This window comes from Roseateles sp., assembly GCF_036404855.1.
Taxonomy (GTDB): Bacteria; Pseudomonadota; Gammaproteobacteria; order Burkholderiales; family Burkholderiaceae_C; genus Pelomonas.
In genome coordinates, this window is record NZ_DASWYS010000363.1 from 1 (window position 1) to 54,023 (window position 54,023).

At 68.3% G+C, this 54,023-nt stretch carries 59 protein-coding genes; 28 read left to right on the plus strand and 31 right to left on the minus strand.

What is annotated here, in order from left to right; translation table 11 throughout:
- Window positions 1-58: 58 nt before the first annotated feature.
- The 5 genes from VGF12_RS24050 to VGF12_RS24070 form a co-directional block, all read right to left on the minus strand.
- Window positions 59-1,723, minus strand: coding sequence for a long-chain-fatty-acid--CoA ligase (locus VGF12_RS24050; protein ID WP_331178576.1), 1,665 nt, complete (start codon window positions 1,721-1,723; stop codon window positions 59-61).
- Window positions 1,720-2,592 carry a DMT family transporter gene (locus VGF12_RS24055; RefSeq protein ID WP_331178577.1) on the minus strand — a complete coding sequence of 291 codons (873 nt, stop codon included), beginning with the start codon at window positions 2,590-2,592 and terminating at the stop codon, window positions 1,720-1,722. The genes VGF12_RS24050 and VGF12_RS24055 overlap by 4 nt, the downstream gene beginning before the upstream one ends.
- Window positions 2,589-2,798: a cysteine-rich CWC family protein gene (locus VGF12_RS24060; RefSeq protein ID WP_331178578.1), complete on the minus strand. Its 210-nt coding sequence runs from the start codon at window positions 2,796-2,798 to the stop codon at window positions 2,589-2,591. Before VGF12_RS24060 ends, VGF12_RS24055 begins: the two co-directional genes overlap by 4 nt.
- Complete coding sequence (locus VGF12_RS24065; RefSeq protein ID WP_331178579.1) at window positions 2,795-3,493, minus strand: hypothetical protein; 699 nt, start codon at window positions 3,491-3,493, stop codon at window positions 2,795-2,797. Before VGF12_RS24065 ends, VGF12_RS24060 begins: the two co-directional genes overlap by 4 nt.
- A 240-nt stretch (window positions 3,494-3,733) precedes the next feature.
- A complete protein-coding gene (locus tag VGF12_RS24070; protein WP_331178580.1) occupies window positions 3,734-5,080 on the minus strand; it encodes a DUF4397 domain-containing protein in 1,347 nt (448 codons plus the stop codon).
- Between the two features lie 185 nt (window positions 5,081-5,265).
- Between VGF12_RS24070 and VGF12_RS24075 the strand changes: the two genes are divergently transcribed.
- Window positions 5,266-7,317, plus strand: a complete 2,052-nt coding sequence (locus VGF12_RS24075; RefSeq protein WP_331178581.1) for an NADPH-dependent 2,4-dienoyl-CoA reductase — start codon at window positions 5,266-5,268, stop codon at window positions 7,315-7,317.
- 32 nt (window positions 7,318-7,349) lie between these two features.
- Here the strand turns inward: VGF12_RS24075 and VGF12_RS24080 are convergent, their stop codons facing one another.
- Complete coding sequence (locus VGF12_RS24080; protein ID WP_331178582.1) at window positions 7,350-7,556, minus strand: hypothetical protein; 207 nt, start codon at window positions 7,554-7,556, stop codon at window positions 7,350-7,352.
- Between the two features lie 189 nt (window positions 7,557-7,745).
- Window positions 7,746-8,423 (minus strand): DNA alkylation repair protein, encoded by a 678-nt coding sequence (locus VGF12_RS24085; RefSeq protein ID WP_331178583.1) that lies wholly within the window; start codon window positions 8,421-8,423, stop codon window positions 7,746-7,748.
- 72 nt (window positions 8,424-8,495) lie between these two features.
- Here VGF12_RS24085 and VGF12_RS24090 point away from each other — a divergent pair, with 72 nt between their 5' ends.
- Complete coding sequence (locus VGF12_RS24090; RefSeq protein WP_331178584.1) at window positions 8,496-10,037, plus strand: thioredoxin family protein; 1,542 nt, start codon at window positions 8,496-8,498, stop codon at window positions 10,035-10,037.
- Here the strand turns inward: VGF12_RS24090 and gstA are convergent.
- Entirely contained in the window at window positions 10,030-10,638 is a 609-nt protein-coding gene (gene gstA, locus VGF12_RS24095; protein ID WP_331178631.1) for a glutathione transferase GstA, read from the minus strand. The two genes, VGF12_RS24090 and gstA, sit on opposite strands and share 8 nt — an antisense overlap.
- Before the next feature lie 200 nt (window positions 10,639-10,838).
- On the opposite strand from gstA, the gene VGF12_RS24100 reads away from it, so the two are divergent.
- Genes VGF12_RS24100 through VGF12_RS24115 form a run of 4 tightly spaced genes read left to right on the plus strand, consistent with a single transcriptional unit; the run spans window position 10,839 to window position 14,756 of the window.
- The gene (locus tag VGF12_RS24100; RefSeq protein ID WP_331178585.1) at window positions 10,839-12,314 is read left to right on the plus strand and encodes an alpha/beta fold hydrolase; all 1,476 of its coding nucleotides are present in this window, start codon (window positions 10,839-10,841) and stop codon (window positions 12,312-12,314) included.
- On the plus strand, window positions 12,311-13,093 hold the full coding sequence (locus VGF12_RS24105; protein WP_331178586.1) for an ATP-binding cassette domain-containing protein: 783 nt from the start codon (window positions 12,311-12,313) through the stop codon (window positions 13,091-13,093). The genes VGF12_RS24100 and VGF12_RS24105 overlap by 4 nt, the downstream gene beginning before the upstream one ends.
- A complete protein-coding gene (locus VGF12_RS24110; protein ID WP_331178587.1) occupies window positions 13,090-14,268 on the plus strand; it encodes an ABC transporter permease in 1,179 nt (392 codons plus the stop codon). The genes VGF12_RS24105 and VGF12_RS24110 overlap by 4 nt, the downstream gene beginning before the upstream one ends.
- Window positions 14,265-14,756 (plus strand): hypothetical protein, encoded by a 492-nt coding sequence (locus VGF12_RS24115; RefSeq protein WP_331178588.1) that lies wholly within the window; start codon window positions 14,265-14,267, stop codon window positions 14,754-14,756. Before VGF12_RS24110 ends, VGF12_RS24115 begins: the two co-directional genes overlap by 4 nt.
- On the opposite strand, the gene VGF12_RS24120 is transcribed toward VGF12_RS24115, so the two are convergent.
- Window positions 14,753-15,244, minus strand: coding sequence for a hypothetical protein (locus VGF12_RS24120; protein ID WP_331178589.1), 492 nt, complete (start codon window positions 15,242-15,244; stop codon window positions 14,753-14,755). The genes VGF12_RS24115 and VGF12_RS24120 overlap by 4 nt on opposite strands.
- A gap of 111 nt (window positions 15,245-15,355) precedes the next feature.
- Between VGF12_RS24120 and VGF12_RS24125 the strand changes: the two genes are divergently transcribed.
- Complete coding sequence (locus tag VGF12_RS24125; protein WP_331178590.1) at window positions 15,356-15,574, plus strand: DUF2061 domain-containing protein; 219 nt, start codon at window positions 15,356-15,358, stop codon at window positions 15,572-15,574.
- Here the strand turns inward: VGF12_RS24125 and VGF12_RS24130 are convergent.
- A complete protein-coding gene (locus VGF12_RS24130; RefSeq protein WP_331178591.1) occupies window positions 15,562-15,828 on the minus strand; it encodes a YkgJ family cysteine cluster protein in 267 nt (88 codons plus the stop codon). The genes VGF12_RS24125 and VGF12_RS24130 overlap by 13 nt on opposite strands.
- 116 nt (window positions 15,829-15,944) lie before the next feature.
- Here VGF12_RS24130 and mnmG point away from each other — a divergent pair, with 116 nt between their 5' ends.
- The 8 genes from mnmG (at window position 15,945) to VGF12_RS24170 (ending at window position 22,921) form a co-directional block, all read left to right on the plus strand.
- Window positions 15,945-17,897 carry a tRNA uridine-5-carboxymethylaminomethyl(34) synthesis enzyme MnmG gene (gene mnmG / locus VGF12_RS24135; protein WP_331178592.1) on the plus strand — a complete coding sequence of 651 codons (1,953 nt, stop codon included), beginning with the start codon at window positions 15,945-15,947 and terminating at the stop codon, window positions 17,895-17,897.
- The gene (locus tag VGF12_RS24140; protein ID WP_331178593.1) at window positions 17,894-18,400 is read left to right on the plus strand and encodes a cysteine hydrolase family protein; all 507 of its coding nucleotides are present in this window, start codon (window positions 17,894-17,896) and stop codon (window positions 18,398-18,400) included. Before mnmG ends, VGF12_RS24140 begins: the two co-directional genes overlap by 4 nt.
- Window positions 18,397-19,029 carry a 16S rRNA (guanine(527)-N(7))-methyltransferase RsmG gene (rsmG, locus tag VGF12_RS24145; RefSeq protein ID WP_331178594.1) on the plus strand — a complete coding sequence of 211 codons (633 nt, stop codon included), beginning with the start codon at window positions 18,397-18,399 and terminating at the stop codon, window positions 19,027-19,029. Before VGF12_RS24140 ends, rsmG begins: the two co-directional genes overlap by 4 nt.
- A gap of 62 nt (window positions 19,030-19,091) precedes the next feature.
- On the plus strand, window positions 19,092-19,706 hold the full coding sequence (locus VGF12_RS24150; protein ID WP_331178595.1) for a LysE family translocator: 615 nt from the start codon (window positions 19,092-19,094) through the stop codon (window positions 19,704-19,706).
- 6 nt (window positions 19,707-19,712) lie between these two features.
- Window positions 19,713-20,489, plus strand: coding sequence for a ParA family protein (locus VGF12_RS24155; RefSeq protein ID WP_331178596.1), 777 nt, complete (start codon window positions 19,713-19,715; stop codon window positions 20,487-20,489).
- 6 nt (window positions 20,490-20,495) lie between these two features.
- Window positions 20,496-21,044: a GNAT family N-acetyltransferase gene (locus VGF12_RS24160; RefSeq protein ID WP_331178597.1), complete on the plus strand. Its 549-nt coding sequence runs from the start codon at window positions 20,496-20,498 to the stop codon at window positions 21,042-21,044.
- A complete protein-coding gene (locus VGF12_RS24165) occupies window positions 21,037-21,795 on the plus strand; it encodes a GNAT family N-acetyltransferase (RefSeq protein ID WP_331178598.1) in 759 nt (252 codons plus the stop codon). Before VGF12_RS24160 ends, VGF12_RS24165 begins: the two co-directional genes overlap by 8 nt.
- Window positions 21,796-21,898: 103 nt before the next feature.
- Complete coding sequence (locus VGF12_RS24170; RefSeq protein ID WP_331178599.1) at window positions 21,899-22,921, plus strand: OmpA family protein; 1,023 nt, start codon at window positions 21,899-21,901, stop codon at window positions 22,919-22,921.
- Between the two features lie 12 nt (window positions 22,922-22,933).
- On the opposite strand, the gene VGF12_RS24175 is transcribed toward VGF12_RS24170, so the two are convergent.
- Window positions 22,934-23,371, minus strand: a complete 438-nt coding sequence (locus VGF12_RS24175) for an Lrp/AsnC family transcriptional regulator (protein ID WP_331178632.1) — start codon at window positions 23,369-23,371, stop codon at window positions 22,934-22,936.
- Window positions 23,372-23,468: 97 nt separating this feature from the next.
- Here VGF12_RS24175 and VGF12_RS24180 point away from each other — a divergent pair, with 97 nt between their 5' ends.
- Window positions 23,469-24,092: a LysE/ArgO family amino acid transporter gene (locus VGF12_RS24180; RefSeq protein WP_331178600.1), complete on the plus strand. Its 624-nt coding sequence runs from the start codon at window positions 23,469-23,471 to the stop codon at window positions 24,090-24,092.
- Between the two features lie 18 nt (window positions 24,093-24,110).
- On the opposite strand, the gene VGF12_RS24185 is transcribed toward VGF12_RS24180, so the two are convergent.
- From VGF12_RS24185 to argC, 3 genes are all read right to left on the minus strand, one after another.
- Entirely contained in the window at window positions 24,111-25,403 is a 1,293-nt protein-coding gene (locus VGF12_RS24185) for an esterase/lipase family protein (RefSeq protein ID WP_331178601.1), read from the minus strand.
- Between the two features lie 69 nt (window positions 25,404-25,472).
- Entirely contained in the window at window positions 25,473-27,767 is a 2,295-nt protein-coding gene (locus VGF12_RS24190) for a hypothetical protein (RefSeq protein WP_331178602.1), read from the minus strand.
- Window positions 27,768-27,833: 66 nt separating this feature from the next.
- Window positions 27,834-28,781 (minus strand): N-acetyl-gamma-glutamyl-phosphate reductase, encoded by a 948-nt coding sequence (gene argC / locus VGF12_RS24195; protein ID WP_331178603.1) that lies wholly within the window; start codon window positions 28,779-28,781, stop codon window positions 27,834-27,836.
- 51 nt (window positions 28,782-28,832) lie between these two features.
- Between argC and VGF12_RS24200 the strand changes: the two genes are divergently transcribed.
- The 5 genes from VGF12_RS24200 (at window position 28,833) to VGF12_RS24220 (ending at window position 35,575) form a co-directional block, all read left to right on the plus strand.
- Window positions 28,833-29,372 carry an RBBP9/YdeN family alpha/beta hydrolase gene (locus VGF12_RS24200; RefSeq protein WP_331178604.1) on the plus strand — a complete coding sequence of 180 codons (540 nt, stop codon included), beginning with the start codon at window positions 28,833-28,835 and terminating at the stop codon, window positions 29,370-29,372.
- A gap of 27 nt (window positions 29,373-29,399) precedes the next feature.
- Window positions 29,400-30,302, plus strand: a complete 903-nt coding sequence (locus tag VGF12_RS24205; protein WP_331178605.1) for a ParB/RepB/Spo0J family partition protein — start codon at window positions 29,400-29,402, stop codon at window positions 30,300-30,302.
- A 458-nt stretch (window positions 30,303-30,760) separates the two neighbouring features.
- Window positions 30,761-32,683, plus strand: coding sequence for a PrkA family serine protein kinase (locus tag VGF12_RS24210; protein WP_331178606.1), 1,923 nt, complete (start codon window positions 30,761-30,763; stop codon window positions 32,681-32,683).
- A gap of 16 nt (window positions 32,684-32,699) precedes the next feature.
- Window positions 32,700-33,977 (plus strand): YeaH/YhbH family protein, encoded by a 1,278-nt coding sequence (locus tag VGF12_RS24215; RefSeq protein WP_331178607.1) that lies wholly within the window; start codon window positions 32,700-32,702, stop codon window positions 33,975-33,977.
- Window positions 33,974-35,575, plus strand: coding sequence for a SpoVR family protein (locus VGF12_RS24220; RefSeq protein ID WP_414710195.1), 1,602 nt, complete (start codon window positions 33,974-33,976; stop codon window positions 35,573-35,575). Before VGF12_RS24215 ends, VGF12_RS24220 begins: the two co-directional genes overlap by 4 nt.
- A 26-nt stretch (window positions 35,576-35,601) precedes the next feature.
- Here VGF12_RS24220 and VGF12_RS24225 read toward each other — a convergent pair whose 3' ends face one another.
- The 7 genes from VGF12_RS24225 to VGF12_RS24255 all read right to left on the minus strand — a co-directional run bounded on the left by VGF12_RS24225 (window position 35,602) and on the right by VGF12_RS24255 (window position 41,236).
- Entirely contained in the window at window positions 35,602-35,844 is a 243-nt protein-coding gene (locus VGF12_RS24225) for a hypothetical protein (protein WP_331178608.1), read from the minus strand.
- Between the two features lie 73 nt (window positions 35,845-35,917).
- The gene (locus VGF12_RS24230; RefSeq protein ID WP_331178609.1) at window positions 35,918-36,616 is read right to left on the minus strand and encodes a winged helix-turn-helix domain-containing protein; all 699 of its coding nucleotides are present in this window, start codon (window positions 36,614-36,616) and stop codon (window positions 35,918-35,920) included.
- Window positions 36,613-36,936 carry an antibiotic biosynthesis monooxygenase gene (locus VGF12_RS24235; protein WP_331178610.1) on the minus strand — a complete coding sequence of 108 codons (324 nt, stop codon included), beginning with the start codon at window positions 36,934-36,936 and terminating at the stop codon, window positions 36,613-36,615. The genes VGF12_RS24230 and VGF12_RS24235 overlap by 4 nt, the downstream gene beginning before the upstream one ends.
- The gene (locus VGF12_RS24240) at window positions 36,933-37,244 is read right to left on the minus strand and encodes an NIPSNAP family protein (RefSeq protein ID WP_331178611.1); all 312 of its coding nucleotides are present in this window, start codon (window positions 37,242-37,244) and stop codon (window positions 36,933-36,935) included. Before VGF12_RS24240 ends, VGF12_RS24235 begins: the two co-directional genes overlap by 4 nt.
- A 212-nt stretch (window positions 37,245-37,456) precedes the next feature.
- A complete protein-coding gene (gene bla / locus VGF12_RS24245; protein ID WP_331178612.1) occupies window positions 37,457-38,311 on the minus strand; it encodes a class A beta-lactamase in 855 nt (284 codons plus the stop codon).
- Window positions 38,312-38,326: 15 nt separating this feature from the next.
- The gene (locus VGF12_RS24250) at window positions 38,327-39,760 is read right to left on the minus strand and encodes a cytochrome P450 (protein WP_331178613.1); all 1,434 of its coding nucleotides are present in this window, start codon (window positions 39,758-39,760) and stop codon (window positions 38,327-38,329) included.
- Between the two features lie 66 nt (window positions 39,761-39,826).
- Complete coding sequence (locus tag VGF12_RS24255) at window positions 39,827-41,236, minus strand: FAD-binding oxidoreductase (protein WP_331178614.1); 1,410 nt, start codon at window positions 41,234-41,236, stop codon at window positions 39,827-39,829.
- A gap of 93 nt (window positions 41,237-41,329) precedes the next feature.
- Here VGF12_RS24255 and VGF12_RS24260 point away from each other — a divergent pair, with 93 nt between their 5' ends.
- On the plus strand, window positions 41,330-41,563 hold the full coding sequence (locus VGF12_RS24260; protein WP_331178615.1) for a hypothetical protein: 234 nt from the start codon (window positions 41,330-41,332) through the stop codon (window positions 41,561-41,563).
- Between the two features lie 42 nt (window positions 41,564-41,605).
- On the plus strand, window positions 41,606-42,190 hold the full coding sequence (locus VGF12_RS24265; protein WP_331178616.1) for a cob(I)yrinic acid a,c-diamide adenosyltransferase: 585 nt from the start codon (window positions 41,606-41,608) through the stop codon (window positions 42,188-42,190).
- Between the two features lie 7 nt (window positions 42,191-42,197).
- On the opposite strand, the gene VGF12_RS24270 is transcribed toward VGF12_RS24265, so the two are convergent.
- The 4 genes from VGF12_RS24270 to VGF12_RS24285 all read right to left on the minus strand — a co-directional run bounded on the left by VGF12_RS24270 (window position 42,198) and on the right by VGF12_RS24285 (window position 44,290).
- Complete coding sequence (locus tag VGF12_RS24270) at window positions 42,198-42,503, minus strand: hypothetical protein (RefSeq protein WP_331178617.1); 306 nt, start codon at window positions 42,501-42,503, stop codon at window positions 42,198-42,200.
- A 24-nt stretch (window positions 42,504-42,527) separates the two neighbouring features.
- Complete coding sequence (locus tag VGF12_RS24275) at window positions 42,528-42,914, minus strand: phage holin family protein (protein ID WP_331178618.1); 387 nt, start codon at window positions 42,912-42,914, stop codon at window positions 42,528-42,530.
- Between the two features lie 7 nt (window positions 42,915-42,921).
- On the minus strand, window positions 42,922-43,230 hold the full coding sequence (locus tag VGF12_RS24280; protein WP_331178619.1) for a DUF883 family protein: 309 nt from the start codon (window positions 43,228-43,230) through the stop codon (window positions 42,922-42,924).
- Between the two features lie 91 nt (window positions 43,231-43,321).
- On the minus strand, window positions 43,322-44,290 hold the full coding sequence (locus VGF12_RS24285) for a helix-turn-helix transcriptional regulator (RefSeq protein WP_331178620.1): 969 nt from the start codon (window positions 44,288-44,290) through the stop codon (window positions 43,322-43,324).
- Window positions 44,291-44,417: 127 nt separating this feature from the next.
- On the opposite strand from VGF12_RS24285, the gene VGF12_RS24290 reads away from it, so the two are divergent.
- Complete coding sequence (locus tag VGF12_RS24290) at window positions 44,418-45,476, plus strand: hypothetical protein (RefSeq protein ID WP_331178621.1); 1,059 nt, start codon at window positions 44,418-44,420, stop codon at window positions 45,474-45,476.
- A 61-nt stretch (window positions 45,477-45,537) separates the two neighbouring features.
- Here the strand turns inward: VGF12_RS24290 and VGF12_RS24295 are convergent, their stop codons facing one another.
- The 3 genes from VGF12_RS24295 to VGF12_RS24305 are packed head-to-tail and all read right to left on the minus strand — an operon-like array spanning window position 45,538 to window position 47,110.
- Complete coding sequence (locus VGF12_RS24295; RefSeq protein WP_331178622.1) at window positions 45,538-46,056, minus strand: GNAT family N-acetyltransferase; 519 nt, start codon at window positions 46,054-46,056, stop codon at window positions 45,538-45,540.
- A 44-nt stretch (window positions 46,057-46,100) separates the two neighbouring features.
- Window positions 46,101-46,793 (minus strand): 3'-5' exonuclease, encoded by a 693-nt coding sequence (locus tag VGF12_RS24300; RefSeq protein WP_331178623.1) that lies wholly within the window; start codon window positions 46,791-46,793, stop codon window positions 46,101-46,103.
- Between the two features lie 5 nt (window positions 46,794-46,798).
- On the minus strand, window positions 46,799-47,110 hold the full coding sequence (locus VGF12_RS24305) for a nucleotide pyrophosphohydrolase (RefSeq protein ID WP_331178634.1): 312 nt from the start codon (window positions 47,108-47,110) through the stop codon (window positions 46,799-46,801).
- A 389-nt stretch (window positions 47,111-47,499) separates the two neighbouring features.
- Here VGF12_RS24305 and VGF12_RS24310 point away from each other — a divergent pair, with 389 nt between their 5' ends.
- On the plus strand, window positions 47,500-48,666 hold the full coding sequence (locus tag VGF12_RS24310) for an SGNH/GDSL hydrolase family protein (RefSeq protein WP_331178624.1): 1,167 nt from the start codon (window positions 47,500-47,502) through the stop codon (window positions 48,664-48,666).
- A 29-nt stretch (window positions 48,667-48,695) separates the two neighbouring features.
- Window positions 48,696-49,373, plus strand: coding sequence for an OmpW/AlkL family protein (locus tag VGF12_RS24315; protein ID WP_331178625.1), 678 nt, complete (start codon window positions 48,696-48,698; stop codon window positions 49,371-49,373).
- Between the two features lie 97 nt (window positions 49,374-49,470).
- Here the strand turns inward: VGF12_RS24315 and queE are convergent, their stop codons facing one another.
- Both queE and VGF12_RS24325 read right to left on the minus strand, forming a co-directional pair.
- Complete coding sequence (gene queE, locus VGF12_RS24320; RefSeq protein ID WP_331178626.1) at window positions 49,471-50,100, minus strand: 7-carboxy-7-deazaguanine synthase; 630 nt, start codon at window positions 50,098-50,100, stop codon at window positions 49,471-49,473.
- Window positions 50,097-51,191: a 6-carboxytetrahydropterin synthase gene (locus VGF12_RS24325; protein ID WP_331178627.1), complete on the minus strand. Its 1,095-nt coding sequence runs from the start codon at window positions 51,189-51,191 to the stop codon at window positions 50,097-50,099. Before VGF12_RS24325 ends, queE begins: the two co-directional genes overlap by 4 nt.
- Window positions 51,192-51,263: 72 nt before the next feature.
- On the opposite strand from VGF12_RS24325, the gene VGF12_RS24330 reads away from it, so the two are divergent.
- On the plus strand, window positions 51,264-52,619 hold the full coding sequence (locus VGF12_RS24330) for an MFS transporter (protein ID WP_331178628.1): 1,356 nt from the start codon (window positions 51,264-51,266) through the stop codon (window positions 52,617-52,619).
- Window positions 52,620-52,714: 95 nt separating this feature from the next.
- On the opposite strand, the gene VGF12_RS24335 is transcribed toward VGF12_RS24330, so the two are convergent.
- Entirely contained in the window at window positions 52,715-53,287 is a 573-nt protein-coding gene (locus VGF12_RS24335) for a GAF domain-containing protein (RefSeq protein WP_331178629.1), read from the minus strand.
- Between the two features lie 224 nt (window positions 53,288-53,511).
- On the opposite strand from VGF12_RS24335, the gene VGF12_RS24340 reads away from it, so the two are divergent.
- Window positions 53,512-54,023, plus strand: a 512-nt coding sequence (locus VGF12_RS24340) for a hypothetical protein (RefSeq protein ID WP_331178630.1), incomplete at its 3' end; no start/stop codon positions are given.

Sequence of the window (54,023 nt, forward strand, 5' to 3'; positions counted from 1 at the left end):
GCAGCCATGAACCAGGGCGCGGCGCGCACCAGCGCCGTCAGCCGCTCGACGTCTTCGCTCACTTGGCGCGTTCGCGCTCCTGCAGCGCCCGCCACATGACCTTGCCGGCACCGCTCTTGGGCAGGCTGTCGACGAACTCGATGAGGGCGGGCACCTTGTAGGCGGCCATATGGGCGCGGCACCAGTCGCGCAGCTCGCCTTCCGTCAGCGACTCGTGGCCGGCGCGCCGCACGACGACAGCCTTGACGGTCTCGCCACGGTAGGCGTCAGGCGCCGAGATGATGCAGGCCTCGGCCAGGCCGGGGTGGGCGTGCATCAGGTTCTCGACCTCCGACGGCCAGACCTTGAAGCCGCTCGCGTTGATCATGCGCTTGAGGCGGTCGGTCATGAAGAAGTAGCCATCGGCGTCCACATAGCCGATATCGCCGGTCCGGAAGAAGCGCCGGCCCTCGAACTCGATGAAGGCGGCCGCAGTGGCTTCAGGCTTGCCCCAGTAACCGTCGAAGACCATGGGGCCGCTGACGATGATCTCGCCGGCCTCGCCGGGCGGCAGCTCACGCAGCGTGTCGGGGTCGATGACGCGGGCGTCACAGCTCAGGTAAGGCACGCCCAGGCATTGCTGCTTGGGCGCGTCGTAGGGGTTGCTGTGGCTGGGCGCGGCGGTTTCCGTCAAGCCGTAGCCCTCGTTGTAGCGCAGACCCCAGCGTGCCAGCAACCGCTCGGCGACGGCCTGCGGCATGGCTGCGCCGCCGCCGCCGATGCTGACCATGCTTCGCATGTCGAAGCTGTCGACCTGCGGGCTGGCCAGCAAATCGATGACCATCGTCGGGATGTTGGTCCAACGCGTGACGCGGTGCTCGGCAATGAGGCGGGCGGCGTACTCGCGCTGCCAGCGCGGCATCAGCACCAGGGCTGCGCCGCAGGCCAGCGTGCCGTGCATGACGACCACCATGCCGGTGATGTGGAACATGGGCACGACGCCCAGCACCACGTCCTCGTGGCTGCCGTTGGCCCACAGGCCACCCGCGAAGACGTTGTGCTGCAGGCTGCGGTGCTTGTGCATGCAGCCCTTGGGATTGCCCGTGGTACCGCTGGTGTAGGGCAGCAGCGCCAGGTCGTCGGCGCCCACCTCCACGGCCGGCGGCACGGCCGCGCAAGCCAGGGCATCGCCCCAGGGCGTGGCGCCGGCAGGCAGGGCGACGTCGGCATTGAGCCAGTCGGCCCAGCCGCTGGGCAGGCCCTGGCCGTCGGTGCGGCCACCGGGCAGCACCTCGGCCAGGCGGGTGACGAGCAGGTCGCGCGCCGCCATGCCGGCGGCCAGCCATTCGGCGCTCAGGTCGACGCTGGTGACGGCGAGAACGGCGCCGCTGTCCTCGACGAGGTGCTTCAGCTCCGCCGCGCGGTTCATCGGGTTGACGGGCACGACGACACCGCCCAGGCGCAGGACCGCGTAGTGGGCAATGACGAGCTGCGGGCAGTTCTGCAGCCCCACCAGCACGCGCTGGCCCTTGGTGATGCCGCGCCGCGCCAGCCAGGCGGCCAGGCGCTCGACCTGGGCAGCCAGCTCGGCATAGCTCATCGTCTGGCCCAGGAAGACCAGCGCCGCCCGCTGCGGGAAGCGGCGCGCGCTCACGAGCAGGTTGTCGTGCAAGGCCGTGGCAGGCGGCTCGATGGCATGCGGCACACGCGCCGGCCAGAACTTGTGGTGTGCGCGAAGGCTCATGCGCGGGTCTCCGGTTTCTTCGCGACGACGAGGTAGACGCCCAGCAGCGTCACGCCCATGCCCGCGATGGCTTGTGCGCCCAGTGTCTCGCCGAACAGCAGCCACGCCATCACCGAGGTGACAGAGGGGACCAGATACATGGTGCTGCTGACCGCCGTCACGCGGCCATGGCGCAGCATGTAGAACATCAGGCTGATGCCGCCAGCCGTCAGCACGAGCACGCTCCAGGCCATTGCGGCGATGACGGCGCCATTCCATTCGATGCGCATGGGCTCCAACATCCAGGCCGCTGGCAACGTCACCGCCAGCGCCGCAGCGAACTGCACCACCTGACCGGTGCGCAGATCGAAGTGCGGCACGAAGCGCTTCTGGTACAGCGTGCCGCCGGTGATGGCCAGCAGCGCCATCACGCTGAGCAGCAGCGGCAGGCCCAGGCCCGTCCCCAACGCCAGCTTGTGCCAGATGACAAGAACGACGCCCACGAGACCCAGCGCCACACCCGCCCATTGCCGCGGCGCGACGCGCTCACCGATCAGCGGCGCCAGCGCGGCGACCAGCACCGGCTGCAGATTGACGATCAGCGCCGCCGTACCTGCCGGCAGCCCTTGCCGGATGGCGACCCAGACGCCGCCGAGGTAGACGGCCTGGATGCCGATGCCGGCGACCGCCAGATGCAGCATCTCTCGCCCGGTCGGCCAGGCGGCCCGCGCGGCCAGCGCCAAGCTCAGCATCAGCGCGACGACGCCGGCGTAGCGCCAAACCAGGAAGGTCAGCGGATCGGCATGGGGCGCCGCCAGCTTGGCGACGATGTAGCCCGTGGCCCAGATGAAAATGAACAGCGGCGGGGCCAGGCGGTCGAGAGCGGTCATGGAGGGGTCATCGAGGCCGCCGCCAGCTCGCGCAGGCAGGGCAGGCACAGGCAGCCGCTGTAGCGCGCGGCCAGCTCGGCGCGCAGCGCGTCGGTCAGGCGCAGGTCGAAGCAGTCACAGCGGCCGGCTTGCGCACCGCAGGCAAAGGCACCGCCACAGCGCGGACAGGTCGCGTCCGGCACGGGAGCAGGGGCGGGCGGGTTCATAGGGGTGATTGTGGGTCGTCCGGCGGCGCCAGCGGCGTCGCGCGAGCCAGCGCCATCCAGGTCGCGAAGTCGGGCTTGTGGGCGCGCTTGGGTGCCGGCCGGGCGAGCTCGAGGTGGCTGTCGTGGCCGATCATCACGCCGTATTCGGGCGGGATCTCGTCGGCGTCGGCGATGCCGGCCTTGATGACGAACCAGCATTGGCCACACAGCGCGCGGTAGGCGGCGGACTTGGCAGGGCGGCGCAACTCGCCGAGCAGGTCGGCACGGCTGACCTTGATCTCGTGGATGGCGGGTTCGAGGTAGTCCTCGACGGTGCTGTTGCGCAGGGAATAGACGTCGGGCATGGCGTTGACCCACAGCGTCTTGCCACCTTCCTGGGCGTCCGGCGCGGGCAGGCCCGCGCGCAGCGCGAGTCCACGCCAGGCGATGCGTCCCGCGCGCTGCATCTCGAGGGCGACGCGCTCCACCAGCAACTCATGCGCGTCGCGCGCGGCCCGATTGCGGCTCAGCGACGCAGCGATATGGGCGACCCCGGCGTCCGTCACGCGCAGGCGCTCGCGGCCATCCGCCTCCTGCAGGCGCTCGACCCAGCCGGCCGCGAGCAGCTCCACCTCGACCAGATCCTGGCTGGGCCAGCCGGCGCTGCGCCAGAGCAGGCGCAGGCGCTGCAGGTGAAGGCGGGTGGGTGCGGACATGGCGCCAGAGCGGGCGGGTCAACGGATCGGCAGGGGTCGCCGCCAGCTCGACGTCATTCGCGGGATGCCGCGTGGGCTGGCGATGCACAGGCGGATGCCGAAGCAGTCGCCACGGCGCGGGCGGCTGAGGGCGATGAGATGGCGCCGCGGCTCATGGCCGGATTGTCGACCAACCAAAACAAAGCCCCTCAGGCCTGGGGCGTGAGGGGCTTCGAAAGAAGGCCGGAATCCGGGTCGGGATCAACGGTCCTTGATGAACATGCCGGTAGCGCCGGGCATGGTGGGCGGCGTCGTGCCAGCATTGACCGTGGCGTCGCCCATGATCAGCGCCGTGTAGACGCCATTGGCCGTCAGCGGGGTCAGGCTGGTGGTGCCGCCGTTGGTGCCCGGGTTGTACAGCGGGTTGGCCAGCAGCGGCGACGTGATCTGCACCGTTGAGCCCGTGGTCGACGAGATCATCGCCGGGGCCGAGCTGGAACCGGACGACACGTTGGAAGCCAGCGTCGTGTAGTCCACCACCAGCGAGGCCAGCGGGTTGTTGCCCGACAGCGCGTTGATGAGGCGGATCTTCACGCTGCCCGTGGTGGTCGGCAGGCGGTTGTCGTCGACCAGCACATTGAACAGCGGGTTGGCGGCCGTGCCGTACAGCAAGAGGGTGTAGTCCGTGCCCGCCACCAGGTTGGGCGCCGCAAAGTTCTGCACCGTGCCGTTGACGTTGACCACCAGGTTGCTCGCGCCAGCAGGCAGGCTGATGTAGTCCGCCCGGTTGGGCGACGGCGAGTTCACCAGCAGCGTCTTGCCCTGCACCGTCGAGTTGGCATAGGTGCCACCCGCCAGACCGTTCACCATGCGCACGCGGCTCAGGGTGTTGGGGAAGCTGGTCACGGCACCCTTCTGGACCAACTTGAAGCCATTGACGAGCGTGCCGCTGCTGGTGGAGGTGAAGATCAGCGAGTTGACGCTGGCGGAGTCCAGCGTGACGCTCGAGACGTCCAGGCGCAGGTCGGTCTTGTTGTTGTAGCCGGTGACGCGCACACGATACGTGCCTGCGTTGAGCTGGATGTAGCCGCTGCCCGCGCCGCCGACCAAGCCGGAAACAAAGGGGGTGGCATCGGCCAGCGTAGCGTCGGCCGTGGTGATGTAGACGTCCAGCTGGCCCGCGTCCGGGGCCAGGTTCAGCGCCAGCACCTTGACCTTGCCGGAATCCGGGGCATCCTGGGCTTCCTGCAGCAGGCTGGTGCGCACGCTGCCGGCAAAGCCGTAGGCGATCAGCGTGTAGCTGCTGTCGCCGGCCAGCGAAGGTGCCAGCGCCGCAACGCTGTTGCCCACGTCACTGGTCTGAACCTGGGTCGACGTGTTGGCGGTGTCCACGCCGCCGTAAGCGCCGACGGTGGTTTGAGCGACCTTGGAGTTGATGGTCTTGTCGTTGACCACCAGATCAAGGTTGGCGTAAGACTGGGTGGCGTTGAGCAGACGAATCTGCGTCGAGCTGCTGCTGCCTCCGCCGCCGCCGCAGGCAGTCAGGAATGCAGTGGCCGACAGGCTCAGCGTCAGGACCAGTCGCGTGGCCCAGGGGGTGAATCGCATCGAAAACTCTCCGAAAAAACCAAACCGCCGGGCTGAAATCCCAATACGCGGATTCGTGATTAGAACTCAAGCCGAGGATGTCACGATTTCCACCAACTAGCGGCCGGTGAAGAACTGTTGCTGATGCGGGCACAGGCAGGAGAACCCTCCGCTTGTCACACCACCGTGTCGCTAGCATCACCGGCATGAACTACCCCCACCTCCTCGCCCCCCTGGACCTCGGCTTCACGACACTGAAGAACCGCGTGCTGATGGGCAGCATGCACACCGGACTGGAAGACGGCAGCAAGCATTTCGAGCGCATGGCGGTGTTCTTCGCCGAGCGCGCCCGGGGCGAGGTGGGACTGATCGTAACGGGCGGCTTTGCGCCCAACATCGAGGGCTGGGCCAAACCCTTTGCCGGCACGCTGGCGACGTCCGGCGCCGCGAGGCGGCACAGGATCATCACCGACGCCGTCCACGCCGAGGGCGGCAAGATCGCGCTGCAGATCCTGCACACGGGCCGCTACGGCTATTCGCCGCTGTGCGTGGCCCCCTCGCGCATCCAGAGTCCCATCAGCCCGTTCACGCCGCGCGAGTTGAGCGCCCGCGGCATCGAACGCCAGATCCGCGCCTTCATCCGCTGCGCGAAGCTGGCCCGCGAAGCGGGCTACGACGGCGTCGAAGTGATGGGCAGCGAGGGTTATTTCATCAACCAGTTCCTGGTGGCGCACGCCAACCAGCGCACGGATGGCTGGGGCGGCTCGTACGAGAACCGCATGCGGCTGCCGCTGGAGATCCTCACACGCATGCGAGAGGCCGTCGGGCCGGACTTCATCATCATCTACCGCCTCTCCATGCTGGATCTGGTGCCCGATGGCAGCAGCTGGGACGAGGTGGTGGAGCTGGCGCGGCGCGTGTCGCGCAGCGGCGCCACCCTCATCAACACAGGCATCGGCTGGCATGAGGCGCGCATCCCGACCATTGCGACCAGCGTGCCGCGCGCCGGCTTCGCCTGGGTGACCGCAAAGCTGCGCGCCAAGTTGCGTGAGGAAGGCATCACGACGCCGTTGATCACCAGCAACCGCATCAACACACCCGAGGTGGCCGAAGGCGTGCTGGCCGACGGCAGCGCCGATATGGTGTCCATGGCGCGGCCCTTCCTGGCCGATTCGCATTTCGTCAGCAAAGCCCGCCAGGGCCGGGCCGACGAGATCAACACCTGCATCGCCTGCAACCAAGCCTGCCTGGATCACACCTTCGCCCAGAAGATCTCGACCTGTCTCGTCAACCCGCGCGCGGCCTACGAGCAGGAAATCGTGCTGCGACCGGTGAACGGGGCGAAGAAGCGCATCGCCGTCGTCGGCGCCGGCCCTGCGGGCCTGGCTGCGGCAACGGCGCTGGCCGAGCGTGGCCACGCGGTGACGCTGTTCGACGCGGCGGCCGAGATCGGCGGCCAGTTCAACATGGCCAGGCGCATTCCGGGCAAGGAGGAGTTCAGCGAAACGCTGCGCTACTTCCGCCGCCGCATCGAGGTCACCGGCGTGGACCTGAAGCTGAACTGTCGTGCCTCGGCGGACGACCTCAAGGGCTTCGACGAGGTGCTGCTGGCCACCGGCGTCAGCGCACGCGATCCGAAGATCCAGGGCCAGGCTGAGGGCATGGCGCGCGGCCAGGTGCTGAGCTACGTCGACGTGCTGCGCCACGACAAGCCGGTTGGCGCGCGCGTGGCCATTGTGGGCGCTGGCGGCATCGGCTTCGACATGGCCGAGTTCCTGCTGGAGGCCGGCCATTCGCTGACGCTGGACCCGGCCGCCTGGCGGCGCCACTGGGGCGTGGGCGACCCGGAGCAGGTCCGTGCGGGCCTGCTGCGGCCGGCACCCGAGGCCCCCACACGCCAGATCACGCTGCTGCAGCGCAAGGCCGGCAAGCCGGGCGCGGGCCTGGGCAAGACGACCGGTTGGATCCACCGCGCCGCATTGAAGATGAAGAACGTCGACATGCTGGCCAGCGTGAACTACGAGCAGATCACGCCCGAAGGCCTGTGGGTCAGCTACGGTGAGAAGCGAGCGGATGCCCAGTTGATCGAGGCGGACACCATCGTGCTGTGCGCCGGCCAGGAGCCGCTGCGCGAACTGGCGGCGCCGTTGAAGGCAGCGGGCGTCAGCGTCCACCTGATCGGCGGTGCGCTGGAGGCCGGCGAGCTGGATGCGAAGCGGGCCATCCTCCAGGGCACCAAGCTGGCCTGCACCCTCTAGGCCCAGGCCGACGGGCCCCGGCCAGGACGGGCTCAACTCAGGGAGAGTTCCCAGAGCTGAAACAGGATGTCGTTGTCCTGTTCGACGACATGCAGGCCCTGGGCCAGGTCGAAGCTCGAGTCGTACCAGCCGCAGAGGTCAGGCAAGCGCGTCACGGCGGTGTCGCGGGGACGGGGCAATGCGGCCTGCGACGGCGTGACACCGGACCCGCAATGCGGGGGCGTGCTGGAGAGTTGCATGGCGGGAGTCCTGAAGGTGTTCGAGATCGTGCAAAACGTCACGCCCTCAGCTTCGGCGCCAGCCCGCGTCCCGGCCATCGGCCTTTGGGTGGGTCGAAGGGGGATGACGGGTCTCGCCCTCCCCCCTGCTCCCTCCAAAGAGGGAGTGGAAACAGGATCCGGCCGGCGCGTGCGGTCCGACCCAGCCCCTCAGGTGGCGCGGCGGCTCAGCTCACGCCTGGCGTCGTTGCCTATCCAGCGCGCCGACCTTCCCTCCCGCAGGCAAAGGCGCTCCGCCACAGTGAGTGCCTGCTCACACAACCCGGGACTGCGTTTGCCGATCTGGCGCAGCGCCCAGTTCACGGCCTTCTTGACGAAGTTGCGGTCGTCACCCGCTGCGGCCTCGATGAGAGGCAGGCGGGCCAGGAAGTCGGCGTCCGGCCGCGCCTTCTGGTGCACCGCGGCGACGGCCAGCAGGGCAAAGCCCGCGCGCTTCTCGAACTCCGGCCCGCGCACCGCCCAGCGCGGGATCGCGTCCCAGGCCAGCGGGCTCTTCACGAATGCATTCAGGCAGGCCTGATCGCAGACGTCCCAGGCGCGCATGCCAGCGACCCAGTGGTCCATCTGCGCAACGGTCAGCCGGGCCGGCTCGGCCACCATGCCGGCCAGGATCTGCGCGTCAGGTATGCCGCTGTCCCACAGCGCCAGGGCCAGTTCGTGGTCGCGGCCGAACTCGCGGGCCAGGGTGCGCAGCGTCGGCACGGTCAGGCCCAGGCGGCCATCGCCGGTCAGGCCGAAACGGGCCATGGCATCGAGTTGGTCGGGACGGCCTCGCGAACGCAGCGCCTGGAGCGCCTCATCCAGGCGCTGATTGAGCTTATTCGGCATGCGCAGATTCTGCGGCGGTGCGGGCAACGCAGAATCCAGGCTCCGCCACGAGCGCCCGTTCACCTTCACACGATGAAGCCCTCTCGCCTGTTCGCCGCCCTCGCGACCACCTTGCTGCTATCCACCGCCCCCGTGGCCCACGCCGGCCCCGGACCCGGGGTGAGCTGGCAGGCCGCGGCGGCCGATGCCGACATCGACCGCCATTTCGCCCAGGCCCGGGCCGAGAAGAAGCCCGTGCTGCTGTACTGGGGCGCCAAATGGTGCCCACCCTGCAACCAGCTCAAGGCCACCTTGTTCAACCGTGCCGACTTCATCGAGCAGAGCAAGGCCTTCGTCGCCGTGGGCATCGACGGCGATGCTCCCGGCGCGCAGAAGCTGGGCACCCGCTTCAAGGTGCGGGGCTACCCGACGCTGATCCTCTTCAGCCCGAACGGCAGCGAGATCACCCGACTGCCTGGCGAGGCCGATGCGGCCCAGGTCATGAAAGTGCTGCAACTGGGCCTGTCCAGCGGCCGCCCGGTCAAGGCTGTGCTGGCCGACGCCAAGTCCGGCAAGAAGCTCAACGCCAACGAATGGCGGCTGCTGGGCTTCTACGGCTGGGAAACCGACGAGCAGCAGTTGCTGCCCGCGGACCAGCGCCCCGCAACGCTGGCCCAGCTGGCCAAGGCCAGCGAGGGGGTCGATGCCGAGACGACGACGCGGCTTTGGCTGAAGTCCATCGGCGCGATGGCCGAAGGCAAGGCCGCAGATACGGCCCAGTTGCCGCGCCTGCGCGCCGTGCTGGCCGACGCCGCCCAATCCCGCGCCCAGATGGACGTGCTGACGAACGAGGCGCCCGACCTCGTCAAGGCCTTCGCACCCCTGCCCGGCGCGGCGCGCGCGGCGCTGGTCGCGGAGTTCGACGTCGCGCTGAAGCGGCTGAACGAGGACCAGACCCTGTCGCGTGCCGACCGCCTGAACGCGCTGCAGGGCCGCATCGATCTGGCCCGCCTGGACTCGGCCAAGGACGACCCGCAGCCCAAGGGCCTCCCCGCCGCGCTGCTGGCCGAAGCCCGCGAGCAGGCTGGCCGCGCCAACCGTGAGGTCACCGATGGCTACGAGCGCCAGGCCGTCGTCACCGAGGCCGCCCATCTGCTGGGCCGCGCCGGGCTGTGGAAGGAGAGCGACGAGCTGCTGAAGTCGGCCCTGGCGCGCAGCCACTCCCCCTACTACCTGATGAGCCAGCTCGGCGGCAACGCCAAGAAACAGGGCAAGAAGGCCGACGCGCTGCGCTGGTACGAGGAGGCCTTCGACAAGAGCGAGGGCCCGGCCACGCGGCTGCAATGGGGCTCGAACTATTTCGGCGCGCTGGTGGAGCTGGCGCCGGAAGACACGGCCCGCATCGAGAAGGCCGCATCGCAGCTGTTCACCGAGGCCGCCAAGGACCCGGGTGCCTTCTACGAGCGCAGCGAGCGCTCGCTAAAGAAGGTGACCGGCCTGCTGGGGAAATGGAGCCAGACGCCCGCACAGACCGCAGCCGTCGGGCGGCTCAAGGCCCAGCTCGATGGCGTCTGCAACAAGCTGGACGCGAGCGACGCCAAGGCGCGCTCGGCCTGTCGCGCCCTGCTTACTTGATCAGGCCCTCGGCCTTCATCGCCGCCTGCACGGCGGGGCGCTGGCGCACCCGCTCCATGAAGGCACCCAACTGTGCCAGGCCGGCGATGTCCACGCCGACGAACTGGCTCCAGTTGGCGACGGTGAACAGGTAGGCATCGGCCACGCAGAAGGCATCGCCCGTCAGATAGGACTTGCCGGCGAGCTGGCTGTCCACCCAGGTGAAGCGCTCGACCAGCTTGGCGCGGAACAGCACCTTGGCCTCCTCGGGCAGGGCCGGGTTGAACAGCGGCGAGAAGCCCTTGTGCAGCTCGCTGGTGATGAAGTTCAGCCACTCCTGCACGCGGTAGCGGGCGAGCGTGCCCGCAGCCGGAATCAGGCCGCGCTCGGGCACCTGGTCGGCGATGTACTGCACGATGACCGGCCCTTCGGTGAGGCGCTCGCCGTTGTCGAGTTCGAGCAGGGGCACGTAGCCCTTGGGGTTGATCGAGTAGTAGTCAGTGCCGTCCTGCAGCTTGTGGGTCTTGGTACTGGCCAGCACGGCCTCGTAGGGCAGGCCGGCTTCCTCCAGCACGATGTGGGGAGACAGCGAACAGGCGACGGGGCTGTAGTAGAGCTTCAAGGGCAACTCCATGGTGGGTTCGAATGACAGGGCCGCGAGGCTAAGCCACGCCGCCATTCCGTGCACGGGACGGGTCTTCACCCCCTCGAACCGGCCACGCTGCCGTTCATGTCGCCGGCCCTGCCATTCATCCTGCAGGCCGAGGCCGCCCCCGGGCCACAGCGCCATACTGCGGGCCGTTTCAACAACCCGGATCCGGCATGCGCGAACCCTGGCAGCGCCTCCTCCTTCTCCCTGCCCTGTTGATGGGGCTCGGCAGCGTCGCGCAGGCCGCGCCGCTCCAGCCCTGCCGCGTCGACGGCATTCCCACCGAGCTGCGCTGCGGCAGCCTGCAGCGCCCGCTGGATCCGGCCCGGCCCGATGGCGCCCAAGTCGACATCCACTACCTCGTCGTGCCGGCGATGGCGCGCAACAAGCAGCCCGACGCCGTGCTGATGCTGGCCGGCGGCCCCGGCCAGAGCGCGATCAAGGTCGCACCGCACATGCTGCCCCGGCTCTCGCGGCTGAACAATCGGCGCGATTTGGTCTTCATCGACCAGCGCGGCACCGGCAAGTCCGCGCCGCTGGACTGCCCCGATGACAGCCAGTTGCCCATCACCGAGCAGCTCGACAGTGCCGCGCAACTTCGGCGCCTGGACGTCTGCCGCGCGACACTGGAGAAGTTGCCCTACGGGAAAGAAGGCGGCCTGCGCTTCTTCACGACCGCCATCGCCATGCAGGACATGGAGGCCGTGCGCGAAGCTCTGGGCGTGCCGCAGTGGAACCTCGTGGGCGGCAGCTACGGCACGCGCGCCGCTCTGGAATACCTGCGCCAGTTCCCGACCAAGGTGCGGCGCACCATCATCGACGGCGTGGCGCCGCCGGACATGGTGCTGCCGGCCAGCTTCTCCACCGACGGCCAGGCCGCGCTGGACAAGCTCTTCGAGGCCCATGCCAAGACCCGGCCGCAGCTGCGCGCCGACTGGCAGAAGTTGCTTGCCTCGCTGCCGCGCGAGGTGACTGTGGCCCAGCCGCTGACCGGCGTGCCCGAGCGCTTCACGGTGACGCGCGCATTGCTGATGCGCGCCGTGCGAGCACCGCTGTACCAGCCGTCGCTGGCCGCAGCCCTGCCCGCCGCCATCCACGCAGCCGCGGCGGACGGCAACTTCGCCGGCCTGTTCGGATTGGGCAATGCCTTCGGCAGCAACCCGGCGACGCGCCTGGCCATGGGCATGCATTTCTCCGTCATGTGCGCGGAAGACGTGCCCCGCCTCGCTGGCGCCAAGGACACGCCCGGCGCCGATTTCCAGGCCCTGGATGCGGAGATGTACAGCAGTGTCTGCAAGACCTGGCCCCGCGGCGACGTGCCGGCGGACTTCTACAAGATCCCGCCCACGCCCAGCCCCGTCCTCGTCATGAGCGGGGGGGCCGACCCGGCCACGCCGACACGCCATGGCGATCGAGTGGCCCAGGCGCTGGGCGCCGGCCATCCGGAGCGCGTGCAGCATCTCGTCGTGCCCGAGGCGGGCCACGGCGTCATGGCCGTGGGCTGCGTGCGCGACCTGATGTTCCGCTTCATCGACGCCAAGACCGACGCTGCCGCCCTGCCCCCCAACTTCACGAACGACGCGACCTGCGCGACCCGCATTCCGCGTCCCACGGCGTTCCAGCCCGTCCAGGGAGGGACGGCCCAATGATCGACATCCAGGACGTTCACAAGCAGTTCGCGGCCCAGACGGGCGGCAGCCTGTTCAAGCGCGGCACCAAGCGCATCGTTCATGCTGTGCAGGGCGTGAGCCTGCGGGCCGAGAACGGCCGCATCACCGGCCTGCTGGGCGCCAACGGCGCGGGCAAGACGACCACGCTGCGCATGCTGGGCGGGCTGTTCCCGCCGGACGCCGGCCACATCACAGTCGATGGTCTGGTCGTGAAAGACGCGCCGCTGAAGGCCCTGGCCCGCATGGGCATCCTCGGCGACGCGCACGGCCTGTACCCGCGCCTCAGTGCCCGCGAGAACATCGTCTACTACGGCCGCCTGCAGGGCATGACGCCCGAGGCCGCCAATGCGCGCGCCGAAGAGCTGGCCCGGCTGCTGGAAATGCAGGCCATCCTGGACCGTCGCGCCGATGGCTTCAGCCAGGGCGAGCGCATGAAGACGGCGCTGGCACGCGCCCTGGTGCACGACCCCGCCAACATCGTGCTCGATGAGCCCACCAACGGCCTGGACGTGCTGGCGACCCGCGCGCTGCGCGAGGCGCTGCGCTGGCTGCGCAGTCCCGAGGGGGGTGGCAAGTGCATCGTGTTCTCCACGCACATCATGCAGGAGGTGGAGCAGCTGTGCGACGAGGTGGTCGTCGTGTCCAAAGGCCGCAGCGTGGCCCACGGCAGTGTGCCGAGCCTGCTGGAACAAGCCGGTGAAGCCCGGTTCGAGGACGCTTTCGTGAAACTCGCATTCCCTGAAGAGGTGGCCGCATGAAACAGGCCCTGATTGTTTTCGCGAAGGAACTCTCCGACGCGCTGCGCGACCGCCGCACGCTGCTGCGCCTGCTCATCCCCGCGCTGCTGATGGGCCCGCTGCTGCTGATGGCCCTGTCAGGCCTGATCGCGTCCCTGGAGAACCAGGCAGAGCGGCGCGAAGTGGTCGTGTACGGCGCGGAGAACGGACCCACCCTGATCAACTTCATCGAGCGGCAGACCTACAAGGTCGTCACGCTGAAGGACGCCAAGACGCGCGAGGGCTATGAGGCTGCGCTGCGCCAGGGCAAGAACTCCGCGCCCCTGCTGGTGATTCCGGCGGACTTCGAGGCGAAGCTGCTGCGCGGCGAGTCGCCCGCCGTGGAGATGGTGACCGACAGCGCCAACCAGCGGGCCAGCGCCGGCGTGGGGGCGTTGCGCGGGCTGCTGCGCGGCTTCAACCAGGAGCGCGCGACGCTGAACCTGGCCCTGCGCGGCGTCTCCACCGAACTGCTGGAATCCATCGACATCGCGGAGCGCGACCTCGCCAACGCCCAGGCCCGCGCATCGCGCCTCACGGCCATGATCCCGATGTTCATCATCATGGCCGTGCTCTACGGGGCGCTGACCGCCGCGCTGGACAGCACGGCCGGTGAACGCGAGCGCGGCTCGCTGGAGCCGCTGCTGATGAACCCCGCGCCTCACGGCGCCATCGTCGCCGGCAAGTGGGGCGCCGTCGCGCTGCTGGGCATGGCAGTGGCGCTCCTGTCCTCGCTGAGCTTCGTGCCCGCACAGTGGCTGCTGAGGAGCGACAGCCTGCAGGCGATGTTCCAGTTCGGGCCTGGCGAGGTGCTGGCCTTCTGGCTGTTGCAGATCCCGCTGGCTGCCGGCCTGTCGGCCCTGTTGATGGCGCTGGCCATACGCTCCAAGACCTTCAAGGAAGCGCAGGCGGGCAGCACGCTGGTCGTCACCGCCGTCAGCCTGATGCCCATGGTCAGCCTGCTCAACCCGGGCGGCGAGGCCCCCTGGTATCTGTGGGTGCCGGGACTGGCGCAGAACACGCTGATGCTGGCCGTGCTCAAGGGCGAGGCCTTGCGCTGGAGCCAGGTGCTGCCGGGCGTCGTCGTCGGCTTCGCGCTGGCGGGCGTGGCTTTGGTGTACGTGGCGCGCTCGATGCGAGCGGCGGTGGCGCGATGAGAGCGCTGGCCCTGGCCGCTGCCCTGACCCTCGCCGGCTGCGCGAGCTTCGAGGCGGCCACGCCGCCGGACTACGTCGGCGCCACCGTCAACGTGGCCGACCAGGCCCAGCAGGTCAGTGGCCGGCTGCTGCACGTCTTCGAGATGACGCAGGTGGACGGGCGCCGCCTGTCCACCACCAGCCGGGCCACGGTGAGTGCCAACCAGGGCCGCGGCTTTGCCGTGTCACCCGTGGCGCTGACGAACGAGCTGCCGCTGCGGCCCGCCCGCGTGACGTTGCAGGCCATGACGCAGTACGCCGCGCCCATCCTCGCCATGACCAGCCCGACCTGCCAGGTTCGGGGCGAGGTGACCTTCAGGCCCGAGTCAGGCAAGGCCTACCGCGTGGCGGGACGCATCACACCCGAGGCCTGCGAGGTCTGGCTCGAGGATCTGGACACCGGACAGCCCGTCACCGACAAAGTCAGCGGCAGGGGCACCCGGTCCTAGAGCCCCCGGGCCGCCGCGGCCAGCAGCGCCCGCGAGTACCACCGGTGAAAGCCCAGCAGCGCGTGGAAGATGCCGCCGAAGCGCGGCTCGCCACCGCCCGCAGGCTGGCGCGGCAGGACGGCGGAGCCAAACCACAGCGTCGTGCCGGCCGCGCCAGGCTCGATCTTGAACCAGGAGCGCGTGGCGCCGCTGTCTTCGTGCATCAGCAGCTCGTCGCCCTCGCGCGCCTCGACGGTCCAGATCGCCAGCCGGCAGCCCTCGCCGCGCGCCACCGCCCGCGCCATTGCGTCACTGGAGGGCTTGCCGAACAGCCCGAGCAACGCGCGCTCCACCTTGAAGAGCCGCGTTGTGTAGAAGGCTTCGACAAACTCGGCCAGCGTTACGGCTCGTGGCAGCTGCAGCGTGTAGGCGTCGGCATAGGCGCCGCGCCGGTGGGCGAGTCGGGCCAGCAGGCTGGCGGGGGGGAGCGGTGTGTTCTGTGGCGCCATGTCCCTGCCAAGCGTAAGCGCCGATCGCAGCGATTAACGCAAGCGATTGGCCGCCAATGATGAGAATGATTATCATTTAACTATTGATAGCTTCTCATCGATAGATCCATCATGGCCAAGACCGTCAGCTTCGGCGTTCTCCACCTCGGCACCTCGTTCAGCGTCACCTATGTGCTGACGGGCAGCCTAAGCGTGGCCGGCGCGGTCACCTTCATCGAGCCGCTGGCCAACACGGTGCTTCACTACTTTTTCGACAAGTACTGGGACCACCCGCGCGCTCAGGCCTGGCGTGCACGCTTCGGCCTCGCGCCCCACCCTCAGCCGAGCTGAGACGGTGCGGTCTCGCGCTCCATCCAGCCCAGCCAGCGCATCGCCTGCTCGCGGCTGTCACCACACATGATGTCGCTGGGCTGCAGCGATCCGCAGACGGCGGGGCGCTCGGGCCGGCCGAAGATGCGGCAACGGTCCTTCTCGTCCAGCTGCACGCAGCGCACGCCCGCCGGCTTGCCGCCGGGGTGGCCGGGGATGGGCGAACTGATCGACGGGGCGATGCAGCAGGCGGCGCAACGGGGACGACATTCCATTGTCGAATTGTCCCTGCGCCGGCCCGGTGGACGGGGTGACTTATCCACAGCCGCTTCGTAAAATTGGGGGTTTGCCCGAGCGCTCGCGCGGGCTGTTCGTTCTTTCCAGGACCGAGATGCTCTACCCCAAGGAATTCGATGTCATCGTCGTCGGTGGCGGCCATGCCGGCACCGAGGCGGCGCTCGCGGCCGCGCGCATGGGCGCGCAGACGCTGCTGCTGACCCACAACATCGAGACCCTGGGCCAGATGAGCTGCAACCCCAGCATCGGCGGCATCGGCAAGGGCCATCTCGTCAAGGAGGTCGACGCGTTGGGCGGCGCGATGGCGCTGGCCACCGACGAGGGCGGCATCCAGTTCCGCATCCTGAACGGCAGCAAGGGCCCGGCCGTGAGGGCCACCCGAGCCCAGGCCGACCGCATCCTCTACAAGGCCGCCATCCGTCGACGGCTGGAAAACCAGCCCAACCTGATGCTGTTCCAGCAAGCGGTGGACGACCTGATGGTGGAAGGCGACCGCGTCGTCGGCGCCATCACGCAGGCTGGCATCCGTTTCCGCGCCCGTGCCGTCGTGCTGACGGCCGGCACCTTCCTCGACGGCCGCGTGCACGTGGGCCTGGAGAACTACAGCGCCGGCCGCGCGGGTGACCCGCCAGCCATCAGCCTGTCTGCGCGGCTCAAGGAGCTGAAGCTGCCGCAAGGCCGGCTCAAGACCGGTACGCCCCCCCGGCTGGACGGGCGCACCATCGATTTCAGCAAGTGTGAGCCCCAGCCCGGCGACTTGAGCCCGGTGCCGGTGTTCAGCTTCCTCGGCAACACGGCCATGCACCCGCAGCAGGTGCCGTGCTGGATCACCCACACCAACGCGCGCACGCACGAGATCATCCGCAGCGGCTTCGACCGCAGCCCCATGTTCACTGGCGTCATCGAGGGCGTGGGCCCACGCTACTGCCCGAGCATCGAGGACAAGGTGAACCGCTTCGCGGACAAGGACTCGCATCAGATCTTCCTGGAGCCCGAGGGCCTGACGACGCACGAGTTCTACCCGAACGGCATCTCCACCTCACTGCCCTTCGACATCCAGCTCGCCGCGGTGCGCAGCATCCCAGGCCTGGAGAATGCCGACATCCTGCGGCCAGGCTACGCCATCGAGTACGACTACTTCGACCCACGCGGCCTGAAGGCCTCGTTCGAGACCAAGGTCATCCAGGGCTTGTTCTTCGCCGGTCAGATCAATGGCACGACGGGCTATGAGGAAGCGGCAGCCCAGGGCCTGTTCGCCGGCCTGAACGCGGCGCTTCAGGTTGGAGGCAACGGCCCGTGGACGCCGGCACGCGACCAGGCTTACCTGGGTGTGCTCGTGGACGATCTCATCACCAAGGGCGTCACGGAGCCCTATCGCATGTTCACCAGCCGCGCCGAATTCCGGCTGCAACTCCGGGAGGACAACGCTGACCTGCGCTTGACCGACACAGGCCGGCAGCTCGGCCTCGTGGACGACGAGCGTTGGACAGCCTTCAATCGCAAGCGCGACGCGATTGCCCGCGAAACCGAGAAGCTGAAGAGCACGTGGGTGCATCCGGGCATCCTGCCTGCGGCGGACGCCGAGCGTCTGGTCGGCAAGGCGCTCGAACGTGAATACAACCTGGCCGACCTGCTGCGTCGTCCGGGTGTCGGCTTCGACACCATCGCCGAAGTCGCCGCCATTGCGAAACCCGAGGCCGGTGTTTCACGTGAAACCCTGACTGCTGACTTGGGCCGCGAGCTGGCCGACCTCGTGGCCGAGCAGGTCGAGATCAGCACCAAGTACGCGGGCTACATCAACAAGCAGGTGGACGACGTCGCACGCGCCGCCCACTTCGAGCACCTGAAGCTGCCGGACGACCTGGACTACAGCCTCGTCCACGCCCTCTCCTTCGAGGCGCGCCAGAAGCTGAACACCCATCGCCCCGAGACACTGGGCCAGGCCTCCCGCATTTCCGGCATCACGCCGGCGGCGATCTCGCTGCTGCTGGTGCACCTGAAGAAGGGCAAGTTCAAGGGCTTCGCCGCGGAAACCGAGGCCGCATGACGACGGCCCTCGTCATCATCGACACCCAGGTGGGCGCCTTCACCGGCGAATGGGCCATGCCTGACGGCGATGTGCTGATTGCCGCCTGCCAACGCGCCGTCGCCCATGCCCGCGCCCAAGGCTGGCCGGTGCTGTGGGTGCAGCACCACGAACCGGCCGGTGCCATGGACGGCGCCGGCTTCGCCATCGATCCCCGGCTCGCGCCAGCCCCCGACGAAGCGCGCATCGTCAAGGTGGAAGCCGATGCCTTCAGCAACGCTGTGCTCGCCCAAGTGCTGGCAGGCCATGACCGCATCTTGCTCGCAGGCCTGCAAAGTGACTGCTGTGTCCAGGCCACCGCGCTGGGTGGACAACGCCGCGGGCTGCCGGTGTCCGTGCTGGCGGATGCCCACCACACCTGGCCACAGCAGGGCGCCAGCGCGGCGGCCGTGCGGGACCGCGTGAACCACGAACTTCGAGAGGCTGGTATTTCTCAAACGACCTTGGCCGAGGTGATGGCTTGAACCTCGCGGACCGATTGACCCAGGATGTCGCGACCCTGGGTCTGGAACTCAGCCCCCATCAACAAGAGCAGCTGCTCGCCTACCTGGCGCTGCTGCAGAAGTGGAACAAGGTCTACAACCTGACCGCCGTCCGGGACCCTGCACAGATGCTCAGCCACCATCTGGTGGACAGCCTGGCTGTCATCGCACCACTGAGGCGACAGGGCGCACCGGCCCGGCTGCTGGATGTCGGCGCCGGCGGCGGGCTGCCTGGCGTGGTCATTGCGATCTGCTGCCCGGGCACGGACGTCAGCTGCGTGGACGCAGTTGCCAAGAAGGCCACCTTCATTCAGCAGGTCGCGGCCGAGCTGAAGCTGCCCAACCTGCATGGCGTGCACAGCCGAGTCGAGCAACTGACAACGCCCCCCTTCAACGTCATCACCTCACGCGCCTTTGCCTCACTGGTCGACTTCACCCATCTGACCCGGCTACATCTGGCCGAAGGGGCTGTCTGGATGGCCATGAAGGGCCAGCATCCCGCCGACGAAATCGCCGCCCTGCCTCCCGACGTGGATGTGTTTCACGTGGAACAACTGACGGTTCCCGGCCTGGACGCGCAGCGTTGCCTGGTTTGGATGCGTCCGCGATAACACGCCGTCTTGGCGGGATGCGTGTCGCTTAAACTGGCCGCCCTTCTCCTCGTTGCCCCCCCATGTTTGGCATCGCTGACTACGGCGCGTTCGTCGCCGCCATCGTGCTCTTCCTCGCGATCCCGGGCCCCGGCAACCTGGCGCTGATCACCTCCACCAGCAAGGGCGGCATCGCGGGCGGCGTGGCCGCCACCTTCGGCATCATTGCCGGTGACCAGGTGCTGCTGTGGTTGGCAGTCGCCGGCGTGTCGGCGCTGCTGTCGGCCTACCCGGCCGCCTTCCACGCCGTGCAGTGGGCAGGGGCCGCCTACCTTGCCTGGCTGGGCTGGCGCATGCTGGCCGCCAAACCCGGGCAAGGGCCCGTGCTGAACATCAAGCCCCATCACTACTTCCGACAGGCCACGGTGATCACGCTGCTGAACCCCAAGGCCATCGTGTTCTACATGGCCTTCTTCCCGCTGTTCGTCGACCCCGCCCGCCACCAGGGCGTGGCCACGTTCGCGGCCATGGCCGCCACCATCGCTGCGCTGACCTTCCTCTACGGTCTGGTGGCCGTGCTGCTGACCCACCAGCTCGCCGAGCGGCTGCGGTCCAAGCCCTCGATCACCACGCTGCTCAACAAGATCGCGGGCGTCTGCCTGCTCGGCTTCGGCATCCGGCTGGCGCTGTCCAGGTAGGCATCCATGGCATCCAAGATTTTCTGCATCGCCAACCAGAAGGGCGGCGTCGGCAAAACCACCACCACCGTCAACCTCGCCGCCGGGCTGGCCCAGATCGGCCAGCGCGTCCTCGTCGTCGATCTGGACCCGCAGGGCAACGCCACCATGGGCTCGGGCATCGACAAGCGCAAGCTGGAGATGACGGTCTACGACGTGCTGCTGGAGTCCGCCTCCATCGCCGAGGCCAAGGCCCGCGCCGAGAAGGCGGGGTACGACGTGCTGGGCGCCAACCGCGAACTGGCCGGCGCCGAGGTCGACCTGGTCGCGCTGGAGCGTCGCGAGGCCCGCCTCAAGGCGGCGCTGGCGCAGGCCGACAGCGACTACGACTTTGTGCTGATCGACTGCCCGCCCTCGCTGTCCATGCTGACGCTCAACGGCCTGTGCAGCGCCCATGGCGTCATCGTGCCCATGCAGTGCGAGTACTTTGCGCTGGAAGGGCTGACCGACCTGGTCAACACCATCAAGCAGATCCACGCCAACCTGAACCGCGACCTGGAGATCATCGGTCTGCTGCGCGTCATGTTCGACCCGCGCATCACGCTGCAGCAACAGGTCAGCGACCAGCTCAAGTCCCATTTCGGCGACAAGGTCTTCGACACCGTCATCCCGCGCAACGTGCGGCTGGCCGAGGCGCCCAGCTACGGTCTGCCCGGCGTCGTCTTCGACCCCAGCTCCAAGGGAGCGCAGGCATTCGTCGACTTCGCCAAGGAAATGGTGCGGCGGATCGAGACGATGCGCTAAAGCGCCATGGTGCAGCCCGACGTCACGCTCCGCCTCATGACGCCGGCCGACGCCGATGCCATCGCCGCCCTCCAGGCCGACAGTTGGCGCAGCGCCTACCGCGGCGTTTTCACGGACCATTACCTCGACCACGAGGCCGACGCCGAGCGCCGCCAGGCTTGGCGCGCGCGCCTGCAAGTCGGCGCAGCCGGCCTCGAATGGGGCTTGATCGCCGAGGACGCCGCCAGCCGCCTGCTGGGCTTCGCCTACGTCATCCCTGACCGCGACCCGGACTGGGGCGACTACATCGATAACCTGCACGTGGCCCCGGCCCTCAAGGGCGGCGGCATCGGCCGGCGCCTGATGCGAGGCGTGGCCACGCGCCTGCTGCATGAAGGCTCGACCCGCCCGCTTTACCTGTGGGTGCTGGACGTCAACACGGCCGCCCGGGGTTTCTACGAGCGCCTGGGCGCCGAGGTCCGCGACCTGCAACTGAGCGAGCCGCTCGCCGGCCAACAACACCCGGTGTGGCGCTGCGTGTGGGCCCGGCCCTCGACCCTACTCGACGATGCCTGAAACCCGCCTCCAGGCCCTCGCCTTGCGCGCCGAACGGGCTGGCCTCGATGCCAGCGCCCCACCCCAGCAGGCCGACGTCGACGGCTGGCTGATCCGCCTCTCCCCGGGCAAGGCCAAGCGCTCGCGCTGCATCAATGCGCTGCGCCAGGGCACCCTGCCGCTGGACGAGCTGCTCGCCCGCTGCCAGCAGGCCTACGATGCGGCGGGCCTGCCTCTGGCCGTACGCGTGACGCCCTGGAGCCGGCCGGCCGACCTGGACGCCCGGCTCGCGGCCAAGGGCTGGGGCGCCTTTGATGCCGCCGACGTGATGGTGCTGGAGCAGCTGGTACCGGCTCCACAGCACGCGAGCCTCCAGGCCCTGGATGCCGCAGCCTACGCCGAGCTGGTCGGCGCACTGCGCGGCTCGCCGCCCACGGCCATCGCCGCCCATGCGGAACGTATTGCCAACGCGCCCGTCACTTACCAGGGCTTTGCACTCACCGACGACGCCGGCACGTTGCTGGCCTGCGGCCAGATGGTCGTCGACGGCGACATCGTGGGCCTCTACGACATCGCCTCGGCCGCGCCTCGCCAGGGCCACGGGGAGCGGCTGTGCCGCGCGCTGCTGGGCCTCGCCCACAACCAGGGCGCGGGGCAGGCCTATCTGCAGGTCGGCAGCGACAACGCGGTCGCGCAGCGGCTTTACGCGCGCCTCGGCTTCGTCTTCGCCTACCGCTACCACTATCGCAGCCCCGAGCCTGTGCTGCGCTGAGCGCGCGTCGTCTCTTCCGGTTCCCACGTTTGCAGGCCGACGACGCGGCGGGTGGCGGCACCGACTGGGTCAACATCGAGCCTCCGCAACTGCCGCCACCCCCATGCTCCCGACACGCGCCGCCCTCCTCTCTCTCCTCGCTGCCCTGTGCCTTGTCAACGCCCGGGCCGAAGAACCCAAGGCTGACGTGGCCGGCGCGGCCGACCACCCGCTGGTCCGGCGCTTCGCTGGCTCCTGGCTGGCCGGCTGGCGCGTCTCCGCATGGGATGCCGCCGCCGTGCCGGCCGCACCCGAGTTCCAGAAGGCCGACAAGTACAAGTTCAAGGAACTCGTCGAGCTGGAGGGCAAGGTCACGCAACTCCTCTACATTGCGCCGCGCGGCAAGGCAGCGCTGGAGGTGTGGCGCAACTACGAGCAGGCGCTGACGCAGGCCGGCTTCAGGAAACGCTTCGCCTGCGAGCGCGACTGCAACGACCTCTACTTCGCCTGGGTCCGCCAACTCGAACCCACCAAGGGCTTCGCCTGGGCCAAGGGCGACGTCGACACGCCAACGGGCAGCCGCTACAGCCTGAGCTCGGCACTGAGCCCGGACCAGGGCCGCATGCTGGTCGGCACGCTGGGCAAGCCGGGCCAGGAGGCGACCGTGCTGCTCTACAACGCCCTCGCCGCCAATGCCAGCACCGGGCTGACCGCCACCTATCTGCAGATCGTTGAACCCCGGGCCATGGCCACCGGCCAGGTCAGCGTGGACCCTGCCGCCCTGCAGTCCGGCCTGGCAGCGGAAGGCCGGGTCACGCTGACCGGCCTTTTCTTCGACACCGGCAGGACCGAGCTCAAGCCCGAATCCAGGACCCAGCTCGACGCGATGGCCGAGCTCCTGAAGACGCAACCCGCGCTCAAGGCCTGGGTCGTCGGCCACACCGACAACATCGGCAGCTTCGAGGCCAACGAAAAGCTCAGCCTCGCCCGCGCCCAGGCCGTCGTCGCGGCGCTGACCGCAGCGCCCTACAAGGTCGACACCCGCCGGCTCGCCCCCAAGGGCCTCGCCAGCCTGGCACCCGTGGCCGGCAACGGGGACGAGGCGGGGCGCGCGAGGAACCGGCGCGTGGAGCTGGTGGCGCAGTAGCCCGCAGCCTGTCTAGAACCGTTGCACCCCGCGCCGCGGAATCTGCGACGACATCACGATCGAAGTCCGCGTCTCGCCGTAGGGATTGATGCTGGCGAGGAACTGCTCCAGGTCCTGCATGTCCTTCGCGACGACGGTGAACAGGCAGGAGTCCGCCCCCGTCACGTGCAGGCATTCCAGCACCTGGGGTTTGGCCCTCAGCACCTCGATGAACTTCTGCTTGTAGGGATGCTGGGTCGTGATCGCCACCACGGCCTTGATGCCATAACCGAGCGCTTCCGGCGCGATGTCCGCGTGATAGCCGCGGATGAGACCTGCTGCCTCCATCTTCTTGACCCGCTCGGCCGTGGCGGGCAGCGACAGCCCCGCAACCTCGGCCAGCGTCTTCAGTGAGACGCGGGCGTCATCCTGCAGCGCAGACAGGATGCGCCAAGCCTTCTCATCCACCATGTTCATTTCAAAATTGCCTCAAACATTCAGGTGATGGGCTATTTTTGCCTGAAACAGATCATTCTTGGTCGTGAATCGCCTGAATAGACTTCACGTCATGGAAACCTCGCCCCTGCCCCTGCTCCTCAAGTCGGCCTTGATTGGCCTGTCCATCGCCGCACCCGTCGGCCCCATCGGCCTGCTGTGCATTCAGCGCACGTTGGACCATGGCGCACGCGTCGGCCTGGCCACCGGCCTGGGCGCGGCGGTGGCGGATGCCCTGTACGGGGCGATCGGCGCCTTCGGCGTGACGGCGGTGATCTCGCTGCTGACCGCGGCGCGCGCGCCGCTCGCGGTAGGCGGAGCGCTGTTCCTGCTGTGGCTGGCCTGGACCGCCTGGCATGGCGCGCTCGCCGGGCAGGCGGCGGCGACCCGGGGCGGCGTGAAGGGCTGGCAGGCCTTCGGTGGCACCTTTTTGCTGACGTTGTCCAACCCCGCCACCATCCTGTCCTTCATCGCGGTGTTCTCGTCGCTGGCCGCCGGCCTGACGACGGCGTCGCCGGCATGGATGATCGCCGGTGTCTTCCTCGGCTCGGCAGCCTGGTGGCTGGTGCTGGTGGGCCTCGTGGGCCGCTTGCGCGAGCGCCTGCGGGCGGCGCATCTGCGCTGGATCCGTCGCGGCTCGGCGGTGCTGCTGGCCGGGTTCGCCGCCTGGCAGTTGGCGTCTCTGGCGGCCCCCTGAGGCGCCACACCTGCAGACTCAGTTCTGGAGCGACAGCTGATCACCCAGGTAGCCGATCACCCGCTCATCGCGGAAGTAGTTGGTGTGGTGCGTGGTCGGGCCCACGCCCAGGGCCTCGAACGTGATGTTGCCCCCCTCGCCGAGCCGGAACATCGAGTCCACGTCCACCACCAGGTCGTTGGGACCGGGGAACACCATGTCGGCAGCGCCGTACTTGATCTGGTCGCCGACATGGCTGAAGCGCCGCCAGAACTTCCAGATCGGCTGCGCACTCTCGTCGGGCTGGAAGGATGCCCCGATGCCGGACATCCGGGGCGTGCTGAGCCAGGGGTCGGCAAACAGCTGCCGCACATCGCTGTTGTTCTTGACCAGCTGCTGCGTCGCGAGCCCCGGCACCAACCCCACCGCCGCATCGACGATGGGTGTGGTGCTGCCCAGGTGCAGCACCTTGCCGAAGATCTTGGCCAGCAGCGAAACCCCTTCGGCGAAGGGCACGATGCCCGTGGCATGCGTACTGACCCTGGACACCGCATCCGCATAGCTGGCGATCATGTCGAGCGCAGCGCGCAGCTTGTCCGGCGCCGCCAGACTGGTCCCCACCAGCGGCGAGGCGACGAAAACCACGCGCTCCACCGGCACGGCGCGCAAACGCATCAGCCAGCTCACGACCAGGCCGCCCCGGCTGTGGCAGACCACGTCGACCGGTGCACTCACGTTCAGCAGCGCACGGTGCAGATCCAGCGCGTTGGACCAGGCCGCCACCGACAGGGTCGGGTGGCCAAAGGCCAGGATCGCGCTGTACTTCTGCTGCCAGCCGGCCAGCAGCTTCTTGCCGGCCTCGCTGGCCTGCAGCTCGTCGAACCACATCTGTGACTTGCTGAAGGTGCCATGCACCAGCAACAGCACGCGCCCCTTGTCGATGCGGGGCTGAACATCGTCCACCAAGCGGCCCTCCTGCCAGCGCTGCATGCGCTGGTCGGGCGTCAACCAGCCGTCGGCCGCGATCAGCTTGTCGGTCACAGCGTTGGCGCCGAAATCGTTGAAGCGGAAGCTCTGCACCACGTCGGCCGGCGCCACGCGGATCGAACGGTAGGAGCGCCGCCCCGTGCCCCCCGGCGTGGTCGGCGGCGAATAGACCCAGCGCAGCAGCCCGTCTTCGTCGCGCACCAGCTCGACCTTGGCGCGACCATCGGCATCGCGCGCTGCCGCGCGCCGACGGCGCTGGCCGATGGGCAGGGTACTGATCGAGCTTGGCGCCTCCTCGAGCGCCAGCCTGGCATTCACGTCCGCCCAGATGTCATGGCTGGTCATGGCTCCCCCTTCGCACCGTGCGCCGTCCCGCTGGACGGGAATGAGCCCCTTCTGGCGGCCAGGCGAGACTCATGGCCGCTCCCCCACGATGGGCAGGGGTGTGATGCCGTTCATGCGCGCGGTGACGATGTCCAGCACCGAATGGAAGTCATCGGCTTCAGACAGCGCATCGATGCCCGACTCGACGGCCTCCACGAAGCCGCAGTGCTCGGTGAGCCGGACAGTCTCGATCGGGACCAGGCGACGGGCGCGGATCAGCTGCCTGACCTCGCGGTAAGGTGCATTGCCCATCGCCTGCCAGGCAAACCGCTGCAGGCTGGCGGATGAATTGAGGTCCGCGGCACCGGCGATGGCGCCCTGCGCGCCCTCGCCACTGACCGCCAGGTAGTCGGCCTGGAAGCTGTCGTGCCGCCAATATCCCGGCAGCGCATGTCCGTTGAGCAGGAAGATGACGGGATACACGTCGATCAGCTCCAGGCAGGCGGCAAACAGCAGTGCCAGGTCGATGCAGGTGCCGGAGCGCGCGCCGAGGATGGCGCTGGGCGTGCGCAGGCGCTGCGAATCGAGCTTGCTGCTGTACGACGGAGGCGGGTTGATGTAGCCGAGCTGCCATTCATGCAGGAGGGCCGACCAGATCGCCTGCACCTGCAAGTCGACCTCGCGCAACTGTTCTTCCTCGGTGGTCGGCGCGGCCTGGTAGCCCTCGAAGCCCGCCGCCGGGTTGTCGCGCAGGATGCGCACATAGCGCTGCGCCAGCTCCACCGCCCCCACCACGGCTGGATCGCGCGGCAGCACGAAGGAGGGCAGCCACTGGCCGTCCTTCTCGTTGTCGCGCCACTGGTCCACCGGCAGCAGGCGCAGCCGGTGGCTGTCGCGCGTCAGCACCTTGTCGTTGTGGCTGAGCTGGACCATCAGGGTGCTGTTGACCGCCTCCTGCAGCGAGCGCATCAATGCGGCAGTAAGCGGCACATGCACTTCGCTGGTCAGGTCGAAGCGCGTCGCGCCGGCCGCGAAGCGCTTGCGATAGCTCGCCTGCTCGGGCCCGAGCTGCAGCTCCACGTCAACGCTCAGCCAGTCGTCGGGCTTGGCGCTGCCGCGCTCCACGACGATCTGGCGGAACAGCCGCCCGTTGTTGTGCAGCACCGAATAGTTGAGCTCCACCTCCGGCACGGCCAGCAGGCGCGGCGGCGTGTCGGCGTCGCGCAGCTCCGCCGCGGCGGGCTCGCCCCGCGTGAACGCGGCCTCGTTCAGCGGCGCGCCCATCCACAGCGTCACACCGGTGGCGCGCGTGGCGTTGGGCTCCTTGCGCGCCCGCAGCCAGGCGCTCTCGAAAGCCAGCGGCAGATTCCAGACCGCCTGATCGAGCTGGCTGTAGACCAGCTCGAAGAAGAAGTCCGCGAGTTGGTTCTCGACCGCGTCCTGGAAGCCGACGGCCGACAGCGCCGCGCGCTCGGCCGCGATCAGCGCCGCCGTGCGCGCGGCCGAGTTGTCGATGCTCACCGCGACGAAGTAGGCGCAGTGCTCGCCGCCCGCATTGAGCGCCTCGGCCAGCCGCTGCGCGCCGATCACCGCCGCGCCGCTGGTCTCGCCGGCCAGCAGCATGCCGTCGGGCACGCTGGCCTGCTTGGCCAGGACGTCGTCCAGCCGCATCGGACCGAATTCGGCCTCCACCGGTTCACCATCGGGTACCAGGTCGCGCAAGGCCTTCAGGCCAGCCAGGTTGTCGAAGCCACTCAGGTGGATCAGGTCCGGCTTGCGCTGCTTCACCACGTCATGCAACTGCTGCCAGCTCGGGTCCTTCAGCTCGATCAGCTGGATGCCGCCCAGCGCGCGCCTGAGCCGCTTCATCTCGGCACTGAAGTCCCAGACCTGCCGCAGGCCGCCCGGCGCGCTGTGCACGTAGAGCAGACTGGGCTGCCCCGACTTCCGCCACCGGGCTGGCGCCTGGGGCACCACTTCGCGCATCACCGTGAAGTGCCGGCTGTCCACGTTTCGATAGCGCCGCGTGGCCTTCGCCAGCAGGTATTCCCAGGGAAAGATGCGGCCCTGCCAACCCTCGCGTTCCGACGCGTAAGGCATGCGCACGACGACACGCGGTGCGCGGGCCAGCGCCACCAGATCGGCGTCTCTGAGGCCGAAGCCCTTCAGCGTTCGGGTGGCCTGTTCCTCGCGTCCCGCGCTGGCATCGCCGGAACCCAACCAGCGTTCGCGCGCCCTGAGCACATAGGTCCAGCGCACGGCTTCAGTGTCGAGCCGGCACGCGGCGACGCCGTCCTCGGGCTTGCCACCCAGGGCGATCGTGCGCCCCGGAATGACCAAGGAGATCCGGGCCAGAACAGGATCAGTGCCTGCAGTCTTCGACATCACGCCTCCCACCGAGAGGCGTCATCCTATGTCGCCAGGCTGGGCCTCGGCGCACTGATTTCTGGTTCAGACCAGCCCGAGGCTTTCCTCGACGCCCAGGTGCACGTTCATGCTCTGCACGGCCGCGCCGCTGGCGCCCTTGCCGAGGTTGTCCAGACGCGCGATGACCAGCACCTGCGAGTCCGACGCGAAGACGAAGAGGTCGACGCGGTTGGTGTCGTTGCAGGCCTGCACGTCGAAGAAGCCGGTCTCCAGCGTCGCCGCATCGCGCAGCGGCTTCACACTGATGAAGCGCTCGCCCTCGTAATGCGCCGCCAGCGCGGCGTGGATCTGCTCGGGCGTAGCGCCTGCCTTGAGCTGGTCGAGGTGCAGCGGCACGCTGACGGCCAGACCCTTGTAGAAGTTGCTGACGATGGGCATGAACACCGGCGGCGCGGCCAGACCCGTGTGGGCCATCATCTCAGGCAGGTGCTTGTGCTTCAGGCCCAGGCCGTAGGGCCGGGGCGCCTGCAGGTGCGCGGGCAGCGGCTGCTGCTCGTACTCGGCGATCATGCTCTTGCCGCCACCCGAATAGCCGGTGATGGACGTCGCGCTGACGGCCGCGTCGCCTGGCAGCAGACCGGCATCCACCAGCGGCCGCACGGCCAGGATGAAGGCGCTGGCATGGCAGCCCGGGTTGGCAATGCGCTTGCTGGCCTGGATGGCGCCGCGCTGGCCCTTGGCCAACTCCGGCAGGCCGAACGCCCAGCCCGGCGCCGTGCGGTGGGCCGTGCTGGCGTCGATCAGGCAGGTGTTGGGGTTGTTGACCATGAAGGCCGCTTCGCGCGAAGCCGCGTCAGGCAGGCAAAGGAAGGCCACGTCGGCGGCGTTCAGCAGGCGCGAACGCTCGGCCGGGTCCTTGCGCTTGTCCGCAGCGATCTTCAGCACCTCGATGTCGGTGCGGGCCGCGAGGTACTCGTGAATCCGCAAGCCGGTGGTGCCTTCCTGGCCATCCACAAACACCTTGAACGTCATTGCCGCTGCTCCAAGCACTGAGAATCGAACCATCAAGGATAAGGGCAAACCATGAATCCATCGCGCGTACTGCTTCTTCCCGGCTGGCAGGACTCCGGCCCCGAGCACTGGCAAAGCCGCTGGGAACGGCTGCACGGCGACCAGCGCGTTGAGCAGCACGACTGGCATTGGCCCAGGCGCGGCGATTGGATGGCCCGGCTGGACGAGGTGCTCCTGGAAGATGACGCGCCGGCCATCCTCGTGGCCCATTCGCTGGGCTGCCAGCTGGTCGCGAGCTGGGCAGAGCACTCGCAGCACACGGCGCGCGTGAAAGGCGCCCTGCTCGTCGCCCCGCCAGACACCGAGCGCGAGGACATGCCACCCCAACTGCACAGTTGGCGCCCCATTCGCCGCTCGGCACTGCCCTTCCCCAGCGTGACCGTCATCAGCAGCGACGACCCCTACGGGGCCGCCGAGCGCGCCACGCAGATGGCAGCCGACTGGGGCAGCAGCGTCGTCATCGCCGGGCCGCGGGGCCATCTGAATGCCGAGTCGGGCCTGGGCGACTGGCCGGAGGGCCGCGAGCTGCTGACCGGCCTGCTCAGGGCGTGAAGAAGGCCTGAAGGACAATCACCGTCCATGGCGACCAAGAAACCCAAAGGCCTCGGCCTCGGCCTCGAAGCCCTGCTCGGCCCCAAAGTCAGCGACACCCCCGCGACCGAACGCGACGGCATGCCCAGCACGCTGAAGCTGGAAGCCCTGCAGGCCGGCAAGTACCAGCCGCGCACCCGCATGGACGAGGGCTCGCTGTACGAGCTGGCCGAGAGCATCAAGGCCCAAGGGATCATGCAGCCGATCCTGGTGCGGCCCATCACGCCCGATGGCGGTGTCGCCTACGAAATCATCGCTGGCGAGCGGCGCTTCCGTGCGGCAAAACTTGCCGGCCTGCGCGAGGTGCCGGTGCTGGTGAAGGCCGTGCCGGACGAATCGGCCGCCGCCATGGCGCTGATCGAGAACATCCAGCGCGAGGACCTCAACCCGCTGGAAGAGGCACAAGGCCTCAAGCGCCTCACCGACGAGTTCGGCCTGACGCACGAGCAGGCCGCCCAGGCCGTGGGCCGGTCGCGCAGTGCGGCTAGCAATCTGCTGCGGCTGCTGAACCTCAGCGCGCCGGTGCAGAACATGTTGATGGCCGGCGATATCGACATGGGCCACGCCCGCGCGCTGCTGCCGCTGGACGGCGCCGTGCAGATCACCACGGCCAGCGAGATCGCGGCCAAGAAGCTCAGCGTCCGCGAGGCCGAGAAGCTGGTCGCCAAGACTCAGGGCGCTGCGCGCCAGGCCCCGCTGCTGCGTGTGAAGGGCGACAAGAGCCGCGACGTACTGCGCCTGGAGGAGGAGCTGGCCGATGCGCTGGGCGCCACCGTCGAGGTGCGCGTGAAGAAGCGCAGCAAGCGCGGTGGCCAGAGCGGCGAGTTGGCCATCCATTTCGATTCGCTGGACGCGCTGTCGGGCATCCTCGACAAGCTGCGCGGCAGCTGAGGCACACGCCGCCGCGCAATGCGGCGGCGTCCGACATCCCGGCGCCGACGGTACGTCCAACACTTGGACAGGGTGCCATGATGCCTGCGCATGTGGCCACGGTGGACAACGCCTTGGCTGCGCGCCCCGGCACTGCAACAGTTCTTCACCGGCGACAGTGTCTGCGGCCCGCCACAAGGCCTCCATGTTCGTGTGGTTTGCCCGGCGGGTGACAGGTCTTGCCTGTCCAGCGGGCGTATGCTGGACCGCACCCTGTCAACGGAAAACCAGGCAGGTGTGTTGGTGGACTGGCGGCGGCTTATTCTTGTGATGAGATGCGACCGGCAGCCCCGAGTTGCTGGTCTGCCGAGTGGAGAGTTCTGATGACGCCTTGCAGTTGAGGCGCGATCAGAACCCCCCAGTCCCCGGGCACGGATCGTGCCTGCGGCCCTGTGGAGTTCAAACCGCAGGAGGTCGGCATGGACGTCATCAGCCATTTCGCGGCGCGCTTCGAGCGCAGCAAGGTCGAGGAGCTCTCGCTGGAGGACTACCTCGCGGAGTGCAAGAAGAATCCGCTGGCGTATGCCACGGCCGCCGAGCGCATGCTGCAGGCCATCGGCGAGCCGCAGATGCTCGACACGCGCAACGATCCACGGCTGTCCCGGCTGTTCGCGAACAAGACGATCAAGATCTACCCGGCGTTCGCAGAGTTCTACGGCCTGGAAGAGGCCATCGAGCAGGTGGTGTCCTATTTCAGGCATGCGGCGCAGGGCCTGGAAGAGAAGAAGCAGATCCTCTACCTGCTGGGCCCGGTGGGCGGCGGCAAGAGTTCCATTGCCGAGAGGCTCAAGCAGCTGATGGAGCACGTTCCCTTCTACGCGCTTGCCGGCTCGCCCGTGAACGAGTCGCCGTTGGGCCTGTTCGACCCCATCGAGGACGGCCCGCTGCTGGAGCGCGACTACGGCATCCCCCGCCGCTACCTGAATCGCATCCTCAGCCCGTGGGCGGTGAAGCGGCTGGATGAGTTCGGCGGCGACATCCGCAAGTTCAAGGTCGTGAAGCGCTATCCCAGCGTGCTCAAGCAGATCGGCGTGTCCAAGACCGAGCCGGGCGACGAGAACAACCAGGACATCAGCTCCCTGGTGGGCAAGGTCGACATCCGCAAGCTGGAAACTTACGCGCAGGACGACCCCGACGCCTACAGCTACAGCGGCGGCCTGTGCCTGTCCAACCAGGGACTGCTGGAGTTTGTCGAGATGTTCAAGGCGCCGATCAAGGTGCTGCATCCGCTGCTGACCGCCACGCAGGAGGGCAACTACAAGGGGACGGAAGGTTTCGGTGCCATTCCCTTCGACGGCATCGTGCTGGCGCACAGCAACGAGAGCGAGTGGAAGACCTTCCGCAACAACAAGAACAACGAGGCCTTCCTCGACCGCGTCTATATCGTCAAGGTGCCCTACTGCCTGCGCGTCAGCGAGGAAGTGAAGATCTACGAGAAGCTGATCCGCGGCTCGTCGCTGGCCGAGGCCAAGTGCGCCCCCGGCACGCTGAAGATGATGAGCCAGTTCGCCGTGCTGACACGGCTGAAGGAGCCCGAGAACTCGTCGCTGTATTCCAAGATGCAGATCTACGACGGCGAGAACCTGAAGGACACCGACCCGCGTGCCAAGAGCTACCAGGAGTATCGCGACTACGCCGGCGTCGACGAGGGCATGAGCGGCATCAGCACGCGCTTCGCCTACAAGATCCTGTCCAAGGTCTTCAACTTCGATTCATCGGAAGTTGCCGCCAACCCGGTGCACCTGATGTACGTGCTGGAGCAGCAGATCGAGCGCGAGCAGTTCCCCAAGGAGCTGGAGGAGAAGTACGTCGGCTACATCAAGGAGCAGCTGTCGCCGCGCTATGCCGAGTTCATCGGCAAGGAGATCCAGACGGCCTACCTGGAGAGCTACAGCGAGTACGGACAGAACATCTTCGACCGCTACGTGACCTACGCCGACTATTGGATCCAGGACCAGGAGTACCGCGACACCGACACCGGCGAGGTCTTCGACCGCAGCGCGCTGAACGCCGAGTTGGAGAAGATCGAAAAACCTGCCGGCATCTCCAACCCCAAGGACTTCCGCAACGAGATCGTCAACTTCGTGCTGCGTGCGCGTGCGAACAACGCAGGCAAGAACCCGCTGTGGACCAGCTACGAGAAGCTGCGCACCGTCATCGAAAAGAAGATGTTCTCCAACACCGAGGAGCTGCTGCCCGTCATCAGCTTCAACGCCAAGGCCAGCGCCGAGGACGCCAAGAAGCACGAGAACTTCGTGCAGCGCATGGTGGACAAGGGCTACACCGCCAAGCAGGTGCGCCTGCTGTGCGAGTGGTATCTGAGGGTTCGCAAGTCCAGCTAAGAAAGCAGGCCGCGCGATGTCGCTTCAACAGATCATCGACCGCCGACTGTCCGGGAAGAACAAGTCCATCGGCAACCGCGAGCGCTTCCTGCGCCGCCACAAGGAGCAGATCCGCGACGCGGTCAAGCGCGCAGTGGACGGCCGCGGCATCCGCGACATGGAACGCGGCGAGGACGTGCACATCCCCAAGAAGGACCTCAGCGAGCCCATCTTCGGCCACGGCGATGGCGGCATCCGCGAGGTCGTGCGCCCGGGCAACCAGGAGTACGTGAAAGGCGACCGCATCGCCAAGCCCAAGGGCGGGCAAGGCGGAGGCGGCGGTGGCGAGGCCAGCGACTCCGGAGAGGGAGAGGACGACTTCGTCTTCCACCTCAGCAAGGAAGAGTTCATGCAGGTCTTCTTCGAGGATCTGGCCCTGCCCAACCTCGCCCGCACGACGCTGGCCGACACGCCCGAGTGGCGCAGCCAGCGCGCCGGTTTCGTGTCCGACGGCACACCCACCAACCTGCACGTGGTGCGCTCCATGCGCGGCGCCCTCGGCCGACGCATTGCGCTGGGCATGGACAAGCGCCGCGAGTTGCACGAGCTGGAAACCCGCGAGCAGGAGTTGCTCAAGGAGGACCGCCCCGAGACGGCCCGCCTCCTGGCGGAGACGCGCGAACGCATCCTGCACCTGCGCGAGCGCATCAACGCGATTCCCTTCCTCGACCCCATCGACCTGCGCTTCCGTTCGCGCGTGCGCATCCCGGTGCCGACGACTCGCGCCGTCATGTTCTGCCTGATGGACGTGTCCGGCTCCATGGACGAAAGCCGCAAGGACCTCGCCAAGCGCTTCTTCATCCTGCTCTACCTGTTCCTGACGCGGCACTACGAGAAGATCGACGTCGTCTTCATCCGCCACCACACGCAGGCCCAGGAGGTCGACGAGCAGAACTTCTTCCATGCCACCGAGACCGGCGGCACCGTCGTCTCGTCGGCCCTGGTGCTGATGGAGCAGATCATCCGCGAGCGCTACTCGCCCGCGGAATGGAACATCTACGGCGCCCAGGCCAGCGACGGCGACAACTGGCACCACGACAGCGGACGCTGCCGCGAACTGCTGGCCGACAAGCTGCTGCCGCTGTGCCGCTACTTCGCCTACGTGCAGGTGGCCGAGCCCGAACAGAACCTCTGGGACGAGTATCGCAAGCTCGCCGAGGACGTTCCCCACTTCGCGATGCGCAAGGCCGTCGAGGCCTCGGAGATCTACCCAGTCTTCCGCGAGCTGTTCAAGAAGGAAGGGGCCGCCTCATGAGCAGCAAGGAAGACCGCCGTCGCCACGACCTGCCGGCCTCGCCGCCGACTGGCACGCCCGACCGCCGCCAGCGCCAGCCGCTGCAGCGCATGAAGCCGCTGCAGCAGCGACCCAGCCAGCCCCTGCCCTCGCCCAACGACTGGACCTTTGAGCTCATCGAGGAGTATCACGCCGTCATCAAGCAGACGGCCGAGCGCTTCGGGCTGGACACCTATGCCAACCAGCTGGAGGTCATCACCGCCGAGCAGATGATGGACGCCTACGCCTCCGTGGGCATGCCGGTCAACTACCGCCACTGGAGCTACGGCAAGGAGTTCATCGCCACCGAACGCAACTACCGGCGCGGTCAGATGGGCCTGGCTTACGAGATCGTCATCAACTCCGACCCCTGCATCGCCTACCTCATGGAGGAGAACACACTGGCCATGCAGGCCCTGGTCATCGCCCATGCCTGCTACGGCCACAACAGCTTCTTCAAGGGCAACTACCTGTTCCGCATGTGGACGGATGCCTCGTCCATCATCGACTACCTCGTCTACGCCAAGAACTACGTCGCCGACTGCGAGGAACGCTATGGCCTGGACGAGGTCGAGACCCTGCTGGATTCCTGCCATGCGCTGATGAACCACGGCGTGGATCGCTACCGCCGCCCGGCCAAGCTTTCGCTCGCCGAGGAGCGTGCCCGCGTGAAGGACCGAGAGCAGCACGCGCAGTCGCAGATCAACGACCTCTGGCGCACGCTGCCGCGCAAGCCAGATCGCCCCGACGAGGCCGCCGAGAGCCGCCGCTTCCCCGAGGAGCCGCAGGAGAACCTGCTGTACTTCATCGAGAAGAACGCGCCGCTGCTGGAGCCCTGGCAGCGCGAGATCGTGCGCATCGTGCGCAAGATCGCGCAGTACTTCTACCCGCAGCGCCAGACCCAGGTCATGAATGAAGGCTGGGCCACCTTCTGGCACCACCGGCTGCTGAACCAGATGTATGACGATGGCTACCTCAGCGACGGCATGATGATCGAGTGGCTGAAGTCGCACACCAATGTCGTCTACCAGCACCCGGGCGCCAACCTCAACCCCTACGCGCTGGGCTTCGCGATGTACACCGACATCCGGCGCATCTGCGAGAACCCGACGGACGAGGACCGCACCTGGTTCCCCGACATCGCCGGCAGCGACTGGCTGCCCACGCTCGACCATGCGATGCGCAATTTCAAGGATGAGAGCTTCATCGGCCAATACCTGAGCCCCAAGCTGATGCGCGACTTCCGGCTCTTTTCCGTCCTCGACGACGAGTCCAAGAGCGAGTACGAGATCTCCGCCATCCACGATGACAGCGGCTATCGACACCTCCGCCAGGCCTTGTCGCGCCAGCACGACCTCTCAACGCGCGAGCCCAACATCCAGGTCTGGAACGTCAACCTGCGCGGCGACCGCTCGCTGACGCTGCGCCATGTGCAGCACCAGAACCGCCCGCTGCACGACAGCGCGCAGGAAGTGCTCAAGCATGTCGGCCGGTTGTGGGGCTTCGCGGTCAACCTCGAGAGCGTCAACGGCCATGGCGATGTGACGCGACGCTGGAATGTGCCGGCGCAGGTGGCCTGACCCGGCTTCCCGTCCTGGCTCGCGGTCTAGCCGTGGTGGAATGCCGCGAACGCCAACGCTCCCACCAACAGCGCAGCCAACACCGCCTTCCACGCCCGCTGCCGCGGCGCTTCGGTCTCGGCTTGACGCTCCAGCGCATCCAGTCTCAACCGGATGTCCGCGCGCTCGGGCTGTGCCTGCGAGGCCCGCCTGAGCAAGGCGATGGCCTGCGCAGTGCGACCATAAGCCGCATAGATCTCTGCTTCGCGCAACGGATCGGGAGTCGTCATGGTCAAGGAGGCTGAAGTCGTTGCAGCCCGAACCATGCCGACGAGGCTGCCGGTCTCGCTGCGTCGAAGCGCCTCACCGGGTGGAGCCCAGCAGGCCGTCGAGAAGTCCGATGCGGCCGGTGGGCGTCAACCGCAACTCCCGCGACTCGCCAACACGCTGCAGCCAGCCCTTGGCCATGAAGGCATCGAGCCAGGCCACCGCCAGCGGTCCGGCGAAATGGTCGCGGCGTTCGGACCAGTCCACGCAGTCATACAGCGTCCGCCGCTCCCCGGCAAAGCCTTCGGGCATCAGCTCGGCCAGCGCCTCGCGGCCCGCGTCGCTGACTTCATATCGCCCGTCGCGTGCCACCGTCACCCAGCCCTTGGCCCGCAGCGTCTCGCGCCACTGCACACCCAGCGCGCCGGCCAGGTGGCCGTAGCAGCTGCGCGCATCACGCAGGCCCCGCATCCCGGGCTTCTGCCAGCGGCGCAGGTCGGCCGCCGGCTCGCGATCACGTCCGTCCGCCACACGCAGCAGGGCCTCCAGCGCATGCGCCACATCGCCGTCTGCCAAACCGAAATAGCGATGCCTGCCCTGCGGCCGCACGCGCGCGAGGCCTTCATCAACCAGCAGCTTCAGGTGAGCCGACATGGTCGCCGAGCTGACGCCGGCATGCTTCGCCAGCTCGCCCGCCGTATGCAGCCGCCCGTCCAGCAGCCGTCCCAGCGTGCGTGCCCGCGTCGGGTCGGCAATCGCCGCGGCGACGCGGGCCAGGCGCGGCTCTGCATTCATGGCGGCACCTGCCCACGGTCATGCAGGCCGTAGTCACGCACGACATGGGCGACGCGCAGACGGTAGTCGGCGAACAGCCCGCCGCGGCCGGCGGCCTGGGCCTCGCGGTGGCGCTCCATCTCGCGCCAGCGCCGAACGGCCTCCTCATCGCGCCAGAAGGACAGCGACAGCAGCTTGTCCGGCTGCATCAAGCTCTGGAAGCGCTCCACCGAGATGAAGCCGTCCACCTGCGCCAGCAACGGCTTCAGCCCGGCGGCATGGTCCAGGTAGGCCTGGCGGCCCTCGGCCGTGGGCTGCACTTCGAAGATGACGGCAATCATGGCTGCACATCCTCACAGAAAGTGCGCGCCTCGCGCAGGATGAAGCGCTGCGCCCTGGCGAACTCGAAGTTCGCCCGAGCCTCGGTGTCGGCTTTCAGCCGCACCCGGTAGGCCTCGTAATCGGCCAGCGAGTCGAAGCCGACCAAGCCCCAGGCTTCATGGTTCGTACCCTCCCAGGGAAGCCAGTAGCCCAGCAGCCGGCCGCCCAGGCGCGGAATGATGCGGCCCAAGGCCTGGGCGTACTCACGGAAGGCCTCGCGCTGGACGGGGTCCAGCTCGTATCGGATGAAGCAGGTGATGGCGGGCATGGTGGTACCGGGGTTCGTTGAGCTGCCACTGTGCGCCGCCATCGGCGTCGGACGCTTAGGCATGCAACGAAGCGTCGCCGCTCTCAAGGGCGCGACCGCAAAGGCACTGCCCGCCGTCGAATACGTCAGCCCGGACATCGACCTCCGGCCATGGTCCGTCATGAGGAAAGCAGGGCCCCGCAGCCAGCCGCCGGCTTGCCGTTGACATCGGGTCAGATCCAGGCCTTCACCAGCAGCCGCATGGCATCGGCCAGCACGGAGCTGAGTTCGTCCGTCGATGCTGCGGAGTCCGACTGCAGCGCCACGACGGCCCAGGGCGAACGCCCGTCCGGCGGAAACACCAGGGCCACGTCGTTGACGGCGCCGCGCGCACCCGTGCCCGTCTTGTCGATGACGCGCCAACCGGTGTCCGGTACGCCGGCGCGCAATCGCTTGAGGCCCGTCCGCGACGCCTGCAGGTCCGTCCACAGTCGCGCCTGGCTGGCGCGCGTGAGGCCGGGGCCGAGCAGGAGATGCCGCAGCGACTTCGTGAATGCGCGGGGCGTGCTGGTGTCGCGCGGGTCACCGGGCACGTTCTCGTTGAGTTCGGTTTCCCAGCGGTCCAGGCGGGTCACATCATCGCCCTGCTGCCGCAGCCACGCCGTCAGGCCGGCGGGAGATTCGCAGCAATGACGCAGCAGCAGGTTGGCGGCGGGGTTGTCGCTCTCGACAACGATGCCCTGCACCAGCTCGGCCAGTGTCGCGCGGCCGCGGGGCAGCAGCCGGTCGAAGGCTGGCGAATGCGGCACGCGATCGCTCTCCCGCAGGGCTACCGTGTCGTTCCAGCCCCAGCGGCCGGCCTGCACGCCGTGCGCCACGCACGCGGCCAGCAGGACCTTGAAGGTCGACGCGGTCGCGAAGCGCTCATCGGCCCGATGCCCGAACGTACGGCCATTGCCCGTGTCGACGGCGAAGAACCCCAGCCGCCCCTGCACCCGTCGCTCCAGCCCGACGAAACCGGGGGCCTGGGCAGCGACAACGACCGACGGCGCGAAGGCCAGGCCAGCGAGAAGGGGGCGGCGTTGCATGCGCCGCATTCTCTTTCAAGCCCGCGGCAGCAAACGCATAGACAGGCCCACCGGCCCCATTGCCAGCTGCAGCAGTTCGCGCGGCGCCTGGCCATCGGGCGTATCGACCGCGGTGATGTCGAAATTGCGCAGCAGCAGCGCGCAGGCCAGCTTGATCTCCATCAGCGCCAGATAGCGCCCCGGACAAATGCGCGGCCCGGCGCCGAAAGGCATGGACAGGCGCTTGGCCGCGCCCACTTGCTTGACATCAAGCAGCCAGCGCTCGGGGTCGAAGACGGCGGCGTTGGGCAGGTGGCGTTCGCTGGTGGCGTCGCGCCGCATGACGGCCATGACGATCATGCCCGCCGGCACCAGAACATCGCCGACGCGCGTGTCACGGATGGCCTGCATGGTGTTGATCGGCGCGACCGGACGCAGCCGCATGGTCTCGTGCGCGCACGCCTCGACGAAAGCCAGCGCGCCCAGTTGCTCCAGGCTGGGCAGCGTAGCGTCGCCGCAAACGCGGTCCACCTCGGCCCGCGCCCGCGTCAGCGCACCGGGGTTGCGCCACAACAGCCAGATCATCCAGGCCAGCGTGTTGGCCGTCGTGTCCTCGCCGGCCAACAGCAGGGTCAGCACATTGCCGGCCACCTGTTCGTCGTCGATGCCGCTGCCGGGCTCGTCCGCGGCTGCCAGCATGGCTTCCAACAGATTGCCAGGCTCGTCGTGCAACGCCGGATCGGCCGCCATGCGTGTCCGCGCCTTGGCAATGAAGCCCTGCACGGCGACGTTGACCTCGGCCACGCTGCGGGCCAGCGCGCGGTCGGCGGCCGACGGCCACCAGCGCCAGGTCGGCAGCGGCGCAAAGATGCGCTTGAACAGCATCGGGAAGATGCGGTTCAGGTGCTGCTGGATGACGTCCTCGTCGGATTGCAGCGTGTTGACGTCCTCGCCGAAGGCCAGGCCAGCGACCGCGTCCACCGTGAAGCGCATCAGGTCCGCCTGCAACACGATGCGGCGGTCCTCGCGCGCGGCCGCCTGCCAGCGGCCAACGAGGCGCTCGGCCACACGCAGCAAGAAGGGGTAGTAGCGCTTCACATGCACCGGGTCGAAGCCGGCCATGACCATGCGACGCTGGCGTTTCCAGACCTCGCCGCTGGCCGTGAACAGGCCGCCGGCCAGCCCCATCTCGGCCCCCACCTGCTCCAGCCGCGCCGTGCGCTTGAAGCCCTCGGGCCGGTCGCGCAGCGCAGTGGTGATCAGCTCGTGGTCACCCACGACAACGATGCGCCGCTTGCCCAGCCTGAGCCGGAAGACCGGTCCGAACTCCTCGCACCAGCCCTCCACCTGTTGATGCACCCGGGTCGAGTCCATCTGCAGCAGGTTGCCGAACACCGGCACGCCGCGCGGGCCGGGCAGATCGTCGAACTGGCGCAGCGCGCCGGCGGCTGGAGCGGCGGTGGAGTCCATCGGAGCAGTCTAGGAGGTGCGCCTTCGAACGGCCTCGTCCACTTTGTGGACAAGGCGTGACGCCTCTCAGCCCGAGAAGACCTTTCCCGGATTGAGGATACCCAGCGGATCCAGTGCCTGCTTCACGGCACGCATGACAGCCACTGCTTCCTCGCCGGTCTCGTCGAGCAGGAAGCGTTGCTTGTGCAGGCCGATGCCGTGCTCGCCCGTGCAGGTGCCATCCAGCGCAATCGCCCGCGCCACCATCTGCGCACTCAGGCGCTCGGCCGTGGCCAGTTCCTCGGGCCGGCCGGGGTCCAAAAGATAGGCCATGTGGAAGTTGCCATCGCCGACGTGGCCGACGATGAAATACGGCAGGCCGGCCGCCTCGACCTCGGCAATGCTAGCGTTGATGTTCTCCGCCAGCCTCGAGATGGGCACGCAGGTGTCCGTCGTCACGGCGCGGCAGCCGGGACGCAACTGCAGACCCGCGAAGTAGGCATGGTGCCGCGCCGTCCACAGCCGCGTGCGGGCCTCGGGCGTCGTGGCCCATTCGAAGGCCTCGCCGCCCTGGTCCGCCGCCACCTCCTGCACCGTGGTCGCCTGCTCGGCAACGCCGGCCTCGCTGCCGTGGAACTCCATCAGCAGCATGGGCACTTCCTTCAGCCCCAGCTTGTCGTGCGCGTTGACGGCCTTGATGGCGTTCACGTCCAGCAGCTCGCAGCGGGCGATCGGGACACCGATCTGGATGATCTGCATGGCCGTGCGCACGGCGGCGTCGATGCTGGGGAAGGAGCAGACCGCTGCCGACACCGCTTCGGGCAGAGGATGGATCCTGACCGTCAGCTCCGTGATGACGCCCAACGTGCCTTCGCTGCCGATGACCAGGCGGGTCAGGTCATAGCCCGCGCTGCTCTTCTTCGCGCGCGAGCCGCTGCGGACGACCTCGCCCGCGGCAGAAACGAAACGCAGGCCGAGCACGTTCTCGCGCATCGTGCCGTAGCGCACAGCGTTCGTACCACTGGCGCGCGTCGCGGCCATGCCGCCAAGGGACGCGTCCGCGCCGGGATCGATGGGGAAGAACAGGCCCTCGTGCTTGAGCGCCTCGTTCAGCGCCTTGCGTGTAACGCCGGGCTGCACCGTCACCGTCAGGTCCTCGGCATCGATACGCAGGATCTGGTTCATGCGCGACACGTCCAGGCTGACGCCGCCCCGCACCGCCAGCAGGTGGCCTTCCAGGGACGAGCCGGCACCGTAGGGAATGACCGGCACGCGATGTTCGGCACACAGCGCGACAACGCGCGCCACCTCGGCCTCGCTCTCGGCAAAGACGACGGCCTGTGGCGGCGGGACGTCGAAGACGGACTCGTCGCGGCCATGCTGCTCGCGCACGCTCAACGCCGTCGAGCAGCGCATGCCGAACTCGGCTTGCAGCGCGGCCAACAGGCCTTGCGGCAGCGGCAGGGCGACGGCTTCAACGGGGGTGGGCGCGTTCATCGGTGACTCTCCTGATCCACATCAGTCGATTGTGTTGCAGTGAGCCGCCGACAGTGCCAGCATGGACCTTGTCCACACCGGGAGCATCCCACCATGAACCTGACCTGGCTGCTGCTGATCCTGGCCGTCGCGCTGATTGCACTTGGGGCCCTGCGCTTCGACGTGCTTGTGGCGCGCTGGCGCGAGCTGACCGGCCGTCCGCCCGGCGTTGGCAAGGCACCGCCGCCCGACCCCGGGACCGAGCCCCAGCCCGGCAGTACCGGCCTGCGCCCGCATGCCGCACCCCCCCACAAGCCCGACTTCCACCGTAGCGGCCGCCGGCATTGACGGCGTGACGAGAATGGCGGCTTTGCATCCGCCAGGACCACCATGGGCAACCGACTCTCCCAGATCGCCACCCGCACCGGCGACGACGGCACCACCGGCCTCAGTGACGGCAGCCGCGTTCCCAAAGACCACCTGCGTGTGCAGGCCATGGGCGATGTCGACGAGCTGAACTCCAACCTCGGCCTGCTGCTGGCCGAGCCGTTGCCCGACGACGTGCGCGAACTGCTGGTCACGATCCAGCATGAGCTCTTCAACCTGGGCGGCGAACTCTCCTGGCCCGGCGGCGAGCTGCTGAAGGAGGCCGCCGTGCTGCGCCTGGACGAAGCGCTGGAGCACTACAACCAGCATCTGCCGCGCCTCAAGGAATTCATCCTGCCGGCCGGCACGCGCAGCGCGGCGATCGCGCATGTCTGCCGCACCATCGCGCGTCGCGCCGAACGTGCCGTCATCAAGGTGGCTGCCACGGAAACCGTGCGCGCCGCGCCGCGCCAGTATCTGAACCGCCTGTCCGACCTGCTCTTCGTGCTGGCTCGCGTGCTGAACCGCGCCAACCTCGATGGCCTGGGCGGTGACGACGTCTATTGGCAGAGTGAGCGCATGAAGCGGCTGGACGCCGCCGACAACTGAGGCAACGTCAGGCGCGCTGCCTGCGCCACACCCGCCAGGCCAGCCACGCCCAGCGCAGCCCGCGCCAGAGCTGACCGCGCCGCTTCTGTCCCGCTCCGGCGAAGAAGGCCGCGCCCGTCCCGGCCGCGGCCACCACGAGGGGGTTGGACAGCAGATTGCGCCAGGCCATCACCCGGGCGACCCAGCCGTCGGCACGCTGGCCGAGGTCGTCCACCGCCAGCGCGGCCTGCCCACGCAGCACTTCCGACGCCAGCAGCAGATTGGCCTTGCGCTCAGCCCGCTCGATGGGGTCAGCAGGAATGCGGGGGATCATCGCGACAAACCTCGCATGCGGCGATCAGGGCCCCGGCCGGCGCCGCAACGCCTCGGCGTCCGCGCGCAGCTCGCCGATGCTGGACTGGAACAAGCTGGCCGGCTGGGCGATCAGGGCCCTGACCTTGAGCACAGCAAAGACGGCCGCGGCCACCAGCACCAGCGTGCCGCCGCCCAGGGCCAGCATGCGGTGGCTGTCCCACAGCGCCACGGTGACGAGCACCAGCAGCATCAGCAGACCGAAGCCTGCCAGCAGCGCAGCCAGCACGGCCCACAGCAGCAGGCCGGCGATGCGCTCCTTCTCCTCCTGGGCCTCAATGGCGAACAGCTCGAGCCGGATACGGCCCAGCGTCAGCAAAGAAGCCCCGAGCCGCCGCAGCGGCGCGGAGACCGGTTCCTTGTCGTCGCTCAAGCGAGGCTCAACGGCGGCCGATCAGCACACCCAGGGCCAGACCCACGGCCGCTGCGACACCAATGGCCTGCCAGGGCTTGGCGTGCACATAGTCGTCGGTGGCCGTGGCGGCGTCCTTGGCGCGCTGAACGGCTTCATGCTGGGCATCAAGCAGCTTCTCCTTGGCGCCGGACAGACGGTCCTGGATGCGCGCGCGAAGGGCCTTGACCTCACCATCTGCCTTGTTCGTCGTGGCCGTCATCAGTGCGTCGATGTCCTCCATCACCGCACGGAAATCGGAGGCCAACTTTTCCTTCGCCTGGGTTGCGTCACTCATCGCGGGCTCCTCGATCAGGGTCAAACACGGGTCAAGCCTAACGCGGTTGAGCCTCGCGGATATGACGCATCGCAAAGGAATGGCGCTTGTCCTACAAGGCTGAAACGGCCTGGCGCAGGCGCTGCGCATGGGCCTCGCGCAGGGCCGCAGGCGCCACGACCTCCACTTGGCCAGCATGGCGCAGGAGGTCCATCAGCAGCTCGGTGTCGTCGACATAGGGCAGCCGCAGCCGCCAGCGGCCGTCGGGCAGGAACTCACTCTGCTGGGCCGGGTGCCATTCCTCGCGCGACACCCAGGCCGCCGCCTCGGCGCTGAACAGCAGCTCGGCCTCGCGCGGCGTGCCACCGGCAAAGATGCCATAGCCCTGGTCCAGTTCGGCCTCCAGCTCGGCCAGCGGCACGGCCTTGGCGTCGGTGTCCAGCGGTGTCGCGCTTTCGATGCCGTCCAGCGCGAAGCGGCGGTAGGCGTCGCTGGCATGGCACCAGGCATCCAGATACCAGGCGTGACGGTGGTGCACCAGGCGCTGCGGCGAGACCTCACGCTCGCTGCTCGCGCCATCGCGCTTCTTGCGGTAGCGGATGGCCAGGCGCTTGCGCTTGACGACGGCGCTGCCCACGGTCTCGAAGCTGTCGCTGGCCATGCGCCGCCGCGCCGTGCCAATGAGCCTGACGCGCCGCCGCAGCTCTTCCGCCTCGGCCGCGTCCACGCCCAGCATGCCGGTGATCTTGTCGAACATCGGCTGCAGGTGGCGGCCGACGACGCCCTGCTCGTCCAGGCCGGCCAGCATCTGCTGCATGGTCAGCAGCGCATGCAGTTCGGCCTCGTTGAACCAGACCCCCGGCAGCTCGTGCTTGCCACCGCGCCACTGCTGCCCGAAGCGGTAGCCGTTGTCGGCGGCGTCGTACTCGATGGGCGCGTCCAACCGCTCCCGCAGATAGGCCAGGTCTCGCTTGAGCGTGGCTGCAGACACCTCCAGCGCCTCGATCAGCTCGGCGAACGACACGCAGCCGCGCGAACGGATCAGGTGCTCGATCTTGTAGAAGCGCTCGGTACGGTCCATGCAGTCGGCTCCTGAAAATATTCACAGTATTTTTCCAGGTGGATCATCTCATGAGCCACCTGGCTCACAGACTGCATACCAAGGCCCGCGAACCCACAACCGGCGAGCCTCAGTCCAAGGAGCCCCCATGCAAGCCGCGATCACCGTTCAAGCCAACGCCCGCCCTGCCCTCGTCCAGTTCGACCTGGACATGGATACCGCCGCCCCCGCCCACATCAGCGCCCATGAACGCACCGGGCTGGCACTCGGCCGCGACTACGCGCTGCACGGCATCACGCCGCCCATGGCCCACCTGTACCCGCAGTCGCCGCTGCAGCGCGGCTGGCTGGCGGCCAGTTCGCGCTCATCCAACCGGCCGGTGCGCAGCGCGGCAAGCCCCCAGGTCCAGCAATGGCTGGCCCTGCGCACCCATGCCTGGACGCGCGGCCGCAGCTTTGAGGACATCCAGCTCACGCCCCACCACCTCGCCCAGCTCGACGTCTCGCACTGCCCCATCACCCGCGAGCCGCTGGACGACGACAACCGCAGCATCGACCGTGTCCGCGACGATGCCGGCTACGCGGCAGGCAACCTCGCCGTCATGAGCCGCCGCGCCAACCAGGCCAAGGGCCGCCGAGGTCACCTGGCGCTGGCCGGCATGGCCGCCAGTTGTGCTGCAGGCCCGATCACGCGCATCGGTGGCCTGGCGGAGGCCGATTGGGAGCGCCTGACCGTGCTGAGCAGCTTCGTCACGCCGCTGAGCCATGAGGACGCCGCGCAGATCCCGCTGCGCGTGCTGCCGCCCAACCGGCTGCGCCTGTTCAACCCCATCCAGGCCCTGCAGGCCTTCGTGACCCGCCAGCTTGCCACGCCAGGCTGGAGCGCCCGCCTGAGCCGCCTCGAAGCGCTGCTGCCGACGGATCAGCTCCGCACCGACTTCAACCGCTTTGTGCTGGCCCTGGCTCCCCGCGTGCTGGCTGCGGCCGAGCTGCAGGAGCCGCACCAGATCCGCTGGGCATTGGAAGACGCCTGGGCGCTGCCTCTGGTGCAGAAGCGCTGGACGCGCTTCGCGCTGCAACTGACACCCGAGCAGGCCGAAGCCCTGGTCGAGCGCGCCGCAGCCAAGAAGCTCAGTCCGGTGCACGTGCAGCGCCATGACGACGCCACCGATGGCTGGGCGCTGGCCACGAGTGGCTACGCCGCTTGAGACTGGACGCCCCCAAGGAAGAAAGCGCCCCTCGGGGCGCCTCAGCTCGGGTGAGCTACCCTCAGACCAGCGAGCGCTGCAGGCGGATCTCTTCGACACGCGCACCGCCGACTTCCGTCGTGCGGGCGCTGCCCAGCTCGCGCTTGAAGCCGGCCAGCTCGAAGAAGCGCAGTGCGCGCTCGTTGCGCAGATAGCACCACAGCGTGGCCTTGGTGCAGCCTTCTTCCTGCAGACCGTCGCGCGTGGCATCCCACAGCGCAAGACCCACACCCTTGTCCCAGTGCACCGGGTCGGCAAACAGGGCCCAGACCTCGCCGGTCGTGGCTGGCGTGCCCTTGTCGCGCGAGCGGTCGAAACCGGCAAAGCCCATGATCTTGTTGTCCAGATGGGCGACGATGACCTGCGGCTCGCACAGGTCGATGGCTTCGCGCCAGAAGGCCTGGCGCTTCTGCACCGACATCGCATCCAACGCAGCCGCAGGCAGCAGGGCCTTGTAGGCATCCTGGCTGGCAGCGACGTGGATCTCGGCGATGGCCTTGGCATCGCGCAGGGTGGCGGGGCGAACCTGGATCACGGACATGGAACTCTTGAGCAATGGCACGGGGACGAAAGGGCGTGATTGTCCTAGCCCATCGCGCCTGAGTCAGCTCTTGACAGAAATTTTTCCTGCACTCCCTCAGTGCTTCTTCGCGCCTTCACGTGGTCGACCACGCCGCGCCTGAGCCATCGCAACGGCGTGCGCTGCAGCTCTGAGAGCAGGGCGTGGTCCACAGGCGTGTCGCCCAGGTCCAGCGCGAAACGGCGGCCCACCTCGTCCTGAACCTTCAGTAACAACTCCGCCGTCACTCGCGCATCGGCCATCGCGCGGTGGGCACGGCCCGTGAACCGCAAGTCGTGGAACTGCGTCATCGCGCCCAATCCGTGGCTCTTGGCCTCCGGCCAGAGGCGGCGCGACAAGAGCACCGTGCAGGCGAACTCGTGAGCCGGGTCTGGCCCAAGGCCGGCGCGGGCCATCTCGGCCTGCCAGAAACCCCGATCGAAAGAGGCGTTATGCGCGACCAGCGGACAGCCCCGCGTGAAGCGGGCCAGCTCGCGCATGACGATCGCCGAATCCGGCGCTTCGGCCAGCATCTCGTTGGTGATACCGGTCAGGGACTGGATGTAGGGCGGCACCCAGCTGCCGCTGTTCATCAGGCTGGCCCAGGCATCGACAACAACACCTCCACGCACCAACACGGCTGCGATCTCGGTCGCCCGCCCGCCGCTGGTAGGTCCGAGCCCGGTGGTCTCGAAGTCGATGACGGCAATGGTTTCCATCCTCATCAAGACCTGGGCGGGTGCTTGATGGCATTCATCGTCAGCTTGCGCTCAACGGCTGCTTCCAGATCCACGCCGCCATGGTCGGCGATCTGCACAAGGTAAAGCAGCACGTCGGACAGCTCCTCGCCGAGATGGCGGCGCTGCTCGTCGCTGAGGTCCAGCGACTGCTCCGGGGTCAACCACTGGAAGATTTCCAACAGCTCGGCGGCTTCCACCGTCATCGCCATCGCGAGGTTCTTGGGGGTCTGGTAGGGCTGCCAGTCCCGCTCCGCGGCGAACTGGCGCAGGCGATGCTGCAACTCGGAAATATCCATGCTGGAAGTGTCCAACGTATTCCAAACAGTATTCAAGATTTCAAAGTGGTGGTCGTAGTAGAGGGCGACCTGCTCTGTGGACAAGCCAAAAAAATCCTTGCACGACAGGGATTTGCCTGCGGCACAAGGCTGTGTGCCACCGCCGGGACGAACAGGTGCGCGATTGGGAACAACTTCGGGAAATGCCCTCAGCCTGTGGATATCCATGAGGTTGTCCTGGCGCCATCCACAGACTTGCCCGCAGCTCAGACAGGCCGTTTCCAAGCCTTCAGCCTTGAATCTTTACGAGAGGCGCCGGCCAAGACGGGCTGTTTTGCGGGGAGGCCGCAGCTAGAGTTGCCCTCCCGAATTTCGTGCGGCAGTGCAGAGCTGTTGCCCAGGAGACAACGATGAAGTCCCCCTTCACCCGGATCGCTGCCGCATCGGTGGTGTTGTTGAGCAGTCTGCTGGTCGCCGGTTGTGGAGGCGGTGCCTCGGCCGACACGACGCCGGCGACCAAGATCTCGTCCGTCAAGGTGTTTGGCGACTCCCTGCAGGACAGCGGGACCTTCGGCTACAAGTTCACCGTCCAGAGCAGCGACAACCTCATCTACGTCGAGCGCATCGCCGCCAACTACGGCCAGACGCTGTGCAACTTCTTCGTCTTCACCGGCACCACCTTTGCGGCCAACACCGCCAAGACGGGCTGCACCAATTTCTCCATTGGCGGCGGCCGCATCACGTACACCGGCGCGGGCGGCGCAGCCAACCCGCTGAACGTGGGTACCCAGATGGCCACCTACGCGGCGGCCGGCAGCTACACGGCGAGCGACCTCGTCATCATCGACGGTGGGGGCAATGATGCGGCCGACCTCGTCGGTGCCTACCTGGGCATTCCCGGCGACGGTGCTGCGGCCTACTCGGCCCTGCTCGGCACGCTGCTGACGCCCGCGCAGATCGGCGCCGCGCTGCAGGGCGGTGCCACGTCGGTGGCCCAGATCGGCGCCACCTACATGACAGCCCTGGCCGACAAGTTCGCCGGCCAGATCAAGGCCAGCGTGCTCGACAAGGGCGCCACCCACGTGGTCATCATGAACATGCCGGACGTGACCATCACGCCGCGCTTCCAGTCGGTGCTGGACGCCATCGCCCAGGCTGGCGGCGGCGGCACCGCTGGCGCGGCGGCACGCGCGCAGGCGCAGGCCGTGTTTCAGGGCTGGATGACGGCCTTCAACACCCAGCTTGCCGCCAAATTCGCCGGCAACGACAGCGTCGTCGTCGTCGACTTCTACAAGGCCTTCCAGGACGAGGTGGCGACGCCGGCCCAGTTCGGCCTCGGCAACGTGAAGACGCCAGCCTGCCCCGTCACGGGTTTGGGCAGCGACGGCCTGCCCGTCTACGACTTCCCCACCTGCACGGCCGCGGCACTGTCGGCCGCGCCTCCGGCCGGCGTCAGCGGAGGCGCCGACTGGTGGAAGAGCTATGCCTTCTCCGACAGCTTCCACCCCACACCCTACGGCCACCAGCTGACCCAGCAGCTGATTGCCAAGTCTCTGGCCACCAAGGGTTGGCTCTGAGCCGCGGCCCATCCATTCGGGAACAACCCATGAAAGCCAAATTCCTCACCGGTATCGTTGCCTTCGTGGCCGCCCTGGTCGCCAGCGGCGGCGCCTTTGCACAGTCGGCCGGCAGCGTCGTCGTCTACGGAGGAGCCGTGCAGATCAAACCGCAGGTCGAGAGCGGCGACTTGACCGCACCCAGCCTGGCGGGCACCAAGGTCGACGTGAAGAAGGCCAGCCAGTTCTCCGGCGGTCTCACCTATTACTGGACCGACAACATCAGCATTGACCTGCCTATCGGGCTGCCGTTCAAGCACGACGTTGTCGGCGCCGGCGCCATCGAAGGCGTGGGCAAGCTCGGCACCGTGAAGTCACTGCCGATCACGCTGCTGGCCCAGTACCGTTTCGGCGATGCTGGTAGCACCTTCCGCCCCTATGTCGGCGCGGGCTTGAGTTACGGCTATTTCTTCAAGCCGCGGGCCACGACCGTGCTGTCCGGCATCACGGGCGGCACGGTGAGCAACCCGACGACGCTATCCATGAAGAGCCGCATGGGCACGACGCTGGAGCTCGGCGGTGCCGTCAATGTCACCAGGGACTGGTCTGCCAGCCTGTCGGTCACCAAGACCTTCATCAAGACGACGGGCAGCCTGTCCACGGGCCAGACCATCGAGACGACGCTGGACCCCGTGGCCATCAAGTTCGCGATCGGCTATCGATTCTGAACGCCTCGTCCGGCCGCGGCACCGGCATGCCGAGCACCGGCTTGGCCGCGTGACCCACGACCTCGTGTGAGCCACCGGAAGGTCCACGCCGGGCTGGTCAGGGAATGCCCAACAGCTTGTGCAGCTGCACGGACATCCGCCATTGCGGATGGGCCCGGCAGTAGTCCACCGCGGCCTTCGTGTGCTCGCGCCTGAGGACCGAGTCCATGGGCTGCAGGAAGAAGTTCTGGAAGTCCAGATGTGCAAACCGTTCCGGCTGTGCCAGCGGCTGCGGATAGACCAGCTTGAGTTCGTGCCCGGAGGTCAGCACCAGCGGCGCATCGGCCTTGGGGCTGACGCAGATCCAGTCGAGCCCAGGCGGCGCGGGCTGGGTGCCATTGGTCTCGACAGCCACCTCGAAGCCGCGCGCGTGCAGCGCATCGATGAGAGGCGTGTCCAGCTGCAGCAGCGGCTCGCCACCGGTGCAGACGACATAGGGCCGCCCTCCGCCGGGCCAGGCGCCAGCGACGGCGTCAGCCAGCGCCTCGGCCGTGGCGAACTTGCCGCCGCCCTCGCCGTCCGTGCCGACGAAGTCCGTGTCACAGAAGGTGCAGACCGCCGTCGCGCGATCCTGCTCGCGGCCTGTCCACAGGTTGCAGCCGGCGAAGCGGCAGAACACCGCCGCGCGACCCGCCTGGGCGCCTTCTCCCTGCAGCGTGTAGAAGAGTTCTTTGACCGAGTACGTCATACGGGAATCAGTTCTTCCGAGTCGGCCCGGCTGACGATGGCGCCCGAGCCGCGCGTTTCGTAGAGGTCCACACGGTCGATCTGCGGCAGCACGCGGCCGCCTTCGCGCAGCACCCAGGTGGCGATCGAGGCGGCATCGCCATCGGGCAAGCCGGCGATCTCGAACAGCGGGTGATGGTCCAGCCGCTTGAAGATGGGGTTGAACAAGGTCTTCACGTCGCCGAAGTCCACCGTCCAGCCCATGACCTGATCCAGCGGCGCAGCCAGGTGCAGCCTCAGCGTGAAGGTGTGGCCGTGGATGCCGGCCAGCGGGTGGCCGGCGGGGGCATGCTGCATGCGAACGGCGCTGTCCAGCGTCATCTCCTTCCAGATGCGGTAGCTCTGGCCATTGAAGTTGGCGCCGCTCGAGCCGGTCTCGTAGACGGTCACCCAGCTCAGCTCCGGCAGCGCGGGCTTGAGCCTGCGCCACAGCCAGGCCGAGATGTTTTCGCTGGTCGGGTTGGCGAGGCCGTCGATGTCGTTCAGGCAGCGGTAGTTCAGCTCGAAGTGCAGCGGGGCCCAGACCTCGTCGAGGTGGTCGTAGTCGATGGCCAGGTCGCGCTCGCCGAGGTCGGCGTTGGCATGCAGGATGACCTCGAAGCCGTGCCCGTGCATGCGGCCGCACTGGTGGCCTGCGGGGACGTTGGGCAACTGGTGCGCAGCCTGGAAGCGGTAGCGCCTCCAGACATGGGCACGGCCGGCGCCGTCCAGGTCCACACCGCTGTGCGTGGTGCTTTGCACACCCACCTGCACGATGCCGGGCACACCCAGCCGCGAACGCACCCAGCGGGCCAGGTTCTCATCCGTGGGCTCGGCCAGGTGGTCGTTCAGCAGCGCATGGTCCAGCGGCGCGACAGCGTCGGCCATGCGCGAACGCAGCGCCTCCACCTCGCCGCCGGGGAACGCCGGCCAGCCGGCCGGTAGCGCCGTGCGCACGGTTGCGAAATAGCTGTGGCCATGCAGGCCATGGCTGCGGTGAGAGGTGGGCAGGGCGGGAATTCGGCAGGCGGACTCGAAGCCGGCCGAGGCACAGTGCAACACGGAAACTGACATGCCCCGATTGTCGCGCGCCCCTTTCCCGGCCTGCTTGACTTGAAGTTGGCTTGAGCTTTTAGGCTTCGCCCCATGAACCTGTCCGAACCCGTTGACGCCGTCCCATCTGCCGACAAGCTCTTTGCCCCTGGTCGTCGTGCCGCCTGCCTGGGCGCGGTGGCACTGATCTCCATGCTGGCGTTCGAGTCCATCGCCGTCGCCACTGCGATGCCCGCCGTGGCGCAGGCCCTGCACGGCCTGCCCTATTACGCGCTGGCCTTCGGCGCGACGCTGGCGACCTCGGTGCTGGGCATGACGGCCGCCGGCCAGCTCTGCGACAAGCGCGGGCCCTATCGCGCGGCGCTGGCCGGGCTGGCGGCATTCCTCGCCGGCCTGCTGCTGGCCGGATTCGCATCGTCCATGCCGCTACTGGTGCTCGGCCGCGCACTGCAGGGCCTGGGCAGCGGCGTGCTGGGCGTGACGCTATACGTGGGCGTCGGCCAGGTCGTGCCGCCGCAGCTGCATCCCAAGCTGTTCGCGATGTTTGCCGGCGCCTGGGTCGTGCCGGGTCTCCTCGGCCCCGCACTGGCGTCCTTCCTGGTGCAGTTCCTCGGCTGGCGTTCGGTCTTCCTGGCGGTGGCCGTGGCCGTGCCGGTGGCGGCGGTCATGATGCTGCCGGCCCTCAGGCGTGTCGGCACGGGCACGGGCGAGGTGTTGCGATGGGGAGCCATGCGCTGGGCGCTGCTGGCCAGCGGTGGCGCGCTGACGCTGCACGCGGCCAGCCAGCACAGCGGCAGCGGTGCGGTACTGCTGTTCGCGGCCGGACTGCTGGCCGCGGGCATCGCTGCCCGGCTGTTGTTGCCCCCCGGCACGCTGAGCGCGGCACGTGGCCTGCCGACGGTGATCCTGCTGCGCGGCCTCATCGCGGCGACCTTCGCGAGCGCCGAGGCCTTCCTGCCGCTGCTGCTGACCCAGCAATTCGGCTGGAGCCTCACGCAGGCCGGTATGGCGCTCAGTGCCGGCGCGGTGACCTGGAGCGTGGGCAGCGCGCTGCAGGCGCGCGCACGGCGACCCCAGTCGCGGCGCCTGCTGCTGCCCGGCGGCTTCGTGCTGACAGCGGTGGGCCTGGTCGTCGTCATCTCGCCGCTGCTGTTTGCGCTGCCTTCGAGCCTGGTGTTCGCCGGCTGGAGCACGGTGGGCCTGGGCATAGGCCTGTCTTTCCCCATGCTGTCGGTGCTGCTGCTCCAGCTGTCGCCACCCGACAGCCAGGGCAGCAACGCCTCCTCGCTGCAGCTCAGCGACGCGTTGACGAGCAGTGCCGCACTGGCGCTGGCCGGCCTGCTGTTTGACCCGGCCACGCGCCAGGTCCTGCCCGTGCTGCTGATGTCGCTGACGCTGGTGGGCGCGGCCGCAGTGATCAGCCCGCGGGCCCAACCCGCCGCTGGCTGAGGCCGCGGGTCGGCGCGGCGACCCGCCAGTCCATCCCGTTCCAGAAGCTGCGGCTGCTCGCGCGCATCCTTCGTGCCGCAGGGGCACGACCCTGCTCATCCTTCCCCGGTGATCACCGGGAAAGGCGCCGGCGCCGGCGGCGCGAAGCCGGCATGCGGTTCGAACGCCACCTTGCGCGCCAACAGCCGCGCGCATTGCCGCAGACAGGCCAGCGCGCTCTGCTGCAGGTCCGGCTGAGCCGCCGCGCTGAAGCAGCAGACCGTGCCGTAGACCCGTCCGTCGGGCAGCACCACCGGCGTGCTCAGGTGGGCGCCGATGGGGATATCGGTGTCGGGCAGTTCGCCACGCGCCGCCAGCGCGGCGGCGTCGGGCACCAGCTCCGGCATGCGGCCCTCGACAACGCGCTGGCAGTAGCTCTGCTCCAGCGGCGCTGAGTCGCCGGCATGCAGGCCCAGCGCCTCGCCGCCGTCCATGAAGCGGAACACGCGCTCGCCATCGACGAACTCCGACACGAACACCACGTCCATGCGCAGCTGCCTGCGCAGCATCAGCAGCACGCCGGTGATGCGGCTGTCCAGCTCGGGGTCGTAGCCATCGGCGGTGGCCACCAGCAGCTCGGAGATCTTGATGTCCAGCGCCTGCTGGTCGACCTGGTCCAGGTAGGGCATGCGAACGGCTCCGGGAAGAGGTACCCCCATCATCGGCGCTGCACGTACCCGTGGTCGAGTAACCGTGAGTCACGCGGGTGTTTTCATGCACGCCGACGGCAAAGAGCCATGGCGGAGCCATGGCCCGCGCCATGCGCGGTGGCTCCTCGTGGGCGATGCGGCATCTGGCCCCGCGGACGACGATGTGGGTCATTCCCAATCATCCCGTCCCGCCGGAGCCCCACATGTCCATCGCCCCCACCCCGTCCACCGCGCGGATCGCGCTGCCGCTGCTGGCCGCCGTCGCCAGCTTCTGGCTGCTCGCCGACGTCACCCAGGCCCAGCCTGCCCAGCAGCGTCGCCTAGTGCTTGATGCGGAACTGCAGCGCCAGGGCCCCGTGCAGTCGGGCGCTGAGCGCGGCGAACAGACCCTGAGTCAGCGCTGGCAGTTCAGCGCGCTGCTGCAGAGCGACGGTGTGCCGCTTCCCTTCAACCCGCTGGACCCCGAGGACCACCGCCGCCAGGCCGAGGCCGCACAGCGCATCACCGCCGCCGCGCCGGCGGCACCCATGCCGGACTGGCGCGCCATGCAGGCCAAGGCCCAGGCCATGCAGGCCCGCTGCGGCCAGGACAGCGCCTGCCTGATGCGTGAGGCCTCGGCCCAGAGCGCCGCGGCGATGCCCGGCGTCAACCCGGGCAGCCAGGGCCGGTTGCAGGCCTACGGCCAGGCCGCGGCCGCCTGCGAGCGCCAGCCGGC

Coding starts and splice junctions, on each gene's coding strand:
- VGF12_RS24050 (WP_331178576.1), bottom strand. CDS start 1,723: ATGAGCCTTCGCGCACACCACAAGTTCTGGCCGGCGCGTGTGCCGCAT.
- VGF12_RS24055 (WP_331178577.1), bottom strand. CDS start 2,592: ATGACCGCTCTCGACCGCCTGGCCCCGCCGCTGTTCATTTTCATCTGG.
- VGF12_RS24060 (WP_331178578.1), bottom strand. CDS start 2,798: ATGAACCCGCCCGCCCCTGCTCCCGTGCCGGACGCGACCTGTCCGCGC.
- VGF12_RS24065 (WP_331178579.1), bottom strand. CDS start 3,493: ATGTCCGCACCCACCCGCCTTCACCTGCAGCGCCTGCGCCTGCTCTGG.
- VGF12_RS24070 (WP_331178580.1), bottom strand. CDS start 5,080: ATGCGATTCACCCCCTGGGCCACGCGACTGGTCCTGACGCTGAGCCTG.
- VGF12_RS24075 (WP_331178581.1), top strand. CDS start 5,266: ATGAACTACCCCCACCTCCTCGCCCCCCTGGACCTCGGCTTCACGACA.
- VGF12_RS24080 (WP_331178582.1), bottom strand. CDS start 7,556: ATGCAACTCTCCAGCACGCCCCCGCATTGCGGGTCCGGTGTCACGCCG.
- VGF12_RS24085 (WP_331178583.1), bottom strand. CDS start 8,423: ATGCCGAATAAGCTCAATCAGCGCCTGGATGAGGCGCTCCAGGCGCTG.
- VGF12_RS24090 (WP_331178584.1), top strand. CDS start 8,496: ATGAAGCCCTCTCGCCTGTTCGCCGCCCTCGCGACCACCTTGCTGCTA.
- VGF12_RS24100 (WP_331178585.1), top strand. CDS start 10,839: ATGCGCGAACCCTGGCAGCGCCTCCTCCTTCTCCCTGCCCTGTTGATG.
- VGF12_RS24105 (WP_331178586.1), top strand. CDS start 12,311: ATGATCGACATCCAGGACGTTCACAAGCAGTTCGCGGCCCAGACGGGC.
- VGF12_RS24110 (WP_331178587.1), top strand. CDS start 13,090: ATGAAACAGGCCCTGATTGTTTTCGCGAAGGAACTCTCCGACGCGCTG.
- VGF12_RS24115 (WP_331178588.1), top strand. CDS start 14,265: ATGAGAGCGCTGGCCCTGGCCGCTGCCCTGACCCTCGCCGGCTGCGCG.
- VGF12_RS24120 (WP_331178589.1), bottom strand. CDS start 15,244: ATGGCGCCACAGAACACACCGCTCCCCCCCGCCAGCCTGCTGGCCCGA.
- VGF12_RS24125 (WP_331178590.1), top strand. CDS start 15,356: ATGGCCAAGACCGTCAGCTTCGGCGTTCTCCACCTCGGCACCTCGTTC.
- VGF12_RS24130 (WP_331178591.1), bottom strand. CDS start 15,828: ATGGAATGTCGTCCCCGTTGCGCCGCCTGCTGCATCGCCCCGTCGATC.
- mnmG (WP_331178592.1), top strand. CDS start 15,945: ATGCTCTACCCCAAGGAATTCGATGTCATCGTCGTCGGTGGCGGCCAT.
- VGF12_RS24140 (WP_331178593.1), top strand. CDS start 17,894: ATGACGACGGCCCTCGTCATCATCGACACCCAGGTGGGCGCCTTCACC.
- VGF12_RS24150 (WP_331178595.1), top strand. CDS start 19,092: ATGTTTGGCATCGCTGACTACGGCGCGTTCGTCGCCGCCATCGTGCTC.
- VGF12_RS24155 (WP_331178596.1), top strand. CDS start 19,713: ATGGCATCCAAGATTTTCTGCATCGCCAACCAGAAGGGCGGCGTCGGC.
- VGF12_RS24160 (WP_331178597.1), top strand. CDS start 20,496: ATGGTGCAGCCCGACGTCACGCTCCGCCTCATGACGCCGGCCGACGCC.
- VGF12_RS24165 (WP_331178598.1), top strand. CDS start 21,037: ATGCCTGAAACCCGCCTCCAGGCCCTCGCCTTGCGCGCCGAACGGGCT.
- VGF12_RS24170 (WP_331178599.1), top strand. CDS start 21,899: ATGCTCCCGACACGCGCCGCCCTCCTCTCTCTCCTCGCTGCCCTGTGC.
- VGF12_RS24175 (WP_331178632.1), bottom strand. CDS start 23,371: ATGGTGGATGAGAAGGCTTGGCGCATCCTGTCTGCGCTGCAGGATGAC.
- VGF12_RS24180 (WP_331178600.1), top strand. CDS start 23,469: ATGGAAACCTCGCCCCTGCCCCTGCTCCTCAAGTCGGCCTTGATTGGC.
- VGF12_RS24185 (WP_331178601.1), bottom strand. CDS start 25,403: ATGACCAGCCATGACATCTGGGCGGACGTGAATGCCAGGCTGGCGCTC.
- VGF12_RS24190 (WP_331178602.1), bottom strand. CDS start 27,767: ATGTCGAAGACTGCAGGCACTGATCCTGTTCTGGCCCGGATCTCCTTG.
- argC (WP_331178603.1), bottom strand. CDS start 28,781: ATGACGTTCAAGGTGTTTGTGGATGGCCAGGAAGGCACCACCGGCTTG.
- VGF12_RS24200 (WP_331178604.1), top strand. CDS start 28,833: ATGAATCCATCGCGCGTACTGCTTCTTCCCGGCTGGCAGGACTCCGGC.
- VGF12_RS24205 (WP_331178605.1), top strand. CDS start 29,400: ATGGCGACCAAGAAACCCAAAGGCCTCGGCCTCGGCCTCGAAGCCCTG.
- VGF12_RS24210 (WP_331178606.1), top strand. CDS start 30,761: ATGGACGTCATCAGCCATTTCGCGGCGCGCTTCGAGCGCAGCAAGGTC.
- VGF12_RS24215 (WP_331178607.1), top strand. CDS start 32,700: ATGTCGCTTCAACAGATCATCGACCGCCGACTGTCCGGGAAGAACAAG.
- VGF12_RS24220 (WP_414710195.1), top strand. CDS start 33,974: ATGAGCAGCAAGGAAGACCGCCGTCGCCACGACCTGCCGGCCTCGCCG.
- VGF12_RS24225 (WP_331178608.1), bottom strand. CDS start 35,844: ATGACGACTCCCGATCCGTTGCGCGAAGCAGAGATCTATGCGGCTTAT.
- VGF12_RS24230 (WP_331178609.1), bottom strand. CDS start 36,616: ATGAATGCAGAGCCGCGCCTGGCCCGCGTCGCCGCGGCGATTGCCGAC.
- VGF12_RS24235 (WP_331178610.1), bottom strand. CDS start 36,936: ATGATTGCCGTCATCTTCGAAGTGCAGCCCACGGCCGAGGGCCGCCAG.
- VGF12_RS24240 (WP_331178611.1), bottom strand. CDS start 37,244: ATGCCCGCCATCACCTGCTTCATCCGATACGAGCTGGACCCCGTCCAG.
- bla (WP_331178612.1), bottom strand. CDS start 38,311: ATGCAACGCCGCCCCCTTCTCGCTGGCCTGGCCTTCGCGCCGTCGGTC.
- VGF12_RS24250 (WP_331178613.1), bottom strand. CDS start 39,760: ATGGACTCCACCGCCGCTCCAGCCGCCGGCGCGCTGCGCCAGTTCGAC.
- VGF12_RS24255 (WP_331178614.1), bottom strand. CDS start 41,236: ATGAACGCGCCCACCCCCGTTGAAGCCGTCGCCCTGCCGCTGCCGCAA.
- VGF12_RS24260 (WP_331178615.1), top strand. CDS start 41,330: ATGAACCTGACCTGGCTGCTGCTGATCCTGGCCGTCGCGCTGATTGCA.
- VGF12_RS24265 (WP_331178616.1), top strand. CDS start 41,606: ATGGGCAACCGACTCTCCCAGATCGCCACCCGCACCGGCGACGACGGC.
- VGF12_RS24270 (WP_331178617.1), bottom strand. CDS start 42,503: ATGATCCCCCGCATTCCTGCTGACCCCATCGAGCGGGCTGAGCGCAAG.
- VGF12_RS24280 (WP_331178619.1), bottom strand. CDS start 43,230: ATGAGTGACGCAACCCAGGCGAAGGAAAAGTTGGCCTCCGATTTCCGT.
- VGF12_RS24285 (WP_331178620.1), bottom strand. CDS start 44,290: ATGGACCGTACCGAGCGCTTCTACAAGATCGAGCACCTGATCCGTTCG.
- VGF12_RS24290 (WP_331178621.1), top strand. CDS start 44,418: ATGCAAGCCGCGATCACCGTTCAAGCCAACGCCCGCCCTGCCCTCGTC.
- VGF12_RS24295 (WP_331178622.1), bottom strand. CDS start 46,056: ATGTCCGTGATCCAGGTTCGCCCCGCCACCCTGCGCGATGCCAAGGCC.
- VGF12_RS24300 (WP_331178623.1), bottom strand. CDS start 46,793: ATGGAAACCATTGCCGTCATCGACTTCGAGACCACCGGGCTCGGACCT.
- VGF12_RS24305 (WP_331178634.1), bottom strand. CDS start 47,110: ATGGATATTTCCGAGTTGCAGCATCGCCTGCGCCAGTTCGCCGCGGAG.
- VGF12_RS24310 (WP_331178624.1), top strand. CDS start 47,500: ATGAAGTCCCCCTTCACCCGGATCGCTGCCGCATCGGTGGTGTTGTTG.
- VGF12_RS24315 (WP_331178625.1), top strand. CDS start 48,696: ATGAAAGCCAAATTCCTCACCGGTATCGTTGCCTTCGTGGCCGCCCTG.
- queE (WP_331178626.1), bottom strand. CDS start 50,100: ATGACGTACTCGGTCAAAGAACTCTTCTACACGCTGCAGGGAGAAGGC.
- VGF12_RS24325 (WP_331178627.1), bottom strand. CDS start 51,191: ATGTCAGTTTCCGTGTTGCACTGTGCCTCGGCCGGCTTCGAGTCCGCC.
- VGF12_RS24330 (WP_331178628.1), top strand. CDS start 51,264: ATGAACCTGTCCGAACCCGTTGACGCCGTCCCATCTGCCGACAAGCTC.
- VGF12_RS24335 (WP_331178629.1), bottom strand. CDS start 53,287: ATGCCCTACCTGGACCAGGTCGACCAGCAGGCGCTGGACATCAAGATC.